The organism is Burkholderia sp. Ac-20384 (assembly GCF_017104605.1).
GTDB lineage: Bacteria > Pseudomonadota > Gammaproteobacteria > Burkholderiales > Burkholderiaceae > Burkholderia > Burkholderia lata.
The window spans coordinates 1-46577 of the sequence record NZ_JAAGPE010000053.1; the positions used below are offsets into that span (position 1 = coordinate 1).

General features: G+C 66.2%; 39 protein-coding genes. 18 read left to right on the forward strand and 21 right to left on the reverse strand.

What is annotated here, in order from left to right; all coding sequences use genetic code 11:
• Positions 1 to 2188, forward strand: a 2188-nt coding sequence (locus G3O00_RS12855) for a YadA-like family protein (RefSeq protein ID WP_206143160.1), incomplete at its 5' end; no start/stop codon positions are given.
• A 124-nt stretch (positions 2189 to 2312) separates the two neighbouring features.
• On the opposite strand, the gene G3O00_RS12860 is transcribed toward G3O00_RS12855, so the two are convergent.
• Positions 2313 to 3344, reverse strand: a complete 1032-nt coding sequence (locus G3O00_RS12860) for an AraC family transcriptional regulator (RefSeq protein ID WP_206143161.1) — start codon at positions 3342 to 3344, stop codon at positions 2313 to 2315.
• A 246-nt stretch (positions 3345 to 3590) separates the two neighbouring features.
• On the opposite strand from G3O00_RS12860, the gene G3O00_RS12865 reads away from it, so the two are divergent.
• Positions 3591 to 4541 carry an alpha/beta fold hydrolase gene (locus tag G3O00_RS12865; protein WP_241025108.1) on the forward strand — a complete coding sequence of 317 codons (951 nt, stop codon included), beginning with the start codon at positions 3591 to 3593 and terminating at the stop codon, positions 4539 to 4541.
• A 36-nt stretch (positions 4542 to 4577) separates the two neighbouring features.
• Here G3O00_RS12865 and G3O00_RS12870 read toward each other — a convergent pair whose 3' ends face one another.
• From G3O00_RS12870 to G3O00_RS12885, 4 genes are all read right to left on the reverse strand, one after another.
• A complete protein-coding gene (locus G3O00_RS12870) occupies positions 4578 to 5642 on the reverse strand; it encodes a porin (RefSeq protein WP_241025110.1) in 1065 nt (354 codons plus the stop codon).
• Between the two features lie 238 nt (positions 5643 to 5880).
• On the reverse strand, positions 5881 to 7332 hold the full coding sequence (locus G3O00_RS12875) for an aldehyde dehydrogenase family protein (protein WP_206143162.1): 1452 nt from the start codon (positions 7330 to 7332) through the stop codon (positions 5881 to 5883).
• A gap of 29 nt (positions 7333 to 7361) precedes the next feature.
• The gene (locus tag G3O00_RS12880; protein ID WP_174934960.1) at positions 7362 to 8147 is read right to left on the reverse strand and encodes a class II aldolase/adducin family protein; all 786 of its coding nucleotides are present in this window, start codon (positions 8145 to 8147) and stop codon (positions 7362 to 7364) included.
• Between the two features lie 141 nt (positions 8148 to 8288).
• The gene (locus G3O00_RS12885) at positions 8289 to 9245 is read right to left on the reverse strand and encodes a LysR family transcriptional regulator (protein WP_241025109.1); all 957 of its coding nucleotides are present in this window, start codon (positions 9243 to 9245) and stop codon (positions 8289 to 8291) included.
• 211 nt (positions 9246 to 9456) lie between these two features.
• Between G3O00_RS12885 and G3O00_RS12890 the strand changes: the two genes are divergently transcribed.
• Together G3O00_RS12890 and G3O00_RS12895 are read left to right on the forward strand one after the other, a co-directional pair.
• Positions 9457 to 11127, forward strand: coding sequence for a GMC family oxidoreductase N-terminal domain-containing protein (locus G3O00_RS12890; RefSeq protein ID WP_206143164.1), 1671 nt, complete (start codon positions 9457 to 9459; stop codon positions 11125 to 11127).
• Between the two features lie 67 nt (positions 11128 to 11194).
• Positions 11195 to 12142, forward strand: coding sequence for an MBL fold metallo-hydrolase (locus G3O00_RS12895; RefSeq protein ID WP_174934946.1), 948 nt, complete (start codon positions 11195 to 11197; stop codon positions 12140 to 12142).
• Between the two features lie 46 nt (positions 12143 to 12188).
• On the opposite strand, the gene G3O00_RS12900 is transcribed toward G3O00_RS12895, so the two are convergent.
• From G3O00_RS12900 to G3O00_RS12935, 8 genes are all read right to left on the reverse strand, one after another.
• Positions 12189 to 12752, reverse strand: coding sequence for a DUF924 family protein (locus G3O00_RS12900; RefSeq protein WP_174934945.1), 564 nt, complete (start codon positions 12750 to 12752; stop codon positions 12189 to 12191).
• An 82-nt stretch (positions 12753 to 12834) separates the two neighbouring features.
• Positions 12835 to 13104: a hypothetical protein gene (locus G3O00_RS12905; RefSeq protein WP_174934944.1), complete on the reverse strand. Its 270-nt coding sequence runs from the start codon at positions 13102 to 13104 to the stop codon at positions 12835 to 12837.
• Positions 13105 to 13115: 11 nt separating this feature from the next.
• Positions 13116 to 14492 (reverse strand): aldehyde dehydrogenase family protein, encoded by a 1377-nt coding sequence (locus tag G3O00_RS12910; RefSeq protein WP_174934942.1) that lies wholly within the window; start codon positions 14490 to 14492, stop codon positions 13116 to 13118.
• A gap of 60 nt (positions 14493 to 14552) precedes the next feature.
• Positions 14553 to 14870 carry a nuclear transport factor 2 family protein gene (locus tag G3O00_RS12915; RefSeq protein WP_206143165.1) on the reverse strand — a complete coding sequence of 106 codons (318 nt, stop codon included), beginning with the start codon at positions 14868 to 14870 and terminating at the stop codon, positions 14553 to 14555.
• 99 nt (positions 14871 to 14969) lie between these two features.
• Positions 14970 to 15743, reverse strand: a complete 774-nt coding sequence (locus tag G3O00_RS12920) for an SDR family oxidoreductase (RefSeq protein ID WP_206143166.1) — start codon at positions 15741 to 15743, stop codon at positions 14970 to 14972.
• A gap of 90 nt (positions 15744 to 15833) precedes the next feature.
• Complete coding sequence (locus G3O00_RS12925) at positions 15834 to 16733, reverse strand: SDR family oxidoreductase (RefSeq protein WP_206143167.1); 900 nt, start codon at positions 16731 to 16733, stop codon at positions 15834 to 15836.
• Between the two features lie 52 nt (positions 16734 to 16785).
• Entirely contained in the window at positions 16786 to 17523 is a 738-nt protein-coding gene (locus tag G3O00_RS12930; protein WP_206143168.1) for an SDR family oxidoreductase, read from the reverse strand.
• A gap of 157 nt (positions 17524 to 17680) precedes the next feature.
• Positions 17681 to 18532: an oxidoreductase gene (locus G3O00_RS12935; protein ID WP_174934932.1), complete on the reverse strand. Its 852-nt coding sequence runs from the start codon at positions 18530 to 18532 to the stop codon at positions 17681 to 17683.
• Between the two features lie 388 nt (positions 18533 to 18920).
• Between G3O00_RS12935 and G3O00_RS12940 the strand changes: the two genes are divergently transcribed.
• A complete protein-coding gene (locus G3O00_RS12940) occupies positions 18921 to 20282 on the forward strand; it encodes a helix-turn-helix domain-containing protein (protein WP_206143169.1) in 1362 nt (453 codons plus the stop codon).
• 131 nt (positions 20283 to 20413) lie between these two features.
• Here G3O00_RS12940 and lpdA read toward each other — a convergent pair whose 3' ends face one another.
• The 5 genes from lpdA to G3O00_RS12965 all read right to left on the reverse strand — a co-directional run bounded on the left by lpdA (position 20414) and on the right by G3O00_RS12965 (position 26960).
• Complete coding sequence (gene lpdA, locus G3O00_RS12945) at positions 20414 to 21805, reverse strand: dihydrolipoyl dehydrogenase (protein WP_174934928.1); 1392 nt, start codon at positions 21803 to 21805, stop codon at positions 20414 to 20416.
• A gap of 7 nt (positions 21806 to 21812) precedes the next feature.
• Entirely contained in the window at positions 21813 to 23156 is a 1344-nt protein-coding gene (locus G3O00_RS12950) for a dihydrolipoamide acetyltransferase family protein (protein WP_174934926.1), read from the reverse strand.
• A 1-nt stretch (position 23157) separates the two neighbouring features.
• Positions 23158 to 24198 (reverse strand): alpha-ketoacid dehydrogenase subunit beta, encoded by a 1041-nt coding sequence (locus G3O00_RS12955; protein ID WP_043182180.1) that lies wholly within the window; start codon positions 24196 to 24198, stop codon positions 23158 to 23160.
• A 2-nt stretch (positions 24199 to 24200) separates the two neighbouring features.
• The gene (locus G3O00_RS12960) at positions 24201 to 25433 is read right to left on the reverse strand and encodes a 3-methyl-2-oxobutanoate dehydrogenase (2-methylpropanoyl-transferring) subunit alpha (RefSeq protein ID WP_174934924.1); all 1233 of its coding nucleotides are present in this window, start codon (positions 25431 to 25433) and stop codon (positions 24201 to 24203) included.
• A 495-nt stretch (positions 25434 to 25928) separates the two neighbouring features.
• Positions 25929 to 26960, reverse strand: coding sequence for an alcohol dehydrogenase catalytic domain-containing protein (locus G3O00_RS12965; RefSeq protein ID WP_206143170.1), 1032 nt, complete (start codon positions 26958 to 26960; stop codon positions 25929 to 25931).
• Positions 26961 to 27044: 84 nt separating this feature from the next.
• Between G3O00_RS12965 and G3O00_RS12970 the strand changes: the two genes are divergently transcribed.
• Positions 27045 to 28019 (forward strand): LysR family transcriptional regulator, encoded by a 975-nt coding sequence (locus G3O00_RS12970; protein ID WP_206143171.1) that lies wholly within the window; start codon positions 27045 to 27047, stop codon positions 28017 to 28019.
• A gap of 89 nt (positions 28020 to 28108) precedes the next feature.
• Here the strand turns inward: G3O00_RS12970 and G3O00_RS12975 are convergent, their stop codons facing one another.
• Complete coding sequence (locus G3O00_RS12975) at positions 28109 to 28951, reverse strand: response regulator transcription factor (protein ID WP_346778969.1); 843 nt, start codon at positions 28949 to 28951, stop codon at positions 28109 to 28111.
• 242 nt (positions 28952 to 29193) lie between these two features.
• Here G3O00_RS12975 and G3O00_RS12980 point away from each other — a divergent pair, with 242 nt between their 5' ends.
• The 7 genes from G3O00_RS12980 to G3O00_RS13010 are packed head-to-tail and all read left to right on the forward strand — an operon-like array spanning position 29194 to position 35668.
• Positions 29194 to 29832 (forward strand): energy transducer TonB, encoded by a 639-nt coding sequence (locus tag G3O00_RS12980; RefSeq protein WP_206143172.1) that lies wholly within the window; start codon positions 29194 to 29196, stop codon positions 29830 to 29832.
• 56 nt (positions 29833 to 29888) lie between these two features.
• Positions 29889 to 30677, forward strand: a complete 789-nt coding sequence (locus G3O00_RS12985) for a MotA/TolQ/ExbB proton channel family protein (RefSeq protein WP_174934918.1) — start codon at positions 29889 to 29891, stop codon at positions 30675 to 30677.
• A gap of 3 nt (positions 30678 to 30680) precedes the next feature.
• Positions 30681 to 31112 (forward strand): biopolymer transporter ExbD, encoded by a 432-nt coding sequence (locus G3O00_RS12990; protein ID WP_206143173.1) that lies wholly within the window; start codon positions 30681 to 30683, stop codon positions 31110 to 31112.
• 28 nt (positions 31113 to 31140) lie between these two features.
• Positions 31141 to 31569 (forward strand): biopolymer transporter ExbD, encoded by a 429-nt coding sequence (locus G3O00_RS12995; RefSeq protein WP_011351519.1) that lies wholly within the window; start codon positions 31141 to 31143, stop codon positions 31567 to 31569.
• Between the two features lie 24 nt (positions 31570 to 31593).
• On the forward strand, positions 31594 to 32955 hold the full coding sequence (locus G3O00_RS13000) for an MFS transporter (protein ID WP_174934912.1): 1362 nt from the start codon (positions 31594 to 31596) through the stop codon (positions 32953 to 32955).
• Complete coding sequence (locus tag G3O00_RS13005) at positions 32948 to 33997, forward strand: dipeptide epimerase (RefSeq protein WP_206143174.1); 1050 nt, start codon at positions 32948 to 32950, stop codon at positions 33995 to 33997. The genes G3O00_RS13000 and G3O00_RS13005 overlap by 8 nt, the downstream gene beginning before the upstream one ends.
• Before the next feature lie 9 nt (positions 33998 to 34006).
• Complete coding sequence (locus G3O00_RS13010) at positions 34007 to 35668, forward strand: serine hydrolase domain-containing protein (RefSeq protein WP_206143175.1); 1662 nt, start codon at positions 34007 to 34009, stop codon at positions 35666 to 35668.
• Between the two features lie 33 nt (positions 35669 to 35701).
• On the opposite strand, the gene G3O00_RS13015 is transcribed toward G3O00_RS13010, so the two are convergent.
• Positions 35702 to 37168, reverse strand: a complete 1467-nt coding sequence (locus G3O00_RS13015; protein WP_206143176.1) for a M81 family metallopeptidase — start codon at positions 37166 to 37168, stop codon at positions 35702 to 35704.
• 126 nt (positions 37169 to 37294) lie between these two features.
• Positions 37295 to 38287, reverse strand: coding sequence for an ATP-binding protein (locus tag G3O00_RS13020; RefSeq protein ID WP_206143177.1), 993 nt, complete (start codon positions 38285 to 38287; stop codon positions 37295 to 37297).
• Positions 38288 to 38699: 412 nt separating this feature from the next.
• Between G3O00_RS13020 and G3O00_RS13025 the strand changes: the two genes are divergently transcribed.
• The 5 genes from G3O00_RS13025 (at position 38700) to G3O00_RS13045 (ending at position 46485) form a co-directional block, all read left to right on the forward strand.
• A complete protein-coding gene (locus G3O00_RS13025; RefSeq protein ID WP_346778970.1) occupies positions 38700 to 40937 on the forward strand; it encodes a TonB-dependent receptor in 2238 nt (745 codons plus the stop codon).
• A 19-nt stretch (positions 40938 to 40956) separates the two neighbouring features.
• A complete protein-coding gene (locus tag G3O00_RS13030; protein ID WP_206143179.1) occupies positions 40957 to 42600 on the forward strand; it encodes a serine hydrolase domain-containing protein in 1644 nt (547 codons plus the stop codon).
• A 908-nt stretch (positions 42601 to 43508) separates the two neighbouring features.
• Positions 43509 to 44534 (forward strand): substrate-binding domain-containing protein, encoded by a 1026-nt coding sequence (locus G3O00_RS13035; RefSeq protein ID WP_011351510.1) that lies wholly within the window; start codon positions 43509 to 43511, stop codon positions 44532 to 44534.
• Between the two features lie 80 nt (positions 44535 to 44614).
• Positions 44615 to 45643: an ABC transporter substrate-binding protein gene (locus tag G3O00_RS13040; RefSeq protein WP_206143180.1), complete on the forward strand. Its 1029-nt coding sequence runs from the start codon at positions 44615 to 44617 to the stop codon at positions 45641 to 45643.
• A gap of 17 nt (positions 45644 to 45660) precedes the next feature.
• Positions 45661 to 46485 carry an ABC transporter permease gene (locus G3O00_RS13045; protein ID WP_011351508.1) on the forward strand — a complete coding sequence of 275 codons (825 nt, stop codon included), beginning with the start codon at positions 45661 to 45663 and terminating at the stop codon, positions 46483 to 46485.
• The last annotated feature ends 92 nt before the right edge of the window (positions 46486 to 46577 follow it).

Below are 46577 nucleotides of genomic sequence, written 5' to 3' on the forward strand. Positions count from 1 at the left end.
ATCGGGCGCCGGCGCGGTCGCGCTCGGTTCGAGCGCAACGGCCGCCCACGCGGGTTCGGTCGCGCTGGGCTCCGGCGCCGTGACCGACGCGGCCGCCAGCACGAGCGGTGCGACGATCAACGGCACCGCCTACGACTTCGCCGGCATTGTGCCCGCCTCGACCGTCAGCGTCGGCGCGGCAGGTCGTGAACGCACGATCACCAACGTCGCCGCCGGCCGGCTTGCGGAGAAGAGCACCGATGCCGTCAACGGCTCCCAGTTGAACGCAACCAACCAGGCAGTCGCGGCGGTCGGCTCCAGCGTCACGAGCCTGTCGACGTCGACATCGACGGGCCTCTCCACCACGAACGACGCGCTTGTGTCGTTGTCGACGTCGACCGCGGACAGCCTGCGCGTCGTTGACAGCAACATGGCATCGCTATCGACCGGCCTGAGCACGACCGACAACACCGTCGCGTCGCTGTCGACCGCGACGTCGGCGGGCCTGTCGACGACCCATCAGGCGCTGGTGTCGCTGTCCACGTCCGCATCGACCGGCATCGACACGCTCGGCCAGAACCTGACGTCGCTGTCGACCGCAACCTCGACCACCGCCGGATCCTTGTCCACCACGATCAGTACAACGAATGACAATCTCGTCTCGCTGTCGACCTCCACGTCGACCGGATTCGTGTCGCTGTCGACCGGCCTGAGCACGACCAACGACACCGTCACGTCGTTGTCGACCTCCACGTCGACGGGGCTGTCGACGACGAACAGCACGCTCGCGTCGTTGTCGACGTCCGCATCGACGGGCATCAACTCGCTGTCGACCAGCCTCAGCGCGACGGACAGCGCGATGACGTCGCTGTCCACGTCGACGTCGTCGGGCCTCGGCTCGCTGTCGACCAGCATCAGCTCGGTCACCGTCAACACGACGAACCTCGGCACCAGCACCGCCGATGCGCTCGGCGGCGGCGCGACGTACGATCCGGCGACCGGCAAGATCACCGCGCCGTCGTACGTGACGTACAACAACGACGGCACGACGACGACCAACGGCAACGTGGGCGAGGCCATCGACAACCTCAACGCGAAGGGCGCGAAGTACTTCCACGCGAACTCGACCGAAGCCGACAGCCAGGCCACCGGCGCGAACAGCGTCGCAATCGGCCCGAACGCGATCGCCAATATCGACAACTCGGTGGCGATCGGCCATCGCTCGGTCACCGGTGCCGCCGTCGGCGTATCGTCGTCGACCATCGGCGACCTGCATTTCGGCGGTTATGCGGGCGCCAACCCGTTCGGCGTGCTCAGCGTCGGCGCACCCGGCCAGGAACGCCAGATCCAGAACGTCGCGGCCGGCCGCGTGAGCGCCGACAGCACCGACGCGATCAACGGCAGCCAGCTGCACGCGACCAACCTGAACGTCGCATCGCTGTCGACCGGGCTCAGCTCGACGAACAGCAACCTCGCATCGCTGTCCACGTCGACGTCGACGAGCATCGGCTCGCTGTCGACCGGCCTGTCGTCGACCAACGAAGCGCTGGGCTCGTTGTCCACGTCCACGTCGACGAGCGTGACGTCGCTGTCCACCGGCCTGTCGACGACAAACGACCGCGTGTCGTCGCTGTCGACCAGCGTGACCAACATCAACACGCAGATCAACAACCTGTCGACGTCGGCATCGCGCAACACCGGCATCACCGCGGACATGAACGGCTCGGGCACCGATGCGCCGACCGTCACGGCCGGCTCCAACTCGGTCGCGATCGGCGCGAAATCGGACGACGGTGGCCGCTCGAACGTGGTGTCGGTCGGCAGTGCGGAACAGCAGCGTCAGATCGTCAACGTCGCGCCGGGTACGCAGGGCACCGACGCGGTCAACGTGAACCAGCTCACGATGGCGACCGAATCCGCGAACCGCTATACCGACCAGCGGGTCGGCGCGATTCAGCAAGGCGTGAACGACCTCGCGCGCAATGCATATTCGGGCATCGCGATCGCCGGCGCACTCGCGGGCATGCCGCAGGTCGATCCGGGCAAGGTGATCTCGGTCGGCGCCGGGTTCGGCAACTACGGCGGCTACACGGCGATCGCAGTCGGCGGCAGCGCGCGGATCGCGCAGAACACCGTGATCAAGCTGGGGGTCGGCACGGTGAACGGCTCGCGCATGATGGTCAACGGCGGCATCGGCCATTCGTGGTGATGCGATGCGGGCCGGCGCTGTACGCGGTGCCGGCATGCCTTGCCGCAACAACGAAAAAGCCCGTGAGCATCAGGTTGCTCACGGGCTTTTCTGTATCTGCGATGCCGGGCCGCCGGAACGCGCGCTACGAACCGGCCGTCTCCTGTCGCGATACGCTCGGCGCGACACCCGTCCAGCGCTTGTACGCCTGCGAGAACGACGACATGTCGCTGAATCCCAGTTCCTGCGCGATTTCCTTGATCGACAGCCGCCCTTCGGCGATCAGCGCCTGCGCGCGCGTCTTGCGCACCGCGCTCGAAATGTCCCGAAAGCACGCGCCCTCTTCCTGCAGCCGGCGCTTCAACGTGCGCTCGCTGGTGTTGAGCAGCGTCGCGATGTCCTTCAGCTGCGGCGGCCGGTCGAACGGGCGCGTGGCCAGGTATTCGTTCAGGAACGATACGAGATCGACGCGCGTCCGCCTGCGCGTGATCAGCTCGGCACACATGCGCTCGCACATCGCCGCGGTCGCGGCATTCGCCTGCGGCAACGGCCGCTCGAGATGCGCATGCTCGAACGTGAGCGTGCTGGCCGACTGCCCGTGCCGGATCTTCGCGCCGAGCACCGGCTGCTTCGCGTCAGCGTCAGCGCCGGGGCCGGGGCCAAACGCGAGATCGAACGTCGCGAGTTCGAATGCACTGCCGATCACGTCGCGCAGCACACGGCACGTCGCGCCCATCGCGCGTTCGACGAAGAAGCGCTGCACGTTCGCGGCAAGCTCCGGCGACGCGTCGAACTGAATCACGTCGTGCTGCCCGGCGCGGCGGAACGTCATCCCGACGAACGTATAGGTCAGCGCCAGGTAGCGGCCCGCGAGCGCGACCGCGTCCATGCCGGTCGCGCTGCTCAGCAGCCCGTACCCGAGCAGCCCGTAAGCCGACAGCTGGTACGACAGCCCAACCTTGAGGCCGACGCCGGCCTCGCCGGCGGTCAGGTCGAGCAGGTTCGACGCCACCGCCAGCTCCTGCGCGGCCAGCACCGTGAAATCCGGGTCGGCGAGCTGCTTCAGCGTGAGCTGCGACCCCTTGAGCAACGCCGGCGGCGCGATCTTGCGGTCGCGACCGAAGTCGATCATCAACAGGACGGAAGCCGGGCTGCGGGCAAAGTTCCAGACATTCATCAGACGCCTCGCGACGTGGGTTGGCCTAGATTCTAAAGCGGTTGGCCTGCCCCAGCATGGATCGCGCGAGCCTGCGCGCCGATGATGGATGCCATCGCAACCCGCTCGGCGTCGCTCACCATGAGGCTCACCTCGCTCTTTCGTCCGGCCCGCACGCTTCTGCTGGCTGCCGGCCTGTCGAGTGCACCGCTCGTACCGGCACTGGCCGACGATGCCGTTTCGCCCAATCCACCGGAGTCCGCCACCATGCCCAGGACCTACGCAGACCAGCCCGTCTGGCGCGACATGCAGAAATTCCTTCCGACCGATTTCCAGTGGAAGGACGGCCGGCAACCGACGGAAGAATGGTGGTCCTGGCACGGCCACCGCATGCATCTCGACACGTACCGCAACCCGCAAGCGCGGGTGAAGGTGATCCTGTTCCATGGCGTGGGCACCAACGGCCGGCAGATGTCGATGATCCTCGGCGAGCAGCTCGCGCGCCGCGGCTACGAAACGGTCGCGGTCGACATGCCCGAATACGGGATGACCGAAGTCGCCAGGGGCGCACTGGTCCGCTACGACGACTGGGTGCGCGCCGGCAGCGACCTGATCGACGCGGAACGCGCGAAGGACGACCGGCCGATCGTGCTCTACGGGCTGAGCGCGGGCGGCATGCTCACGTATCACGTTGCCGCGCTGAACGGCAAGGTCAAGGGCATCGTCGGCATGACCTTCCTCGACCAACGCCTCCAGCAGGTGCGCGACGAAACCGCGCGCAGCGTGTTCATGAGCCGCGTCGGCAGCCCGATGATGCATCTCACCGCGATGACCCCGCTGAAATCGATGCGGGTGCCGATGACGCTCGCCAGCAAGATGTCCGCGCTCGTCAACGACCCGGATGCGCTGAAGGTGTGGCTGTCGGATCGCACCTCCGCCGGCAACGCGATGACGATCGCGTTCCTCGATTCCTACATGTCGTACCGGCCGGCAGTCGAGCCGGAGGATTTCGCCGTGTGCCCGATCCTGCTCACGCAACCGGCCGCGGATCGCTGGACGCCGCTGCACCTGAGCGAACCGTTCCTGCGGCGCGTGCGCAAAGTGCCGGTGAAGGTCGTCATGCTGGACAACGCGGGGCACTATCCGCTCGAACAGCCGGGGCTGTCGCAGATGGTCGATGCAATCGATGCGTTCTATCGCGAGGTGACGGCGAAATGAATGCCGTCCACCCGCGTGGTGCCGCGCGCGGATCGCCTAGAACACCGTTCGAACGCCGACCCGCAACACGCCCTGCCGCGCGCCCGACGACGCGGTGAACGTGCCGCACACCGACGCGATCACGTCCTCCCCGCCGCTCGCCTGCTGATACACGGCGCTCATGTAGACATCGGTTTTCTTCGACAGCAGGTAGTCGAGCGTGATACCGGCCTGGTTCGAATGATTGCCGGTCAGTTGCCGGTTGCCCTGCGCGTAAAGATAGTTTGCATACGCGAAGAAATCCGGCGCGAACCGGTACAGCCCGCCGATTTCGTAGGTGTCGACGTGTGCGCCCGTCAGCGTGTTGCGCGTATTCACGTACAGCGCGTCGAGCGCGAAGTCACCGAATGTATAGCGTCCGCCCGCGCCGGCATTGCGGATGCCGAGGTGCCCGTTGTCGATTCCTTCCTCCTTCGAATACGTGTACGCCGCATCCAGCCGCAACGGCCCGTTGTCGTAAGAAACCCCGAAGCTCGACAGGTTGCTGCTGCCGGTCTGCCCGGCGATATTGCTGAAGCCGAACATCGCGCCGAACCGGAAGCCGCCGTAATACGCGGACGTGAACTTGACCGCGTTCGGCGTCGCACCTCCGCCTGCGATGCGCGTGTAGTCGAAGGTGCCGAGCGCCGCGCCCAGTTTCGAGAACGGGCCGCCCGGCAGCTGGTACAGGCTGACGTAGGAAATCTCGTGCCCCCAGCGATGCAGCGACAGGTTGTCGAACATGTAGTCGAACTGCCTGCCGAGCGTCACGGTGCCGTAGGGCGTGACGATGCCGACGTAGGATTCGCGCCCGGACAGCGCGCCGCCGCGCACCGTGCCGCTGTTGATGTCGGGCTGCGACGCCATGAACACGAGCGCCTGGAACCCGCCGCCGAGATCCTCGACCGTGCGGATCCCGATCAGGTTGGGCGCCTGGATGCCGGACATCGCCTGAACAAGCGCCTTGCCGCCCGAATTGCTCACGTACGAAATGCCGTTGTCGACCAGACCGAACAGCGTGACCGAACTCTGCGCGTGCACGTGGCACGACACCGTCGCCAGCGCGACGGCCATTGCCTTCATTCTCACGGATGCTGTCTCCAAACCGTCAGTGTCCGACGCACCGTTCGCACACGAGCGAACCGCACGCCGGCCTGTCATTTTTATTAGTAAAACTATCTAATTAACGCGTGCGGGATATGTGTTCCCCGCTCGATGCGCCGCCGCGGGCCGTGTTAACCGGCGTCGAATGATGGATCGCTCGCGCCGTCGCCGGCCGAACCCGTCGATGACGGGAACGACCGGCGGCGAGTCGCGCCTGCTACAGCATCACGTTGATGACCTTCTTCTCGACGTAGCTGTACATCTCCTCGATCCCCTCTTCCCTGTCGACGCCGCTGTTCTTGAAGCCGCCCCATGGCACGCCGAGGAAGTGCGTGTTACTGCCGTTGACGAACACGCTGCCCGCACGGATACGACGCGCGGTGTTGAGCGCCTGCCGGATGTCGTTGGTCCAGATCGCGGCCGAGAGCCCATATTCCGTGTCGTTGGCCATCGCGACCACTTCATCGACATCGCGCCATCTCGCGACCGACAGAATCGGACCGAAGACTTCCTCGCGCCACAGCCGCATCGCCGGCGTGACATCGGCATAGACGGTCGGCTCGACCCAGAAGCCTTTTTCGAACGCGTGCCCGGGCGGGCGGCGGCCCCCCGTCATCAGCCGCGCACCGTGCGTCTGCGCCGGATCGAGAAAGCTCATCACGTGGTCGTAGCTCTTGCGCGAATTGATCGGGCCCATGCCCGTATCGGGCGACATCGGATCGCCGACGCGGATCGCGGCCACGCGCTCGACGACACGCGCGAGCACGTCGTCATAAATGTCGTCGTGCACCAGCAGCCGCGAATTGGATCCGCACGACTGGCCCTGCCACGAGAAATTCATCCCGCGCACCGCACTTTCGGCCGCCGCATCCGGATCCGCGTCCGGAAACACGATCATCGGATTCTTGCCGCCGAGCTCGAGCGTCACGTGCTTCACGCCCACTTCCGCCGCGCTGCGCTGGATCGCCTGCCCGGTCGGCACGGACCCGATCAGCGCGAGACGCTTCACGTCCGGATGGCGCACCAGTGCATCACCGACTTCCGCACCCGTGCCGTTGACGATGTTGAACACACCGGCCGGCAACGTGTCGCGCGCGACCTCGCCGAGCACGAGCACGGACAGCGGCGACGTTTCCGGCGGCTTCACCACCACCGTGTTGCCGGTCACGAGCGCGGATGCGGTACGCGCCGCGGAGAACATCGCCGGATGATTGAACGCGGCGATCCGGCCGACGACGCCATACGGCTCGTACACGGTCATGTGCAGGTTCCGGCCGGTGGCCGGGATCGTCTCGCCGTGCAGCCCGTGCACGAGCCCCGCGTAGTAGCGCAGGCTGCGCACCGTCTCGTGCATGCTCGCGAGCGTCGGCACGTAGGTGTTGCCCGAATCGAGCACCTCGATGCGCGACAGTTCCTCCGCGCGTTCGAGCAAGCGCTCGCCAAACCCGCGCAGCAGCTCGCCGCGCTCCTCGCCGGTGCGCTCGGCCCACGCCGGCCACGCGCGCTGCGCCGCATCCACGGCTCGCGCGACGTCCCGGCGCGAACCGGCCGGCGCGCGGCCGATCACTGCCTCGGTGGCCGGGTTGATCGACGCCGCCCACTCGCCGGTCTCGCTGTCGACCAGTTCGCCGTCGATCAGCAAACGGCCGGTTATCAACTGCTCGTCCATACTCGTCTCCTCGATGATTCGATCGCCGGTCAGCGCATGTCGCCGCGCTGCACGCGCTGCTTCCACAGCGCCCACGGGCGCTCGACCTGCGTTTCGATGTTTGCGCACGCGGTCGCGGCTTCCTGCTCGCTGAGATAGACCACGTCGCCCAGTTGCAGCGCCTCGATCTGCATGCGCGCATTGACTTCCGCATAGACCGCGCGATACACGGCCTGCTTGAGCGTCGGCGCCACCACGGTCGAGCCGTGGCCGCGCATCAGCACGAACGCCGCACTGCCGAGCCGCTGCGCCAGCGCCGCGCCGAGCGCGTTGTCGCGCACCAGCAGGTCGGTCGCATCGCCGGCGGTATCGCGAATCTCGAACACGGGCGTACCCGCGCCGAGAAATCCGCTCATGTGGCACACCGGCCGCAGCGGCGTGCGTTTCGTCACGCTGAACGGCAGCACGGTCGGCGAATGGCTGTGCACGATCGCCTGCACGTCCGGACGCGCCTTGTAGATCTCGCCGTGAATGAAGCGCTCCAGATAGACGGCGCGCCCGCCGGCATTGACCGGCACGCCGTCCAGCGTGAATTCGACAATGTCGTCGATGCCGACGGTACCCGGCGCCATGTTGCGCGCCAGCAGGAAGCGTTGCGGATCCTTGTCGTGACGGACGCTGGCATGGCCGAAGGCATCGACGATGCCCTGGTCGAACAGGATGCGGTTCGCGCAGACGAGATCCTCGACGAGCGCGGGGTCCGGCGCATCGGCGGGACGCCCGGCATCGTCCGCATACGCGGCGGCGCCGCCGGACTGAAGATGAAGAGTACACATGGGTCGGCCTGTTTTCGGGTTGACTGGCAGTGCGCACGCCCGCATCGCGACTCGATGCGGACCGTCAAGCACCCGGCCAGCTTAGAACCGGGCCGACCATAGGTCTATTAGCTATTGATCGCCAAACAGATAGCCTATTGACTATGAATTCGGGATGCCCGCTGCCGCGCCGGGCGACGCGGAGTCGACGATGAATTGCACGAGCTCGGCCTGGAACGCCGAGAAGCGCTTGTCGTCGCGATGCACGAGATAGATCGGCACCTTCATCGACAGATTGGGGCGATCGAGCACGACCAGCTCGCGCCGCTCGACCTCCGCGCGCACCGCCGACGCGAACATGAAGCTCACGCCGAGGTTCTCGCGCACCACGTGTTTCATCGCTTCCGGATGCCCGAGCTCCATCACGACCTTGCGCTGCTCGAGGCCGCGCTCGCGCAGCAGCGCCTCTTCGAGCTCGCGGCGCGGCTGGTGGCGCGGCGTGCTGACGAACGGCACGCCGCGCAGGTCGAGCTCGCGGGCCGGCTGTGCGGCCCACGGGCTCGATGCGCCGCACACGAGCAGCAGTTCGTCCTCCCACACGGGAATGGTCGTCAGGCCGTCGAGATCCTGATTGGCCGCGATCAGGATGACCGCGAAGTCGCAGCCGCCGACGCGGGTCGCATCGACGGCCGCCTGCGGCGTCAGGATCTGCACGGTCACGAGCCCGTCGGGCTGCCGCCGGTGGAACTCGGCGAACAGCGGCGGCAACGCGTACGAGCCGATCGACATCGACGTCGCGACCGCCGCGTTGCCCATTTCACCCTGCTCGAGACCGGCGAGTTCGCGCTCGACCTCGCGCGTGCGCGTGATGACCTCGGTCGCCCATCGATAGATGCGCTCGCCGGCTTCCGTGAGCGCGATGTTGCGGCCGGCGCGCTTCACGAGCGCATAGCCGAGCCGCTTCTCCATGCTGCGCACATGCGCGGTCACGACCGGCTGCGCGATACACAGCCGGTCGGCCGCGCGCGTGACGCTGCCGAGCTCGACCACCGTGCAGAACACCTCGAGCTTCTGAAAAGTGAGATACGAATCGAATCCGCGCACAGTCCCCTCGCCCATAGCCATCCGGGTATCGGATGGCACCGCAATACGTATTGGAAGATATGTTTCAGGTTACGCACAATCGAATGAACCCACAACCGAGAGGCCTGCGTTCAGGCCCACCTGGAGACATCATGGTTCGTTCGACGCCTGTTCCGGCCGGTCGCCGCGCCCCGCGTTCGCGGGTTGCACCGGCCTGCCCTGCTGCCCGGCACCGCGAGGTGCGGCAATGAAAACCGATTCGTACGACTACGTGATCGTCGGCGCCGGCTCGGCCGGTTGCGCACTCGCCTACCGGCTCGGCGAGGACCCGAACGTCCGCATCCTCGTGATCGAGGCCGGCGAGCAGGATCGCTCGCCGTACATCAAGGTGCCGCTGACGTGGGGCCAGATCCTGAAGAACCGGCTGTTCGACTGGGGCTATTTCACCGAGCCGGAAGCCGGCATGGACGGCCGCCGGATCGAATGCGCGCGCGGCAAGGTAGTGGGCGGCTCGTCGTCGATCAACGGCATGGCCTACGCACGCGGCGCGCGGGAAGACTACGAAGGCTGGGCCGACGAGTTCGGCCTGACTGACTGGTCCTACGACGCGGTGCTGCCGTACTTCAAGCGCTCCGAATCGTGGGAGCGCGGCGAATCGGCGCTGCGCGGCGGTCGCGGCCCGCTGACCGTGATCAAGCTCGACTATCGCGACCCGCTGGTCGGCGGCTTTCTCGACGCGACGCGTGCGTGCGGCTATCCGGAAAACGACGACTACAACGGCGCATCCGTCGAAGGCTTCGGGCCGATGCAGGCCACCATCCGCAACGGCCTGCGCTGCAGCGCCGCGGTCGCCTATCTGCGCCCGGCGCTCGCGCGCGGCAACGTCACGCTCGTGACCGGGGCCCTCGCGAAACGGATCGTGCTCGATACCGACCGGGGCGCGCCCCGCGCCACCGCGATCGAGTATCGCCGCGGCGAATCCGACTACCGTGCCGATGCGCGCCGCGAAGTCATCCTCTGCGGCGGCGTGATCAATTCGCCGCAACTGCTGATGCTCTCCGGCATCGGCGCGGCCGACAGCCTGCGCACGCACGGCATTGCATCGAAAGTCGAATTGCCCGGCGTGGGCGCCAACCTGCATGACCACATCGTGTTCGACCTGCGCTGGAGCCGCAAGGAACCCGGCCCGCTGCACCGGATGATGCGTGCCGACCGCATCGCGTTCGACGTCGTGCGCACGTTTGCCGGCGGCAACGGCTTCTCGAGCACGATCCCCGCCGCCGCGCTCGGACTCGTCCGCAGCCAGCCTCACCTGCCGCTGCCGGACGTTCAGCTGATCCTCGCGGCCGGCGCGATGAACGCCGCGCCGTACTTCGAGCCGTTCAAGCGCGCGTATGCCGATTCGTTCGCGATCAAGGGCATTTTCCTCACGCCCGAAAGCCGCGGCCGCGTGTCGCTGAAGTCGGCCGACCCGGCCGAGCATGCGCGGATCGAACAAAACTTCCTCGCCACCGAGAACGATCGCATCGCTGCGCGGGAGATGTTCCGGCGCATGCGGGAAATCGGCGCGCAGGCCGGACTGCGCCCGTTCATCGACGCAGAGATCGCGCCGGGCCCGCAAGTCCAGAGCGACGCGGACGTCGACGCGTTCATTCGCCGCATCGCGATCACCCTTCATCACCCGGTCGGCACGTGCCGCATGGGCCGCGACGACGATCCGGCGGCCGTGGTCGATACGCAGATGCGCGTGCGCGGCGTGGCCGGATTGCGGGTGGTCGACGGCTCCGCGATCCCGCGCATCATCCGCGGGCCCACCAATGCGCTGATCATGACGATGGCCGAACGCGCGGCGGATTTCATGACCGGGAAAGCCGTACCCGTGCCGCAGGCGCAGGTTCGCGCCACGGCGCCGATGTAGACAGTCGTGTGCGGGGCGGCGCACCACGCCCCGCCTCGATTCATTCCAATTCATTCAGGAGACACCGATGACCCATTCCTGCGGGCATGCGCATTGCCATGCGCACATCACGAATGCCGAGCCGCATGCCTTCTCGCTCGCGCTCGGCAACGTCGAGATCATCCGGCTGTACGACACGACGCTGCTCGGCGAAACCGCGCAAAGCTGGCTGCCCGATTTCGACCGAGCGCGCGTGGCCGAGCACGAGCACTGGCTCGCGCCGACGCACTACGATCCCGAAAGCGGCCGCATCCCGATGCCCGTGCACAGCTGGATCGTGCGGACCGGCCGGCATACGGTGCTGATCGACAGTTGTATCGGCAACCACAAGGAGCGGCCGGGGCTGCCGGAAATGCACCGGCTGTCGACGCGCTATCTCGACCGGATGCGCGCACTCGGCATCCAGCCCGAGGAAATCGACTACGTGATGTGCAGCCACCTTCACGCCGATCACGTCGGCTGGAACACGCAGCTCGTCAATGGCGTGTGGGTGCCGACTTTTCCGAACGCGCGCTACGTGATCTCGCAGGTCGAGCACGATCACCTGGTCCGCGCGATCCGGGGCGAAGGCCCCGCCGGCCCCGCGTGGTTCAGCCCGATGTACAACGACAGCGTGCTGCCGGTGATCGAGGCCGGCCAGGCCACGATGTTCGACGATACCTACGAGCTCGACGACACGTTCCTGATCCGCCACGCACCGGGCCATTCTCCGGGACACGTGCGCATCGAACTGACGTCGCAGGGCTCGCGCGGCGTGTTCAGCGGCGACATGCTGCACTCGCCGATCCAGATCCCGTTCTGGCAATGGAGCAGCAAGGTCTGCGACGACCGCAAGCTCGCCGCGAAGAGCCGCTTCGAATTGCTCGCGCATTGCGTCGAGCACGGCGCCCTGCTGCTGCCCGGTCATTTCGAGGCGCCGCATGCGGGGCATATCGTCGATAAGGCCGGCACGTTCGGCGTCGAGTTCCTGCGTTGACGCACGCATGGCCGCCGCGGCGGCCATGCGGCGCGAACATGGGTGCTCATCCGGCAAATCCGCCTTCCGCGAGAAAGCGCGCCTCGTCGCGCGTCGTCTCGCGGCCGAGCAGCGGGTTGCGATGCGGAAAGCGCCCGAAGCGCGCGACGATATCCCGGTGCCCGATCGCATGCGACAGCCACGGCTGGCCGAGCCTGCCGTTCAGTTCGACGGAAATCCGCTGGTCGTCGAGGTCTTCGGAATGGGCGAACGGCAAACAGAAAAACAGGCGCAGGGGCCGTTCGACATGGGCCATCTGATCGTGCTCGTACGCGTGCGTCGCAAACTGCCGCGCCAGCGCATCGGTCGCATACATGCGCGCGGTGCCGCGAAACGCATTGCGCGGAAACTGGTCGGTGAGCAACAGCAGCGCGAGCGTCCCGTATGGCGTCGACAACCAGCCGTCCAGCTCGCGCCTTGCGGCGGCCAGATGCGCATCGAGAAAACGCTCGCGAAAGCGGCGATCGAAATCGGGATGCTTCGCGAACCATTGCGCGGGCCCCGCGTCGATCCAGAAACGGATGACGGCCTGCGCCGGCGGCGGGGCAGGCAAAGGCGTATCGATCTTCATGGCGAAGAGATGAGCGACGGGTGAATGGAAGCGGCACGTCGACGACGGCCGTGCCGCACACGGCCAGTCGTCGTCCTGCGGTTCAGGTGCGCTGGAACAGCAGCGCAGCGGCCACCGCAACCGCGGCCGGCACGCCGAATACGATCGCGAGGATCGGCAGCTCCTCGCGTACGCCGTAGCCGGCCCGATGCACGCCAACCCACAGGTTGGCCAGCGAGACAGCGAACCAGACCGGCACGAACGCTTGGGCGGCAAACGCCAGCGATGCCGCGTGCGTCCCCCACAATTGCCCGAACAACAGGAACACGGCCAGCAACAGCACGCCGGCGACGATCGTCCAAAATGTATGCATCGTGCCCCCGGTTATGCGAAGACGCCGAGCATCTTGCCGATGTCCTTTCCCGCATAAGGCGGGAACACGTCGAGCACCGCGTCGGGATTGCCGATCAGCATCGCTTTGGTATTGCTCAACGCGTCGAAGCCGGCCTTGCCGTAGTACTTCCCCATCCCGCTGTTGCCGACGCCGCCGAACGGCAAACTGTCGATCCAGCAATGCAGGTTGGTCTGGTTCACGCACCCGCCGCCGAACGACAGGCTGTTGAGCACGCAGTCGATGCTCGCCTGCCGCTTGCTGAACACGTAGCACGCGAGCGGCTTCGGCTTGCGCTTCATGATGCCGACGATCTCGCGCAGGTCGCGGTACGGCAGCACGGGCAGCACCGGGCCGAACACTTCCTGTTGCATCGCCGGATCGTCCCAGGTCGACGGGTACAGCACGGTCGGCTCGACATAGCGTGCCGCGATATCGTGGCGGCCGCCGTGCACGACCTTGTCGGCGACGATGTAGGACGCGACGCGTTCGGCATCGTGTTCGCTGATCATTCGCGCGAAATCGGGGCTTTGCTGCGGATCTTCGCCGTACATCGCCGTGATCGACGCCTTGAGTTTCGCGATGAAAGCGTCCGCCACCGATTCATGCACGTACACATAGCCGGGCGCGATGCACCATTGTCCCGAGATCGCGTTGTGCCCCCACGCGACACGATCGGCCGCGATGTCGAGATTCGCGGTTTCGTCGACGATGCACGGGTTCTGCCCGCCGAGTTCCAGCAAGACCGGTGTCAAATGCTCTGCGGCGGCGCGCATCACGACCTTGCCGACCGCCGAACTGCCGGTGAAGAAGATGAAATCGAACGGCAACTCGAGCAATGCACCGATTTCCTGGCGCCCCCCCGTGACGACGGCGACGTCCTCCGGTGAGAAATACTGCGGCACGAGCCGGCTCAGCAGTGCGGCCGTCGCGGGCGTGGTGTTCGCCGGCTTCAGCACCACCGTATTGCCGGCGGCCAATGCCGCGATCGCCGGATCCAGCAGCAACAGAATCGGCGCGTTGAACGGGCCGATCACGAGTGTCACGCCGTAAGGCTCCTTGTAGATCATGCCGGCGTTGCCGGCCGCCTCGAGCGCAGACGGAATCGCCACTGTCTGCGGCGCCATCAGTTCGTGCAGATGCTCGCGGTAGTAGCGGATGACACCGGTCGGCACGGAGATTTCGAACAGTTGCTCGAACGGAGGCTTGCCGAAATCCTCGTACAGCGCCGCGCACAGCGCGTCCTGGTGCTCGAGCAGCATCCGCTCCATCCGGTCCAGCTGCGCGATGCGCCATTCAAGGGTTTTCGTGATGTCCGAGTCGAAGCGCGCACGTTGCGCGTCGAGCACTGACTGGTAAGGGTTCGACATGGTCGCGTTCTCCTTGGGGAAGCCGCCTGCCGAAGCGGCGACGGGCGGCATGCGGACGGCTCAGGCCTGCCCGATGTCGAGCCGGGTAATCCGGCCATCGGCGTCGATCCGGGACTTGAAGTACGTACGGAACGTGCCCCAGCGATCCGAATGAAACCGGCCTTGGATGTCGAGCCCGTCGTTGTCGACGCGATCGATCGTCGTGAAACGTTCGGTCCCGATCGCGTCCCGGTTGAATGCGTGCAGGTCTCGTGGCCGGCCGTCGTCGTACAGCGTCGCATCGGGCGCGAACAGCGCGGCCCACGCCGCGCGATCGCCTTGCTGGAGCGCGTCGATCGCGCGCCGCACGACCGGATGGTGGAGTATGTCGGTGTTCACGATGCCGATCCTCGATGAAAGGAGGCCGCCCGTCATCCTGCCCGGCCCCGTGTCGGGAAGGCAACGCATGCCGGACGAAATGCGGGCAGCCGAGGGGTATTACTTGGTCGTATATCCGCCGTTGATCAGGATCGTCTGACCGGTGATCCACCAGCCGTCGCTGACCAGGTGGCGAATGAACGGCACCACGTCCTCGATGTCGGTCAGCCCCGTCTTCGAATACTTCGACAGCGCGGCGGCCGTCTTGTGATACGCGACCGCGTCCGCCCCCTCTTCCGGATAGAAGAACGGCGTGTCCATCGGGCCGGGCCCCACTGCCGTCACCGAAATGCCGCGCTCGCCGAACTCCTTCGCCGCCGCGCGCGTATAGTGCTCGACGGGCGCCTTCGTCCCCGCATACGCGGCGTAGTAAGGCGTGAATGCGCCGAGCAGCGCCGTCACCAGCGAGACGATCTTGCCGTTGTCGTTCACGTGCCGCCCCGCTTCGCGCAGGAAAAAGAACGCCGACTTCGCGTTCACCGCGCTCATCTGGTCGTATTCCGCTTCGCTGATTTCGGTGAACGGCTTTTTCAGCACCTTGCCGACCGTGTTGATTGCGATGTCCGGGCGGCCGACCGCCGCAACCGCATCGGCGAACAGCTTCTCGACGGCCGCCGCGCTCGTCAGGTCCGCCTGGAATGCGACTGCCTCGGCACCGGCCGCCTTGATGGCCGCGACCGTCGCCTCCGCGTCCGCCTTCGAGCTTGCGCTGTTGTAGTGAATCGCGACGGCCTTCGCGCCGTACGCGGCCAGATCGCGTGCGATCAGGCCACCCAGGTTCTTCGCGCCGCCGGCGATCAGTACGGTCTTGCCCTTGATTTCATGATTTGCCATTTCGCTCTCCTGATTCATTCCCTGTTCAATCCACGTCCGTGACGACTTTCCGGATCAGTGGCCCCGCGCCGGCTGCGGCCGCCCGGCGCGTTACGCATTCGCTTTCGGCTGCAGCAGGTCGGACAGGCCGACGCGATGCAGCATCTCCGCACGCACGCGGTCGAGCACCGCGAAGCCGACGGCCGCGCCGTCCTGCGTCGGATCGATGTGCACACGGAACGGACGCTTGCCGAACGGCATGCCCACGATGTCGACGATCGCACGCGCCACCTCGCTTGCATCGGCGTCGGCCGGCACGATGTCAGCAAACGCCTTCAGCACCTGCTCGCCGAAACCCGCATACGGCCCCGCATCGTATTCGGCCGTACGCGACTCGTCGGCCGGCGCGCCCGCATGCGCGAAATGGTTGGTGCCGCCGGTGAACGCGCCCGGCACGACGATCGACGTCTCGATGCCCCAGCGCGACAGCTCGCGCGCATACTGCACCGCGATCGCATCCATCGCGGCCTTCGCCGCGAAATACGGCGCCAGGTACGGCGGCGTGCCGCCCGCCGAGCTGCTGCTGGATACCCAGAGCAGCAGGCCTCGACCGCTTTTCCGCATATGCGGCAACACCGCACGGTTCACGCGCTGCGTGCTCAGCACGTTCACGTCGTACAGGTGCGCATACTGCTCCGGCGTAAACGCTTCGGCGGGACCGAACACCATGTGCCCCGCGTTGTGCACCAGCACGTCGATGCGGCCGACTTCGGCGATCACGCTGGCGACGCCGGCGTCGACGGAATCCTGCGACTGCACGTCGATCTCGACGGTGCGCAGATCGATGCCCTGCGCTTTCGACTGCGCGGCCATCTGCGCGACGACCGGCGCATTGCGTCCGGCCGTATCGCGCATCGACGCGAACACGGTATGGCCGGCCGCCGCCAGCGCCTCGGCCGTCAGGCGGCCGAAGCCGCTCGACGCACCGGTAATGAGAATGGTCTTGCCCATGACGATGCTCCTTGATTGACGACTGCGTTCCTTCGATACGAACCGTGCGGACTCAAACCATCCCGCCGTTGCTGCGCAACACCTGCCCGTTGATCCAGCCGCCGTCCGGACCGGCGAGGAAGGCGACCGCGTTCGCGATATCGGCCGGTGTGCCGAGACGCTCCAGCGGATTCATCTTCGACAGGCGCTCGATCAGCTCCGCCGATTTGCCGTTCAGGAACAGGTCGGTCGCGGTCGGCCCCGGCGCGACGGCGTTGACGGTGATCGAGCGGCCGCGCAGTTCCTTGGACAGGATGCCCGTCATCGCTTCGACCGCCGCCTTGGTGGCCGTATAGACGCCGTACGTCTCGGGCCTCAGTCCGACCACGCTGCTCGACAGGTTGACGATGCGCCCGCCGTTGCGCAGCCGGCGCGCCGCCGCGCGCAGCGTGTTGAACGTCCCCTTCAGGTTGATGGCGATCTGCGTGTCGAACAGCGCGTCGTCGCTATCGGCCAGTGGCGCCAGCTTCATGATCCCGGCGTTGTTCACCAGTACGTCGACGCCGCCGAACGTCGCTTCGGCCACATCGAACAGCCGCGCCACGGCAGCCGGATCGCTGACGTCCGCCTGGACTGCGACCGCCAGCCCGCCCTCGCCCGCAAGATCGCGCGCCAGCTCCTCGGCCTCGCTCGCCTTGCCTGCGTAATTGATGACGACGGCCAGCCCGTCGTCCACCAGGCGCCGCGCGATTGCCGCACCGATACCTCGCGATGCGCCGGTCACGATCGCCACGCTTGTTCGATTGTTCATGTCTGCTTCTCCACGGGTTCGCGCCCGATGCATCCGGACGCATGCCCGGCCCGCGCGATACCGATCGCGACGGGGGGGGCGATTCACGACGACTTCCTGTTACTTAGTACACCGATACGATAAACCAGGACCGGATCGGAACGAACCGGATACCCGCTCAGTCGCGCTGAGTCGATCGCGACACGGTTTCCCACGCCCGGATATCACGCTCGATCGATTCGGCACGGCCGAGCATCGTTCCCACCGCATCGGCACCGAGCGCGAGATGGACCGGCGGCTTCTCCGCCTTGAGGATATCGACGATCGCCTGTGCGCCCTTCTCCGGCACATTGGGCTGCTTGCCTTGCAGTTGACCGATGAAACCGCGGAACTGGCCGGCCGGCGTGTCCGCGTAGTCGTCGATCCGGTTCGACGTATACGCCAGCGAACGGCCGGCGAACTGGGTTTCGAAAATGCCGATCGTCAGCACCGTCACATGAATGCCGAGCGGTGCGAGCTCGCCGGCCAATGCCTCGCCGAGCACGCCGGTCGCGGCCTTGGCCGCGGCGTACACGCCCAGCCCCGGGTAGCCCGCGAACCCGGCGATCGACGAGAACTGCACGATGTGCCCCGAGCGCTGGCGGCGCATGGTGGGCAAGACCGCGTGGATCAGGCGCAACCCGCCGAAAAAATTCACGTCGAAGATCTGCTGCGCATCGGCTTCGGTCGTCTCCTCAACCGCGCCGACCGTGCCGACGCCTGCATTGTTGGCGAGCACGTCGATCCGGCCGAACTGCTCGATCACACGCTGCACGCCCGCCGCTACCGTGTCGGGCTGAGTAATGTCCATCAGGACACCGAGCGCACGACCGGGCGCAAGCCGTTCGAATTCGGCGACCTGGTCCGCGCCGCGTACGGTGCCCGCTACCCGTGCGCCTTCTGCGAGCAGCCGTTGCGCCAGTTCGCGACCGAGACCGGACGAGACGCCCGTGATCAATACAACTTTGTCTGCCATCGATGCTGTGTTCATTCGAAAACTCCTGATCACTGAAAGTATTGGGATGGATCGAGTGTAGTCGAGCCGATGGCGCGAATGAACGGGGCGCGTCGAGATGAACTATCCACGATTGACTAACAATCGGTTCATCCATATTAGCGTTCCGACCGTGCCGGTTCTTTCAAGAATGCATACCGGAAAAATGAAAATCCGGAAGCCGACCGAGCGGACACATCGACATCGTCGCCCGGTGTTTCATCAGACAACACGGGCCTTCCGCGTGCAGCCGCCCGTTTGACAATTCTTGAAGCACGGTGCGCCGGCAAGGTGCAATAGTGGGCACGCACGCCGGTTGCGTGCGTCCCGTCACGCCGCCGACGGCATCGAGTCGCGCCGGCATCCGTTCGGAGTGGAAACCAGCATGAGCGACCCGCTTCACAGGACGCACCGGTTTCACAGCGAGGACCCCGACGAAGTATCCGATTTCATCGGCACGATCTATGCCGACAACCAGTTCACGGCGCAACACGCGGTTCGTCGGAATGTCAGCATGACGGGACATGAATGGAACGGCATCGGCGTCTACGACGTCGACTACCTGATGCCCTTTTACTTCCGCTCGAACGATGCGCGTCCGAACTACCTGTTCCTGTCCTGCCGTCGCGGCCAGGCTCGTTACGAAAGCAACGGTGACGATGCAGCCTGCACGACGGGTGACGTCATGCCGATTTCGTCGACTGGCCACTCGTTCTGCACGACGGGTGGCGAAGGATTCGGCCATCTGTCGGTCATCATCGATGCGGACCGGGTCAACCGCTTTCTCGCACAATGGATTGGCCGGCCAGGGCTCGAGCCGGTCGAGTTCGTGCTGACACCGGTCTCGCCCGAGCTGCGGATGCAATGGAATGCCGCGGCCGGCTGCCTGCGCCGGTTGATCAGGATGTCGCCCATTCCCGGCGTCGCCGCCGACGCGTTGCTCGAACACATGCTGAAGATCATGGTAGCCGGCCACGCGAACAACCACGGCGCGCTGTTCGACCGCGACCATTGCACGCCCGAACACCAGACGCGCATGGCAATCCACATGCTCGAGGACGCGCCGCTGCGGTGGAAAACGCTCGGCGCGATCGCGCACGTGCTCGGTTGCGCGACCGAGGCGCTGGAGCACGGCATCCGCCGCCTGACAGGCCGGTCATCGACCGAGCTGCGCAACGAAGCGCGCTTTCGCCACGTGAACCGCGCGCTCGCGCGAGGCGACGGGCCGGATTTCGATGCGACATTGCATGCGCATGGATTCTCGATCACGGCGCGCTTCATTCGCGAGTACTACCGTCGCTTCGGCGAACCGCCCGGCGCCACCTACCGGAGAAACCCGCACGCCGCCGATCAACCGTCGACAGCCGACGCCGCCAGCGCGCCGCTGTGCGCACAGACGATCAACCGGTTCATCGATGCGTCGCTGGAAAGCCGGATCGACACGGCCGACCTCTGCCGACTGGTTGGCATGAGCGAGCGTGCAACCATCGACGCATTCAGGATGCAGTTTTCCCGTACGCCGGCGCAATACGTCATCGAGCGGCGGCTGGAACGCGCGCGCCATCTGCTCGAACATACGTCGGACAGCATCCTGTCGATCGCGCTGGACTGCGGATTCGGCACGCAAAGCTACCTGTCGACCGCGATCCGGCGGCACTTCGGCGTCACGCCGCGGGAATTGAGGATGCGGGCGGCGTCCGCCGGCCGCAGCAGGACGGACGACGCTCAACTCGATATGGAGGAATAGGCGAAACCCCGGAGCGCCGGCATTGCATCGTGCCGGATATCGAATGAACGTGTCTGCCGTCTACCTGGCGTAAAAATCGCCGCGGACACGCACGTTGCGAATCCGCGGCTCTTTTTCAGGGGGCTCGCCCGTCACACGTGCAACGCATGCCCGAGCGCGCGCAGCGCGGCTTCCTGCAGCGCCTCGCCGAGCGTCGGGTGCGCATGGATCGTGCCGCCGATGTCCTCCAGCCGCGCGCCCATCTCCAGCGACTGCGAGAACGCCGCGGCCAGCTCCGACACGCCGCGCCCGACCGCCTGCCAGCCGACGATCAGATGGTTGTCGCGCCGCGCAACCACACGCACGAAGCCGTCGGTCGCCTGCAGCGTCATCGCGCGCCCGTTCGCCGCGAACGGGAACGACGCGCTCACGCAGTCGACCTCGGCCGCACGCGCGTCGTCGGGCGACCAGCCGGCCGTGACGATTTCCGGATCGGTGAAGCACACGGCCGGGATCGACGCGGGCATGAACTTGCGGCGCTTGCCGGCGATCAGCTCGGCCACCATTTCGCCCTGCGCCATCGCACGATGCGCGAGCATCGGCTCGCCGGCAACGTCGCCGATCGCCCAGACGTTGCGCATCGAGGTCCGGCATTCGTCGTCGATCCACAGCGCGCGACCGTTGCGATCGAGCGGCAGCGACTCGAGCCCGAAGCCGTCGACCCGCGGCCGGCGCCCCACCGCGACCAGCACGCGATCGGCCTGCAGCGTCTGCTCCGCGCCGTCGGCAGCCTGCACGCGCACCGCGCCGTGTTCCCCGAGCCCGAGCACCTTGTGGCCGAGCAACAGCCGCACGCCCAGCCGCGCGAGCGAATCGGCGACCGGCCGCGCGAGTTCGGCATCGTACGCGGGCAACACGCGCTCCGCCGCTTCGACGACGCTCACGTCGACGCCGAGCTTGCGATAGACGATCCCGAGTTCGAGCCCGATATACCCGGCCCCGACGACGACCAGCCGCTTCGGCAACGTCGCGGGCGACAGCGCCTCGGTGGACGACACGACATGCCCGCCGAACGGCATCGACGGCAGCGCGACCGGCTCGGAACCCGTCGCGAGCAACAGGTGCTCGCAGCTGATGCGCGTCGTGTGGCCGCCGGCGACGACGTCGACGGTCTTGCCGTCGACCACCTGCGCATCGCCGTGCAGCACGCGCACGCCGTTCTTCTTGAGCAGTGCGCCGACACCGCGCGTCAGCCGGTCGACGATGCCGTCCTTCCAGGCAACGCTCTTCGCGACGTCGATCTCCGGCGTGCGCACGCGGATCCCGAGCACGCCCTCGCCCGCGTGGCCGCGGGCCTGTTCGAATGCGTCGGCCACGTGAATCAGCGCCTTCGACGGAATGCAGCCGATGTTCAGGCACGTGCCGCCGAGCCGGTCGCGCTCGACGAGCACGGTCGGAATGCCGAGCTGGCCGGCGCGAATCGCGGCGACGTAGCCGCCCGGGCCGCCGCCGATCACGAGCAGCGTGGTGTGTTCGTTCTTCATTGCGTTGTCACTCCACGAACAGCAGTGCCGGGCGCTCGAGCACCGCGCGCACGGCCTGGATGAATTCGGCCGCGTCCGCACCGTCGACGACGCGATGGTCGAACGACGACGACAGGTTCATCATCTTGCGCGCGACGACCGCACCGTCGCGGATCATCGGCCGCTCGACGATCCGGTTCACGCCGACGATGCCGACTTCCGGATGATTGATGACCGGCGTCGACACGATGCCGCCGAGCGCACCGAGGCTCGAGATCGTGATCGTCGAGCCGCTCAGCTCGTCGCGCTGCGCGCGGTTCGTACGCACCGCATCGGCAAGCCGCGCGATCTCGGCGGAGATCGACCACACGTCGCGCGCTTCGGCGTGACGCAGCACGGGCACCGTGAGGCCGCCGTCCGTCTGCGTCGCGACGCCCATGTGCACCGCGCCGTAGCGCGTGACGACACCCGCTTCGTCGTCGAAACGCGCGTTGATCTGCGGGAAGTCGCGCAACGCGATCACCATCGCGCGGATCAGCAGCGGCAGCGGCGTGAGCTTGCCGCGCGTGTCGCCGTAGCGGCGGTTCAGATCCGTACGCAGCGATTCGAGCTCGGTGACGTCGATCTCCTCGACGTAGCTGAAGTGCGGAATGCGGCGCTTCGCTTCCTGCATCTTGCGCGCGATCGCTCGCCGCAAGCCGATCACCGGCACTTCGGTTTCATCGTTGCGTTCGGCGTAGCCGTGCGCATGCGCGCCACGCGATCCGCGCGCCGCCCCGCTGCCGGATCCTGCATACGCATCGAGATCCGCGTGCAGGATCCGCCCGGCCTCACCGGTGCCGCGCACGTAGCGCAGCTCGACGCCCATGTCCCACGCGCGCTGGCGCACGGCCGGCGACGCGAGCGGCCGTTCACCCGGCGCGAGCGCCGCGCGCGGCGACTCGACGCGCTCAGCATGCTCGGCATGCTTCGCGCGACGCGGCTCCGCCGGTGCGTGCTTCGTCGCCGGCTTGGCGGACGATTCCGCCGGCGCGTCGGCCACCGCCTTCGACGCCGCTGCCGCTGCCGCGACCGGTGCGGTTTCTACCTTTGATTCTCGCACCGGTGCGCCGGCCTTCAAGTTGCCGTCGCCTTCGACCTCGAGGCGGATCAGCTCGCTGCCGACCGCCATCATCTCGCCGATCCGGCCGCCGAGCTCGATCACCTTGCCCGTCACGGGCGACGGAATCTCGACCGCCGCCTTGTCGGTCATCACATCGGCGAGCGGCTGGTCTTCCTTGATCGTCTGCCCGACTTCCACGTGCCAGGCCACCAGCTCGACCTCGGCAATCCCTTCGCCGATATCCGGCATCTTGATGACATGAATCCCCATCTCACGCCTCCATCACGCGTCGCAACGCTTCACCGACCCGGGCCGGGCCCGGAAAGTACGCCCACTCCTGCGCATGCGGGTACGGCGTATCCCAGCCCGTCGTGCGCTCGACCGGCGCCTCGAGGTGGTAGAAGCAATGTTCCTGGACCAGCGACACCAGTTCCGCACCGTAGCCGCAGGTGCGCGTCGCCTCGTGCACCACGACGCAGCGGCCGGTCTTGCGCACCGACGCGACGATCGTGTCGAGGTCGAGCGGCCACAGCGTGCGCAGGTCGATCACCTCCGCATCGATGCCCGTCTCCTCGGCCGCGGCGAGCGACACGTGTACCGTCGTGCCGTAGGTCAGCACCGTCACGTCGTTGCCGGGCCGCACCACGGCGGCCGTATCGAGCGGCACCGTGTAGTAGCCCTCGGGCACCGCGCTGGCCGGATGCTTGAGCCACGACGTGACCGGCCGGTCGTGATGGCCGTCGAATGGCCCGTTGTACAGCCGTTTCGGTTCGAGGAAGATCACCGGATCGTCGTTCTCGATCGATGCGATCAGCAACCCCTTCGCGTCGTACGGATTCGACGGCATCACCGTGCGCAGCCCGCACACCTGCGTGAACATCGCCTCCGGGCTCTGGCTGTGCGTCTGGCCGCCGTAGATGCCGCCGCCGCAGGGCATGCGGATCGTCATCGGCGCGATGAACTGGCCGGCCGAGCGATAGCGCAGCCGCGCGCCTTCCGACACGATCTGGTCGGATGCCGGATAGAAATAGTCGGCGAACTGGATCTCGCACACCGGGCGCAGCCCGTATGCGCCCATCCCCACCGCCGCGCCGACGATCCCGCTTTCCGAGATCGGCGCATCGAACACGCGCGACTTGCCGTATTTGTTCTGCAGTCCTTCGGTACAGCGGAACACGCCGCCGAAATAGCCGACGTCCTGCCCGAACACGACCACGTCGCTGTCGCGCCCGAGCATCACGTCCATCGCCGAGCGCAGCGCCTGGATCATCGTCATCGGCTGCGTTGCCGTGCCTGTCTCTTGTTGCGCCATGATCACGCTCCCAGTTCCTGGCGCTGACGGCGCAGGTGCGCGGGCAGCTCCTTGTACACGTCGTCGAACATCGACGCCGGCGACGGAATCCGGTCGTCGGCCAGCGTGCCGTATTTCTCCGCTTCCTTCTGCGCGGCGATCACCTCGGCCTCGAGCTCGGCCGTCAGCGCTTCATGCGCGCTGTCCGACCAGATGCCCTTGACGATCAGGTGGCGCTTGAAGCGCTCGATCGGATCGCCGAGCGGGAAATGGGACCAGTCGTCGCTCGGCCGGTACTTGGTCGGATCGTCCGACGTCGAGTGCGCGCCCGCCCGGTAGGTCACCCATTCGATCAGCGTCGGGCCAAGGTTGCGGCGCGCGCGTTCGGCCGCCCAGCTCGACGCCGCGTAGATCGCGAGGAAGTCGTTGCCGTCGACGCGCAGCGACGCGATCCCGCAGCCGACGCCGCGACCGGCGAAGGTCGTGCCTTCGCCGCCCGCGATCGCCTGGAACGTCGAGATCGCCCACTGGTTGTTGACGACGTTCAGCACGACCGGCGCGCGGTACACGTGCGCGAACGTGAGCGCGGTGTGGAAGTCGGATTCGGCCGTCGCGCCGTCGCCGATCCACGCGGACGCGATCTTCGTGTCGCCCTTGATCGCCGACGCCATCGCCCAGCCGACCGCCTGGATGAACTGCGTCGCGAGGTTGCCGGAGATGGAGAAGAAGCCCGCTTCGCGGTCCGAATACATCACGGGGAGCTGGCGGCCTTTCAGCGGGTCGCCTTCGTTCGACATCAGCTGGCAGATCATCCGTTCGAGCGGCACGTCGCGCGCGATCAGGATGCTCTGCTGGCGGTAGGTCGGGAAGCACATGTCGCCGTCGCGCAGCGCCATCGCGTGCGCGGTGCCGATCGCCTCTTCGCCGAGGCTCAACATGTAGAAGGAGATTTTCTTCTGACGCTGCGCGATCATCATGCGCGCGTCGAAAATGCGGGTCTTGAGCATCGCGCGCAGGCCGGCGATCAGCCGCGCATCGTCGAGATCCGGTGCCCACGGGCCGACGGCCTTGCCGCTGTCGTCGAGCACGCGCACGAGGCTGCGGGCGAGATCGGCGGTGTCCGCCGCGGCTACGTCGATCGGCGGGCGGCGAACGGCACCGGCCGGCGATAGATGCAGATAGGAAAAGTCCGTCTTGCAGCCCGGGCGCCCGGTGGGCTCCGGCACATGCAGACGCAATGGCTCTGACAGGCTCATCGTGTCGTCTCCACGCTCGATTGTGTCTCACGCTGATTAGGAACGCGCGACCGGTTGCCGGCCTGCGCGCTGACTGGCGTGCGGATAGGCACGTCAATCTTTTAAATTTAGGCAATATGGGGCCAGCCGTCGATGACCAACCCGCTCGACCGCGGTGAGCAGATTTGCCATGTCGGGGGCCGAAGCCCGCCGCGCGGGCGCCAGCCGGTGGCCCGGTGTGGCCGTGCCAGGGGCGAACCGGGGCCTGACGGGAATTCGCGGGGCCCGTCGCGGCCGCGCTCTGGCGAAGACCGGCAGCGCCGGACGACGCCGGCGTGCCGCGCCCGATCGGGCGGCAGTCGATATCAGGGGGATGTCGATCGTGAGCGAGCCTGGCCGATCGATGTGGCCAATCCGATCACCGTGCGGAGGCGGAGGCAGAGGCGGCGCGCGGCGAGTCGGCCACGCGCGCTTGCCGGGAGAGGCGTCCCCGCCTCCCCCGGGCGCCTTTGAGCGTCAGTAGCCTTGCGCGGGCGTGAATACGCCGCGAAAGCGCATCTTCCCGGACGCGAGGCGGTCATAGGCTTCAGTCGCCTGGTCCAGCGAGAACGTCTCGACGATCGGTTTGACCTTGCCTTTGGCGGCGAGGTCCAGCACTTCGCTCAGGTAGCGCAAGCCGCCATGCGTGGAGCCGATGACCTGCTGGCGCATCATGTGGAACGGCTTGCGCTGCGACGCGATCGAGAACGGTTTGCTGAAGTCGAGCCCGCAGAGGATCACCCGGCCGTCGACCCGCACACCCGTCATGGCCTCCTCTGCAGTACTGAACTCGTTGGTCGTGACCAGCAGGACATCCGCGCCGCCCAGGTCGCGAAGCGCCGCGCCGTTTGCGACGACCCGGTCCGCGCCCAGCCCGATGGCGAGGTCGCGCTTGTCGGCCGAATGCGTGATCGCGATGGTCTCGAAGCCGCACGCACGGGACAGTTGCAGCGCCACGTGCCCCAGTCCGCCGATGCCGAGCACGGCCACCTTCTCGTGCGGTTGCGGCGCCGCGTCGCGCAAGCCGCTCCACGTCGTGTAGCCCGCGCACATCATCGGCGCGGCATCGACATAGGCCAGCGCATCGGGCAGCAGCACCGTGCCCTCGGCCGCGACGGCGATGTACTCCGCGTGCCCGCCCTGCGACGCGAACCCGGTGGTCCGCGGCGCATCGCAGTTCACGGCCGTCTGGCCGGAAAGCGGGCGATGCTCGCGGCAGTACGGGCAGCGCCCGCACGCGGACTGCACCCACGTCGTGCCGATCCGGTCGCCCACCCGGCGCGCATGCACGCCCGCGCCCACGTCGACGATTTCGCCGACCACCTCGTGGCCGGGTGTCTGCGGGTAAATGTCGCCACCGAAGCCCTGCGTGGCCCAGACGTCCGTGTAGCACATCCCGGACGCGTGCACCTTCACGAGCACCTGCCCCGGCCCGGCTACCGGTACCGGCACTTCCTGCACTTCCCAGGGCCGATTGGCCCCGGTCATCACGATCGCCTTCATCTTCATCGCCTGCTCCTTGTTCAACCGTACGCAGGGCCTAGTCTAGAAAAGGCGCATTATCATGACAATCTCGCCAATCTTTACGTGAAGATGAACTCTGCTCATCAATTGAAAACCGGCGATCTCTTCTCGCTCAACGTGTTTCTTGCCGCGGCCACGCACCTCAGCTTTCGCGCGGCATCGATCGAGCTCGACGTCACGCCGTCGGCAATCAGTCACTCGATCAAGGGCCTCGAGCAGCGCCTGGGCGTTCGCCTGTTCAATCGCACGACACGCAGCGTGTCGTTGACGGACGCCGGCGAGCGGCTCGTCGACAAGCTCCGCCCGGCGATCTCGTCGGTTGCGGAGGCGATGCTCGCGGTCGACGGGATGCGCGACACGCCCAGCGGCACCGTGCGCATCAACGCGAGCGAAGGGGCGATCCGCCTCGTGCTGAAGCCGGTGCTCGCGCGCTTCCTGCGCGACTACCCGCAGGTCCACCTCGACATCGTGACCGACGGCAGGCTCGGCGACATCGTCGCCGGTGGATTCGACGCGGGGATCCGGCTGGCCGAAGCCGTGCCGCAGGACATGATCGCGGTGCGCGTGTCCGATCCGGTGCGGTTCGCCGCCGTCGCGTCGCCCGCCTATTTCGCTGCGCGTGGCCGCCCCGGCGTGCCGCAGGATCTGGATCGGCACGACTGCATCCGCTTTCGCTTCGATAGCGGTGCGATCTACCGCTGGGAGTTCGAGCGCCGCGGTGTCGTCGAAACGGTGAACGTCAGCGGCCCGCTCACGCTGACCGACCAGCCGTTGATGGTCGATGCCGCGATCGACGGCATCGGGATCGCATTCGTGCCCGATCATCTCGTTCACGATGCGCTGGCCGATGGGCGTCTCGAACGCGTGCTGGCCGACTGGTGCCCGGTCATGCCGGGGCTGTGCCTGTATTACCCCGGTCATCGCCATGTTTCAGGCGCGCTGCGGGCGCTGATCGACAGGGTGCGGATTCCGTCGCCCGACGCCAATCGAGCGCCGTCGCAACCGGCACGACGCCGCAAAGGCAGGAAACCCGCGAGCGATTGATCGAGTCGATGAGGACGGTGCCGGCACACAGCCCGCCGCGCTGCTTGCATCGCATGCTGGCGAATGGCTGCAATTATCAGCACGCACACCTAACGATGACCGACATCTAGCATGTAGCCTTCCCCGCGAATCGTGCGAATCAGGCGCGGCTCCTTGATGTCCTCGCGCAACTTATGACGCAGGCGTGAGATTTGCACGTCGATGCTGCGGTCGAACGTGTCGATCGACTTGCCGCGCGCGGTATCCATCAGGTATTCGCGGCTGAGTACACGCCCGGGCGCGGCGAGGAATGCATTGAGCAGGCGAAATTCCGCGTTCGACAACGGAATGACCGTGTTGTCCGCCGCAATCAGGTGGCGGCCGATCTGGTGAAGCCGCCATCCTGCGAAGCGGCTTTCCTCCTGCGCTCTCGTCCGGCCTTGCGTTTGCGCGCGCACGCGGCGCAGGATCGTCTGGATGCGCGCGACCAGTTCACGCGGCTCGAACGGCTTGACGATATAGTCGTCGGCGCCGAGTTCCAGTCCGACGATCCGGTCGGTCATCTCGCCGCGCGCGGTCAGGATGATCAACGGAATCTCCGAGGTCGCGCGAATCTCGCGGCAGAGATTGAGGCCGTCGTCGTCCGGCAGCATCAGGTCGAGCACGACGAGATCGAAGCCGCCCTCCCCGAGCGCAAGATGCATTTCCGCGCCGGTGCCGGCTTGCGCGGTCGTCATGCCGAAGTCTGCAAGGCAGTCGCACAACAGGCTGCGAATCTGCGAGTCGTCGTCGACGACGAGAATACGAATCGCTTTGTTCACGGCGTCTTGTCTCCGATGTTGCGGCGGTGAGATGTCCCCCCCACTCATTATTGCCCGCCAATATAAGGGCTTTTTGCACGAATTGTTGCAGCGTTGAAATAATTGCCCGTGCACCTTGCCCCACAAGGTCATCCGGAGAAATCGGGACGCCTGACGAGCATTCGCATCATGGATAACCCGCCCGGTATTTTCCCGAAGAGACACGGCCGAGCATCGTCCGCCTTCGCCGCCCCGTCTCGTTTCGCGCGTCCTGCCGCACCATTGCCCCACCAGAAGGCCTTTGTGTCAGCGCAGATACAAAGCCGATATGAACCAGAAATGCCCGGGTCTTAACGTGGCTCCCAGGTCATATCGAGGCAGGAGACACGCGGGCCATGAACTACGCACAACCCAAGCCACCTGTCCGGCGCATTGGCGGCATCGCCTTCGTGATCGGATTGCATGCGGCGATCGTCTATGCATTGCTTACCGGTCTCGCGACGAAAGTCGTGGACGTGATTCGTCAGCCGATCGAGACGCGCATCATCGAAGAGATCAAGCCGCCGCCCCCACCACCACCGCCGCCGAAGCAGATCGCCCCGCCACCGCCGAAGCACATCGCGCCACCGCCGCCGTTCGTGCCGCCTCCGGAAGTGCGCGTCGCGGCACCTCCGTCTGCGAACGCGATCACCACGCAGTCGACCACGCCCGCGCCGTCGGCACCCGTCGCGCCGCCTGCACCGCCCGCCGCTGCAGCGCCGGTGTCGACGAGCGTCGGCGTGGTGTGTCCCAACTCGACGCAGGTCCGCGCCGCGATTCGCTATCCGCGTGAAGCGCTCAAGGACAACCTGACCGGCGACGTCGTCGTGACCTTCGTGGTCGGCACCGACGGCAACGTCAAGGACCTGAGCGTGACCCAGTCGGCCGCGCCCGTGCTCGACCGGGCCGCGGAAAACGCCGTGCGGCAGTTCCACTGCGTCGCACAGGGCGAGGAAGTCCGCGTGCAGGTGCCCTTCTCTTTCAAGCTCGATTGAGGCTGCGCTCGACAGCCGTTCCTTTTCTACTTGCCAACGCATTTCAGGAGACGTTCATGATCAACCGTACCCGCAAGGCCGCCCTGGTGACGGCACTGTTCCTCGCGGCCAGCGCCGCTCACGCCGCCACCGATACGGTGACGAATCCCTATGGTCTCGACGCGCTCTGGAAAGGCGGGGATTTCATCGCACGAGGCACGCTGCTCATCCTGGTCGTCATGTCGATGGGCAGCTGGTACATCATCGTCGCGAAACTGCTCGAGCAAGCGCGTGTCCTGCGCCGCGCGAAGGCAGCGGAAACGGGTTTCTGGAAAGCGGGCAGTCTCAGCGAAGGCACGAAGAAACTGGACACCGGCAGCCCGTTCCGCTTCATCGCCGAAACAGGTCTCGCGGCATTCGACCATCACGAAGGCGCGCTGGTCGAACAGGTCGACCTCAACCAGTGGGTCGCGGCGGCCATCGAGCGGGCGACCACGTCCGTCTCGAGCCGCCTGCAGGACGGCCTCGCGTTTCTCGGCACCGTCGGCTCGACCGCGCCGTTCATCGGCCTGTTCGGCACGGTGTGGGGCATCTATCACGCGCTGACTGCGATCGGCATCGCGGGCCAGGCCTCCATCGACAAGGTCGCGGGGCCGGTCGGCGAAGCGCTGATCATGACCGCGATCGGCCTGGCTGTCGCGGTGCCCGCCGTGCTCGGCTACAACTGGCTCGTGCGCCGCAACAAGGCGGTGATGGAGCGCGTGCGCGGGTTTTCGACGGAATTGCACATCGTCCTCCTGACCGGCACGACCACGGCCGGCGCCGCCGCCGCGACCAAGGCCGCCGCCCTCACCCGCGTGGGGTAAGCCATGGCCATGACCGTAGGCCCGCGCGAGGGCGCCGAGCACGACGAGACCATGTCGTCCATCAACACGACGCCACTGGTCGACGTGATGCTGGTGCTGCTGATCATCTTCCTCATCACGATTCCAGTGGTCTCGCACACCGTGCCGGTCACGCTGCCCAAGGAGGCCGTGCAGCCGCTGCAAACGACCCCGCAGAACGTGATTCTCGCCGTGACGAAAGAAGGCGACGTGTTCTGGGACGAACGGCGCGTACCGGACGCGGCAACGCTCGTCGAGAAACTCAAGGCGGTTGCCATGCAATCGCCGCAACCCGAAGTCCATATCCGCGGCGATCTCGACGCGCGCTACGCCGCCATCGGCCGGGTCGTGTTTGCCTGCCAGCGGGCGGGCATCGTCAAGGTCGACTTCATCACCGAACCGCCGCCGCGCCAATGATTCGTCCACACCGACAAGGAGACCCGAGATGGCCATGACGATGCCCACCGGCAACGCCGACGAACCCGACGTGATGATCGAGATCAATACCACACCGCTCATCGACGTGATGCTGGTCCTGCTCATCATGCTGATCCTCACCATTCCCATCCAGACGAACGCGGTGAAGCTGGACATGCCGACCGGCGCGCCGCCGTCGCAACCGCAGGCGCCGCCGGTGGTGCAGATCGATATCGCGGCCGACGGCACCATCGCATGGAATGGCGAGACGCTGGGTTCGCGCGAGCAACTGGAGACGCGCTTGCACGACGTCGCCGTCAACCCCGCGCCGACGGAACTGCACTTGCGGCCCGACAAGGCGGCGCCTTACCGCGCGGTCGCCATGGTCATGGCGTCCGCGCAGCGGCTCGGCGCGAACCGCATCGGGCTCGTGGGCAACGAGCAGTTCATGCAGTAACCGCCTTCTCATCACGGAGCCCTCATGTTCGACTCCAACCCCGACGTGCTCGCCCCCGTGGCGGCACAAAACCCGCCATCGGAATCCCCCGCCGGACCACTCGCGTGGTTCGGCCTGGCGATTCTCGTGATCGTGGCGTTCTTCGCCTTCGTCGATCGTCAGATGCTGATCCTGCTGACGGAGCCCATCCGCCACGATTTCGGGCTGACCGACACGCAGATCGGCCTGATGCAAGGCGCAGGCATCGCGCTATTCGCGGGCGTGGCCTCGTTGCCGATCGGCTGGGTCGCCGATCGCGTGGATCGCCGTGTGGTGCTGGTCGCGTGTGTCCTCGTGTGGAGCGCTGCCACCGCGATCTGCGGCGTGACCACCCACTTCTGGCAGTTGTTCATCGCCACCGTCGGGCTGGGGATCGGCGAAGCCGGACTCGTGCCGGTGATCTACGGCCTGATTCCCGATCTCTTCCCTGCGCGCCAGCGTGTGCTCGCCAATGCGATCTTCGCGCTCGCCAACCTGTTGGGCTCCGGTGCGGGGATGGCGCTCGGCGGCGCACTGATGCAGGGCATTGCGGCGGTGCACGGTGCGTTGCCCGCCGGACTCGCCGATCTCGCACCGTGGCGGCTCGCGTTTTTTGCCGTTGCCCTGCCGGCCCCCGTGCTGGCCGTGCTGGTTCTACTCATTCGACCCGGCAAGCACCGCGACACGAACGCATCCGCCGCGCGTCACCGGACTGCCGCGCCGCTGCCGTCCGCACCGGTCTACTTCCGGCGCGAAGCCATCATGATGCTCAAGTTCTTCGGTGCCATCGGACTGGTCAATCTGTCGTTCGGCGGTGTCGCGACATGGATGCCGGTCGTGGCGGTGCGAACCTTCGGCGCCACGCCGGCCGAAGCCGGCGGCGGCATGGGCGTGGCGGCGATGGCCGGCGGTATCGCGGGTTGCGTGCTCAGCGGACTCGTCGCCGGCCGCATGCGAGCGCGCTTCGGCGTGCTTGCGCCGCTGCGCGTCTGTGAATGCGGCGCGCTGGTCGCCGGAGGGCTGTCGTTCCTCTATCTGGCAGTGGGCTCGCTGACGCCGGTCTACGCGCTCTTCGGCGCACAGCTCGCCTGCATGGTCGCAGGCATGGTGCTGTTTCCGACCATCATGCAGAACATCTGCCCTGCCCACCTGCGCTCGCGCGTGGCGGCGATCGGCGCGCTGACGTCGATCGTCGTGCAGTCCGGCAGCCCCGTGTTCATCGGCTTCATGTCGGATCGCCTGCACGCGTTCAGCCAGGGCTTGCTGTGGTCGATCGTCTGCGTGGCGGCGTTCGGCTTCTTTGCTGCCTGCCTGTTGATGCGCGCGGCGGGCCGTGGCGTCCGCGAGGCAATCGAACGCTATGCGTAATTCCCTTCTTCCTCCCTGTTCCATGTCACCTCGCCCACTCTCACTCTCGCTGCGTATCGAACGCTGGCCGTTGGCCGCTCCGTTCCATATCACCGGCCACGTCATCGACGCCGCTCGCCTCGTGAGCGCGACCGTCGACGACGGGCACCACGCCGGCACCGGCGAAGCATCCGGGGTCTTTTACCTGGGTGAAACACCTGAATCCATCGTCACGCAAATCGAGCGCGTCCGACCATCGATAGAAGCAGGGGTCACGCGCGCGCAGTTGCTCGACGTATTGCCACCCGGCGGCGCGCGCAATGCGGTCGATGCGGCGTTGTGGGCGCTCGAATCACGACAGCAGGCCACGCCCGTCTGGCACATCGCGGGCCTCTCCGAGCCGCGCCCGTTGCGGACCACGATGACGATCGGCGTGGGTACGCCGAACGCAATGGCCGGGGCCGCACGAAGACTGCCCCACGCCAGGGCGCTGAAGGTCAAGCTCGACGGCAGCGCCGCCGACGCCGCACGCCTCTTCGAAATCCGCGAGGTATGCCCGGAAATACCACTCTCTGTCGACGCGAATCAGGGCTGGTCGCGCACGCACTTCGACGCGATGCTCCCCGTGCTGCAACAGCTCGATGTGTGCATGCTCGAACAGCCGTTTGCGATCGGTGCGGACGGCTGTCTCGAACATATCGATTGTCCGGTCCCGCTCGCGGCCGACGAATCGTTTCAGGATCTCGGCGATCTGCCCGCCGTCACGCGCCGCTACGACATCGTCAATCTCAAGCTCGACAAATGCGGTGGCCTGACGCGCGCGTTCGATCTTGCCACCCGTGTACGCGAAGCCGGCTTGTCCGTGATGGTCGGTTGCATGGCAGGCACCTCGCTGGCGATCGCCCCCGCGTTTCTGCTCGGGCAACAGTGCGATCACGTCGATCTCGACGGACCGATCTTCCTCGCGCGCGATCGCGAGCCGGGCGTCACCTACATCGACGGCCTGCTGCACTGCCCGCCCGAAGTCTGGGACCACGCGGGCTTCCCTGCCTCCTCTCGCTGAGTTATCGACATGACATTCGACTCATCCGCCACGACGACGCAGCTCGACGCGCTGTTCGCGCGTTATCACCACGCCGATGCACCCGGATTGATCGCCGGCATCGTCCATCACGGCCAACTGCTGTATCGGCGCGGTTTCGGCATGGCCAGCCTCGAACACGGCATCGCCAACACGCCGGCCACACGCATGCGCATCGGCTCGGTCAGCAAGCATGTCACTTGCCTCGCCGTGCTGCTCCTGTGTGAGCAAGGCGCGCTCGACGCCGACGCCCCCATCGGCACTTATCTGCCGGAGCTACCGCCGGCCGCGGGCCGGCCGACGCTGCGGCAACTGATGTCGCATCGCGGCGGGCAGCGATGCGCGCTGGACCTTGCGCTACTGACGCAGGGGCTCGCGATGTCGCCGCCTGGCGCGTTCCTGGCCGCGCAGCAACGTCAACGCGACGAAAATTTTCCGCCGGGCGAACGCATGATGTATTCGAACGGCGGCTATCACCTGCTTTCGCTCGCCGTCGAACGTGCGAGCGGGATGCCGTTCGACGCATTGCTCGCAACCCGTATCTTCGCTCCCCTGCGCATGCACGACACCGCGTGCGTACGCAACGACATGACGATCGAGCGCGGCATCGCGACGATGCATATTCCTGACTCCACGGGCGAATACCGGCGCGGGATCTTTCCGACGTGGGAACTGCTGGGCGAAGGCTCGATCGTCTCGACCGTCGACGACATGCTGCGATGGACCGCGCACCTGCGATGCAGCAACAAGATCGTCGGCAACGCCGACACCTGGCGCCAGATGCTGGCGTTGCCCGTATTCTCCAGCGGTCTGCGCAGCCAGTACTCGCTCGGTCTCACGCAGGGCAGCTATCGCGGTGTCGAACTGATCCAGCATTCCGGTGGCGTCGTCGGCGGGACTTGCCAGATGCTGGTGTCGATTCCGCACGGGCTTGACATCGTATTGCTCAGCAACGGCGCGCTCGACGCACCGCTCGAACTGTCGAGGCGTGTCGTCGACATCGTGCTGGCGGGCGAGCTTCGTGGCGATGGCCCGCCTGCCGCAGCGCGCGCCGCCGATCATGCGGCGCGCCTCGGCAGGTACCGGTCGCCCGGCACTGGCGCCGTGTATGCACTGGAAGATCACGACGGCGCGCTGGTGTTGGCGGGCCCCCTTTGCCCCAGACGCTCGATGACGTTCTACGACAGCGCCGATGAACTGAACGACGTCGAGCTCGAAGCGAGCGGCGACGGCTTGTTGGCGCTGCGGTGGGGATCGTCTTGCACACCGGACGATCTCTCCAGCCTGCGCATCGTGCATTGCGGCCATGTCGACACGTTCGAACGCCTCGGTGAAGCGCCCGCGATGACGCCGCATCTCGCCGCCTCAATGTCCGGCACATTCTCAAGCCACGACGCCGATGCCCACGCGACCATTCGGCTCGACGACGAAGCGCTCGTGCTTCGCCTGCACGGTGCGGTGGGCCATTGCGACTACCGCCTCACGCCGCTGGCCCACGATGCTTTCGAACTGGTGCCGATCGATCCAGTGAACATCACGACCGGGATCCTTGCGTTGACGCGCGACGCAACGCGCAACGACATCACCGGCTTTCGCGTCGATACCGCGCGTACCCGGCATCTGGCCTTCACACGGGTGCATGCCAACGCCTGATGCTGGCCGGCGTCGGATGACGCCGGCACGTATTCACCTCGAAGACGCAAACGGATTCGACACGCGCGGCCAGTAGTCGAGGTCACGATGACGATAATCCAGTTCGGCAAAGTTCATCGTGAGCGCACCAGGCGCGGCGACATGAAAGACGGCCTTCGAACGCGGTGTGAATTCGGTCTGAAAATGCTGCGTCGATTTCACGACCACCAGCTTCTTGCCGGTGAAGTCGATGCCAAGCCCGGTAAACACGTCCACGCCGAGCACCTGGGTGCGAACCGATATCAGCGCGATGTCGAGCCCGTTGTCCGCTTCCACCCACACGGCCCGGCCAAGCGGTTGCTCGAGCCCCATGATGCTTTGCGTATGCCGCTCGACCACGTTGCGCACGGTCACGCGCAGGTCCACCGGTTCTCCGGAGTACACACTGCACTTGCCGCCGATGCGCAGATCCAGCGTGGCCTCGACACCTGCATCCTTGCAGATCTGGATCGCACCGAGATCCCAGAAGCACCCGATCGCCACATTGGCGATCCGTCGCTCGACCACGCGACGCAAAATGAACGTGCTGTCGCACGGCGCGCCGCCGCCAGGATTGTCCGCGACATCCGCCAGGACGACCGGGCCACCGTCGACCGCCAGCGCACGATCCAGACCCGCATCGATATCGAGCCATGCAGGGCGTGTCGCGTCGCGCAGTTCCCAGAACTCGCGTGCCAGTTGCGCCGCCAGCGCCTCGGCCTTGGCGGGATCGCTGTCCGTCACCACCCAGAGTTTCGCGCCGGCTTCCGGCACGTCGCCCCACGGGAACCCGTGGCCGAGCGACACCGACAGCACGCCGTCGCGCCCCTCGAACGACTGCATGCGCCGGACGAACCCCGCCATCGGCTCGCTGGTGGTGTGCCACGCACCGACCATCCGGCAGTCGAACACGCCGGTCGTCGGGCGGATGCGTCCGGCAGCCATATCGAGCGTCAGCCGATAGGCATCGCGCGCCCGATCGACGGCGTCGACATGCGGATACTCCTTGTAAGCGATCAGGACATCGGCCGACGCTTTCATCAATTGCGTGAAATGGCAGTGCGGGTCGAGCGTGACCGAGATCGGAACGTCGGGGCCGACAATGGCACGAACGCCGGCGAGCAGATCGCCTTCGCAATCGTCGTAGCCCTCGGCCACCATCGCGCCGTGCAGCAGCAGAATCACGGCGTCCAGCGGCAATGCGGCCTTGACGCCATCGAGGATCTCGTCCCTCAGGGACTCGTAGACCGCACGAATCGTGCGGCCGGACGGCTGGGCTTCGGCACACAGGCCTTCGACGATCTCGTGACCGTCACCCTCCGCGAGGCGCCGCACTTCCGCGAGCACGTGCCCCACGCCGTCGGGCTCGCGCACACTCGCGTCGCCATGAAAAATCGTGAACTCTTCGAAGCCGCCCCATCCGGTCGGGCACGGGGCAAAGGTATTGGTTTCCGTCGAAAGCTGAGCCGTGAATATTTTCATGACGAGGTCTGCCGAATAGGGTTGAGGGGTGTGAAACGACTATAAGCACGCGCTATTTCCGCTTTGTGAGCAATCTGTATCAAGCGTGAAACAGAGCAGCGCCAACGGTCGATTCGACCTCCCACCCTATCGACGCGGTAACGTGACCTGCGCCACCAGCCCGCCTTCCGGACCGTTGCGCAACACCAGCTCCCCACCGTGACGCTTCACGACGTCGTTCGCGATCGCAAGGCCAAGGCCCGTCCCGCCCGTGTTCCTGTTGCGAGAACTTTCCACCCGGTAGAACGGCTCCAGCGCACGCTCCAGTTGCGCCTCCGGGATGCCCGGGCCGTGATCGGCAATCTGGATCCGCACACTCGACGGCGCATCGATCAGGCGGATGTGTGCGTCTTCACCGTATCGAATCGCGTTGGCAACCAGGTTCGTCAGGCAGCGCTTGAGGCCGAGAGGTTGCGCCGAGATCGGCGGCACCTCGCCGCTGATCGTCACCTTCTGACCGTGTTCGGCCGCGTCTTCCGCGATGGCATCCACCAGCGCATTGATATCGACCGGACTGAATTCCTCGACCACCTCTTCATTGCGCAGGAACGACAGGGTGGCCTCCAGAAGCTGCGTCATCTCGTCGATATCGTCTCTGAGCCGCTCACTCAATTCGACATCCTGAGCAGATCGAAGGCGCAGCTTCATGCGCGTCAGCGGCGTGCGCAGATCGTGCGATACGGCAGCGAGAAAACGGTTGCGCTCGCTCATTTGCCGCCGCAGCGACGCCTGCATCGTGTTGAACACGCTGGCGGCCTGACGCGCCTCGACAGGGCCGATTTCCTTGATGGGCGGCGCATCGATATTCCTCGACAGTTCAGCGGCCCCGACGGCCAGCGTGCGGAACGGGGCGGCCAGCATGCGCGCGCCGATCCAGGACGAGATCAGTGCCGGCATCACCTGGATCATCACAGCGGCGGCCCACTGCAACGCTGCGCTCATCCCGGGCGGCGGTTTGAAAGGCTCGGAACTGTAGAGCTTGTAGAGCAGCAGGCCGGCACTGATCTGCATCACGAGGATGATCGAGATCATCACGAAGAACAGGCGGTAGAAAGCCGAATCGAAGCGGGGTTTGTGCATGGTCCTGGCCGACAGCGAACAATGGCTGCGATTATCGCCCGTGAATGTAGGGGCTATGTGAGCCGTTTATTGCAAACCCGAAACATGTCTGCGGCCCGCGTCCATCTCGTCTGCCCGCGTGGCCGCCCTTCACCCTCACCGATCGTTTGTATCACCGACGATACAAACGCCACATGAACCAGAAATAACCGGCACTTACCGTTCCCCCTGAGTTGCGCTACACGGCATCGCGTTCAGTCGATCGCACAATCAGGAGGAGACAATGATGAAGGTGAAGAACCGGACGAAGCACCCGGCGGTTTCGGCAACACTACCGCTGCGACACGGCGGACGTTACGCCCCGCTCTTCGTTGGACCGGTATTCGGGTTGGCATCGTTGGGCGTGCACGCGCAGGAACAGGCGCAAACACCCGTGCAGACTCAGCAGGTCGCCGCGCCTGATGCGGCCTCGGCGGCGTCCGCTGCGACGCCTGCCGTCGCATCCGGCACCGCGGTGCCGAATGCCCCTCCGGCGGAGACGTCGAAAGCGCAAGGCAAGGGGGGCGCGACGCTCAATACCGTCGTGGTGACCGCGACGCGCCGACGTGAACCGGCTCGCGAAGTGCCGATGCAGGTCAACGTACTGTCCGCCGACGAACTGCAGAAGAGCGGCGCGAAAACGATGTCCGACTTCCTGTCGTCGGAGCCGGGTGTCGACTTGAACGCCAGCGGCGGCAGCGGGGCCGGTCAGGTCAGTATCCGCGGCGTGACGACGGGTGTTCAGACGGGGCCGACGGTCGGCATGTATGTCGACGACGTCGCGTTCGGCGGCAGCACCGTGTTCTCCCAAAGCGCGACGTTCTCGCTCGACATGAGCCTGCTCGACCTCAATCACGTCGAAATCCTGCGAGGTCCGCAGGGCACGTTGTATGGCGCGGGTGCGATGGGCGGCTTGCTGAAAAACGTGACCAACGAACCGGACCCGAGTCAGTTTTCCGGGCAAGTCGGCACCGGCGTGTCGGGAACGGCGCATGGCGGCGTGAGCGGAACGGCCAACGCAACGTTGAACATCCCGCTGAAGACCGACGTTGCCGCGCTGCGCGTCTCCGTGTTCGGCCAGCACGATGGCGGGTATGTCGACGCCGTGGGCCCCAAGGCGGACTCCCACATCGATCGCGGCGACACCTACGGTGCCCGCGCGTCGTTGCTGCTGACGCCGACCCGGGATTTGACGGTCCGGCTGACCGCGCTCTCGCAAAACATCAATCGCAACGATCCGAACTACGTTGAATACGGTGCCGACGGCAAGCCGGTCTGGGGTGACCTGACCACGCGACAGTTTGCCCAGCAGCCCTTTCATCAAAACATCCAGCTTTATTCGGCCGGGATTGAATACGAACTCGGCTGGGCACGCCTGAACTCGATCACGTCGTATCAACGAATCAACACGAGCGCGCCGCAGGACCTGACCGGCGTCTATGGGCCGCTATTTGCCGCCCAGGGGCTGAACCTGGGCTCGGTGGTCGCCAAGGATGTGGCCACGACGAACAAGGTGACCCAGGAGTTTCGCCTGACTTCGCCGGGCAACCAGCGACTCGAGTGGCTGGCCGGCCTCTTCTATACGCACGAGCGCAGCAATTCGAGCGAAGGCTTTCTGACGACGTTGCCCGATGGCACGCCCGGCCCGGACCTGTCGGAGCTCCAGGCGCCCAGCACGTACAACGAGTACGCGGCCTACGGCGACCTGACGTATCACCTCACGCCGCGCCTTTCGCTGACCGGCGGCGTGCGGATCGCCCACAACAGCCAGACCTACGAACAGACGACCTACGGCACGCTCGCCGGCCCGACCCAGACCATCACGGCGCCGTCGTCGGACACCAGCAAGACCTACATGTTCACCGCGCGCTATGCGCTGACCTCCAACAGCAATGCGTATGTCCGCATCGCCAGCGGATACCGGCCCGGCGGCCCGAATGCGCTGCTGATCGATCCGCTCACAGGCATGCGCGCGGCGGGTAGCCCGACCTTCGCGCCCGACACGCTGTGGAGCTATGAGGCCGGCTACAAGGCCGACCTGCTCGACAAGCGGCTATCGCTGGAAACGTCGGTCTACGACATCGAGTGGAAGAACATCCAGCAGCTCGGCACGGTCGATGGCGTCAACCAGGTCATCAACGCCGGCAACGCGCGAATCAAGGGCCTGGAGTTCTCCGGCACGTTCCGCCCCACCCCGCACTGGAACTTCAGTGCGAACCTGTCGCTGATCGACGCCAGCCTGACGTCCGGCAACGCGAGCGCGGGTACGACAGCGGGCCAGCCATTGCCGAACTCGGCCAAGTTCGCCGCGACGCTCTCGGGCACCTATCTGTTCACCGCGCAAGGGTATCCGTCGTATGCGGGTGTGACCCAGCGATTTGTCGGCCGACGTCATAGCGGGTTCGACGCCAGCTCGGGCCGGCCGGATTACCCGTTGCCGGGCTACGCGATCACGGATCTGCAAGCGGGCGTGGATTTCAAGAAGTTCAGCCTGGCGTTCTATGTTCGCAACCTGTTCGACCGTCGCGCGTTGATCGCGGCCGGCACTTCGCTGATACCGCTGGGCGGCCCGGCACTCGTCAGCGTGATTCAGCCGCGCACGATCGGTGCGGCGCTTACCGTTCCGTTCTAAATCATATGGATAACTTACGATGAAACAAGAATCGCACGATATCGTCACGCAACTCGACGCCCTGTTCGCACGTTTCAACAAGTGCGATGAACCCGGCCTTGTCGTGGCCGTGGCACATCAAGGCGAAGTCCTCTACCGGCGAGGCTTCGGCATGGCAAGCCTGGAACACGGCGTAGCCAACACGCCGGCCACCCGCTTGCGCATCGGCTCGACGAGCAAACACTTCACCTGCCTCGCCGCGCTCCTGCTCGCCGAAGACGGCAAGCTCGACATCGACGCCGGGATTCGCACGTACCTGCCCGAGCTGCCGCTGCTGGCAGGCGACCCCAGCTTGCGCCAGCTGATGACGCACACGAGCGGCTACCGCTGCTATCTCGATGTCACGCTGCTCGCGCAAGGCGTCGCGACGCTGCCGCGCGGCGGCGTGCTGGCGGCCGAAGTCCGGCAACGCGACGTCAACTTCCCTCCGGGCGAGCGGATGATCTACTGCAACGGCGGATATAACCTGCTGTCGCTCGCGATCGAGCGGGTCAGCGGCATCCCCTTCGAGACCTTCCTGAAGGAACGCATCTTCGACGTGATGGGCATGGTCGACACGGAGTCGGTCGCCGACGACATGCGCATCCGCCCGCGCATGGCGACCCAGCATGTGCCGGATGGAAAAGGCGGATTCATGCGCGGCCTCTTCCCGTCGTGGGAAGTGCTCGGCGAAGGCGGGATCGTGTCGACGGTCGACGACATGCTGCACTGGCTCGCGCATCTGCGCGGCCCCAAGCGGGTTGGCAGCGAAGCAAGCTGGCGCCAGATGCTGACCAAACCACACTATTCGAGCGGCGCGGAAGGCGTCTACGCCCTCGGGCTGATGCTCACCCCCCATCGCGACGTGGAGACGCTGCATCATGCCGGCGGTGTGTTCGGCGGCTCATGTCAGATGTTGACCGTGGCCAGGCACGCACTGGACGTCATCATTCTCACCAACGGCGCCGCGGCCAATCCGATTGAACTGGCTACGCAGATCGTCGATATCGTTCTGGGCGATGCCATCCTTGGCGCGAAGCCTGCCGCGCCGCTACAAACCGCCGGGCACGAAACCTTGCTCGGCAAGTACCACTCGCGTGCGTCCGGGACGTATTGCGTGATCGACGATCATGCCGGGCAAGTCAACGTGAGCTTGCACAACGCGAGACAGATGCCTCAGGCGCTCATCGAGACGGAAGCCGGATTGCGGGTCGACGAAGGGGCAGGCGGAACGCTGCTGATCAAACCTCGCGCGTCGACGGCAGCGGCACCTGTGACGGCGATCGAGCTGGTGGACTGCGGTCACGCGGAGACGCTCGAGCGCTTGCCCGATCACGCCCCATCGCTCTCCGATGCGTCGGCCGGTCTGACAGGCACGTATCACGGTCACGATGCCGCGGCACGTGCGACGATCGCCGTGACGAACGGTGAACTCACGCTGACCATGCACGGCGTCGCGGGCAGTGTCGGCTACCGGCTGGAACCCGTAGCCGACGACATTTTCACGTTCGACCCTGTCGGTCAGATGGCCGTCATGCGTGGCGTCCTGACGGTGGAACGCTCGGGTAACGAGGTGACGCGCTTTCGCATCGACACGTCGCGCACGCGCAACCTGACCTTCGTGCGCGAGCGGTGTGATTCGTAGGCATCGCGTCACTTCATGGTGTGACGTTTGCGTGGTGGAGCTTGCGGCTTCGTCAAGAGACGCGAGTTCCACCATGCGCCTGTGATGACTCGCCGTGACGCCGCCGGAGATCGCCCTGCCGGTCCATTCGATGATCCGCCGATGACGGCGGCTTCGTCGTTCGGTCATCGGCAATCACACCCGATGCCACGCCGCACAAACAAAAAACCCGCGAGCGCTGGGCTTCTCGCGGGCTTTCGTGCCTTCATCGAATCGCGCTGAAAGCGATCGTGGTGCCGGGGACCGGACTTGAACCGGCAAGCCAATTAAGGCGGCGGATTTTCGTCACACTGCTTCTTTCAAAGCCGGCGTCGCGTGCGCGCTGCCGTTCGTGCGCTGGACTATGCCTTCACCGTCGCGCGCGGGCGTGCCTGCTGCCCGTGCGCCTTAGGCGCCCCCCGTCTAGTCTCTACACCTTCCTCGCGGATGCCGCGAGGCTTGGCTCGGCGTTGCCTCGATGCGCGCATCAGGGGTTTCACCGAATTTGAAGGGTTCTGCACCGACCGTTTCCGACCGGGCACTCAATCGTTTAAGTCCGCTATGTTTACCAATTTCATCACCCCGGCAAGAGGGCGGACGCGATTCTACCATTGCTTGCCCATGCGTTCCCTTATTCTGCGGCGCTGCATCACGACACGCGTTACCGTCATACGAATTCATCCTTTGTAATCGACGCCGCCACACCGCCGCCAACGATTTCCTCCCGCGTCGCAACATCCCCGATACAATCGAGTCCGCGTCGTCCGACGGCCCTATCCGTCAGACGTTTGTGTCGTGCTTTTTGCGAAACAAGCGTCGCTTGCGTCATCGCGAAGTCACAAACGTTTTCGATAATTTTCTGGCCGAAAACGTTTACATCGCAAGATTTCATGACCTCGACCATCAAGGACGTCGCTGCCCTCGCGGGCTTCTCGATCGCCACCGTCTCGCGTGCGATCAATGCCCCGCATACCGTCAGCCCTGCCACGCTACAAACGATCCGCACCGCGATCGACACGCTGCAATTTCGCCCGAGCCCGCTCGGCCGGCAATTGCGCGGCGAGCGCACGCGCCTCGTCGGCGTCGTCGTGCCGACGTTGTCGAACCCCGTGTTCGCCGACTGCCTGCAAGGCATCGACGAGCTCGCGACCGCGGCCGGCTTCAAGCTGATCCTGATGACGACCGAGTACGACGCGGCGCGCGAGCGTCACGCGATCGAGACGCTGCGCGAGCAGCGCGTCGAAGGGCTGATCCTCACCGTCGCCGATGCAGACACGCACCCGCTGCTCGACATGCTCGACCACGACGGCCCGCACTACGTGCTGATGCACAACGACACGCAGCGCCGCCCGTCGGTATCGGTCGACAACCGCAGCGCCGCGTACGACGGCGTGCGCTTGCTGACCGCGCGTGGCCACCGCCGCGTGCTGATGCTGGCCGGCTCGCTCGCCGCGTCGGATCGCGCGCGCCAGCGTCATCTCGGTTATGCGCAGGCCCTCGAGGAAAGCGGCGTCGCCACGCTGCCGCCGGTCGAAGTCGACTTCAACGCGCCCGAGTTGCCCGACGCGGTGCTCGCGCATCTCACCGCGCACGCGACACGCCCGACCGCCCTCTTCTGCAGCAACGACCTGCTCGCGATGGTCGTGATGCGCGGCCTGCGCCGCGCGGGTTTCTCGATCCCGGACGACCTGTCGGTGCTCGGCTTCGACGGGATCGCGATCGGCGAACTGCTCGCGCCGCCGCTCGCGAGCGTCGCGACGCCGAACCGCGACATCGGCCGCCACGCATGGCAGCGTCTCGTCGAATGCATCGGCGGCGCAGCGATCGAACGCACGTCGCTGATCCTGCCGCACGTGGTGCGCGACGGCGCGACGGTCGCCCCGCCGGCCACCGACCTGCAGTTGCGCAAGGCTTGAACGCGCGCCGCGCCGCCACACACGTACACAAGCACACAACCACACCACCCCAGCGCCTCACACTCGCCCGGAGACCCACCGTGTCCTTTCGCCTGACCTCGCTGCTGCGCGCGCTTGCAGCTCCCGTAGCCTGCGCCGCGCTCATCGCCGGCGCGCCCGCCGCCCACGCCGACGAAACGGCGATCTGCTACAACTGCCCGCCCGAATGGGCCGACTGGGCCGCGCAGATTGCGGCGATCAAGCAAAAGACCGGCATCCGCGTGCCGTTCGACAACAAGAACTCGGGCCAGTCGATCGCGCAGCTGATCGCCGAACAGAAGAGCCCGGTCGCCGACGTCGTCTACCTCGGCGTGTCGTCGGCATTCCAGGCGAAGGACAAGGGCGTGATCGCGCCGTACAAGCCCGCGCACTGGAACGACATCCCCGCGAACCTGAAGGACCCGCAGGGCTACTGGTTCGCGATCCACTCGGGCACGCTCGGCTTCTTCGTGAACAAGGACGCGCTCGACGGCAAGCCGGTGCCGCGCTCGTGGGCCGATCTGCTGAAGCCGGAATACAAGGGCATGGTCGGCTATCTCGATCCGTCGAGTGCGTTCGTCGGCTATGCGGGCGCGGTCGCCGTCAACCAGGCGCTCGGCGGCAGCCTCGACAACTTCAAGCCGGCGCTCGACTGGTTCAGGAAGCTGAAGGCAAACGCGCCGATCGTGCCGAAGCAGACCGCGTATGCGCGCGTGCTGTCGGGCGAGATTCCGATCCTGCTCGACTACGACTTCGACGCGTATCGCGCGAAGTACAAGGACAGCGCGAACGTCGAGTTCGTGATTCCGAAGGAAGGCACGATCGCGGTGCCGTACGTGATGAGTCTCGTGAAGGGCGCCCCGCACGACGCGAACGGCAAGAAGGTGCTCGACTTCGTGCTGTCGGACGAAGGCCAGAAGCTGTGGGCCAATGCGTACCTGCGACCGGTGCGCGCGCAGACGCTCAGCGCCGACATCGCATCGAAGTTCCTGCCGGCGAGCGAGTACGCCCGCGCGAAGTCGGTCGACTTCGGCAAGATGGCGGCCGGCCAGCAGGCATTCGGCCAACAATACCTGCAGGTGATGCAGTAAGCAGCCGGACGCCATCGATGCTCGACCTGACTTTCCCGCTGCGCTGGCGCGTCGCGCTCGTCGCGCCGGCGCTCGCGGTGTTCGCCGCGTTCTGGCTGCTGCCGATGGCGGCACTCGTGCAGGTGTCCGCCGACGGCGCGTTCTTCTCGCACTACGCGGCGCTGCTCGGCAATGCGCGCTACATGAGGAGCCTTGGCGAGACCGTCGCGCTGTCTGCGGGCGTCACGCTCGCGACGCTCGTGCTGTCGACGATCTCGGGCCTCCTGCTCGCACGCCGCGAATTCGCGGGCAAGCGCGTGCTGCTCGCGCTGCTCACGTTCCCGCTCGCGTTCCCGGGCGTCGTCGTCGGCTTCATGGTGATCATGCTTGCCGGCCGGCAGGGGCTGATCGGCATGCTGTCCGCGAAGCTCACCGGCGACAAGTGGGTATTCGCGTACTCGGTCGCGGGCCTGTTCATCGGTTACCTGTACTTCTCGATTCCGCGCGTGATCGTCACCGTGATCGCGGCGGCGTCGAAGCTCGACGCGTCGCTCGAGGAAGCCGCGCGTTCGCTCGGCGCATCGCCGTGGCGCATCTTCGTCGACATCGTGCTGCCCGCGCTCGCGCCGGGCCTGATCGCGGCCGGCGCGATCTGCTTCGCGACCGCGATGGGCGCGTTCGGCACCGCGTTCACGCTCGCCACCGACCTGAACGTGCTGCCGATGACGATCTATACCGAGTTCACGCTGAACGCGAACATCGCGACGGCGGCCGGCCTGTCGATCGTGCTCGGCATCGTCACCTGGGCCGTGCTCGCGCTCGCGCGCCGCTTCACCGGCCACACCGCCGCCGCCGCGGCCTGAGGATTCCTGCATGCAATCGCTTTCCGGCTCTTCCGCGCCGTCGCCGGCCCCCGCTCCCGCGCAGGCGAACGGCGTCGCCCGCCGCGCGCCGC

What these genes read in the sequence shown, in the direction of transcription:
- G3O00_RS12860 (WP_206143161.1), bottom strand. Translation starts at nt 3,344, where the DNA reads ATGAATGTCTGGAACTTTGCCCGCAGCCCGGCTTCCGTCCTGTTGATG.
- G3O00_RS12865 (WP_241025108.1), top strand. Translation starts at nt 3,591, where the DNA reads ATGCCCAGGACCTACGCAGACCAGCCCGTCTGGCGCGACATGCAGAAA.
- G3O00_RS12870 (WP_241025110.1), bottom strand. Translation starts at nt 5,642, where the DNA reads ATGAAGGCAATGGCCGTCGCGCTGGCGACGGTGTCGTGCCACGTGCAC.
- G3O00_RS12875 (WP_206143162.1), bottom strand. Translation starts at nt 7,332, where the DNA reads ATGGACGAGCAGTTGATAACCGGCCGTTTGCTGATCGACGGCGAACTG.
- G3O00_RS12880 (WP_174934960.1), bottom strand. Translation starts at nt 8,147, where the DNA reads ATGTGTACTCTTCATCTTCAGTCCGGCGGCGCCGCCGCGTATGCGGAC.
- G3O00_RS12885 (WP_241025109.1), bottom strand. Translation starts at nt 9,245, where the DNA reads ATGGGCGAGGGGACTGTGCGCGGATTCGATTCGTATCTCACTTTTCAG.
- G3O00_RS12890 (WP_206143164.1), top strand. Translation starts at nt 9,457, where the DNA reads ATGAAAACCGATTCGTACGACTACGTGATCGTCGGCGCCGGCTCGGCC.
- G3O00_RS12895 (WP_174934946.1), top strand. Translation starts at nt 11,195, where the DNA reads ATGACCCATTCCTGCGGGCATGCGCATTGCCATGCGCACATCACGAAT.
- G3O00_RS12900 (WP_174934945.1), bottom strand. Translation starts at nt 12,752, where the DNA reads ATGAAGATCGATACGCCTTTGCCTGCCCCGCCGCCGGCGCAGGCCGTC.
- G3O00_RS12905 (WP_174934944.1), bottom strand. Translation starts at nt 13,104, where the DNA reads ATGCATACATTTTGGACGATCGTCGCCGGCGTGCTGTTGCTGGCCGTG.
- G3O00_RS12910 (WP_174934942.1), bottom strand. Translation starts at nt 14,492, where the DNA reads ATGTCGAACCCTTACCAGTCAGTGCTCGACGCGCAACGTGCGCGCTTC.
- G3O00_RS12920 (WP_206143166.1), bottom strand. Translation starts at nt 15,743, where the DNA reads ATGGCAAATCATGAAATCAAGGGCAAGACCGTACTGATCGCCGGCGGC.
- G3O00_RS12925 (WP_206143167.1), bottom strand. Translation starts at nt 16,733, where the DNA reads ATGGGCAAGACCATTCTCATTACCGGTGCGTCGAGCGGCTTCGGCCGC.
- G3O00_RS12930 (WP_206143168.1), bottom strand. Translation starts at nt 17,523, where the DNA reads ATGAACAATCGAACAAGCGTGGCGATCGTGACCGGCGCATCGCGAGGT.
- G3O00_RS12935 (WP_174934932.1), bottom strand. Translation starts at nt 18,532, where the DNA reads ATGAACACAGCATCGATGGCAGACAAAGTTGTATTGATCACGGGCGTC.
- G3O00_RS12940 (WP_206143169.1), top strand. Translation starts at nt 18,921, where the DNA reads ATGAGCGACCCGCTTCACAGGACGCACCGGTTTCACAGCGAGGACCCC.
- lpdA (WP_174934928.1), bottom strand. Translation starts at nt 21,805, where the DNA reads ATGAAGAACGAACACACCACGCTGCTCGTGATCGGCGGCGGCCCGGGC.
- G3O00_RS12950 (WP_174934926.1), bottom strand. Translation starts at nt 23,156, where the DNA reads ATGGGGATTCATGTCATCAAGATGCCGGATATCGGCGAAGGGATTGCC.
- G3O00_RS12955 (WP_043182180.1), bottom strand. Translation starts at nt 24,198, where the DNA reads ATGGCGCAACAAGAGACAGGCACGGCAACGCAGCCGATGACGATGATC.
- G3O00_RS12960 (WP_174934924.1), bottom strand. Translation starts at nt 25,433, where the DNA reads ATGAGCCTGTCAGAGCCATTGCGTCTGCATGTGCCGGAGCCCACCGGG.
- G3O00_RS12965 (WP_206143170.1), bottom strand. Translation starts at nt 26,960, where the DNA reads ATGAAGATGAAGGCGATCGTGATGACCGGGGCCAATCGGCCCTGGGAA.
- G3O00_RS12970 (WP_206143171.1), top strand. Translation starts at nt 27,045, where the DNA reads ATGAACTCTGCTCATCAATTGAAAACCGGCGATCTCTTCTCGCTCAAC.
- G3O00_RS12975 (WP_346778969.1), bottom strand. Translation starts at nt 28,951, where the DNA reads ATGACCTTGTGGGGCAAGGTGCACGGGCAATTATTTCAACGCTGCAAC.
- G3O00_RS12980 (WP_206143172.1), top strand. Translation starts at nt 29,194, where the DNA reads ATGAACTACGCACAACCCAAGCCACCTGTCCGGCGCATTGGCGGCATC.
- G3O00_RS12985 (WP_174934918.1), top strand. Translation starts at nt 29,889, where the DNA reads ATGATCAACCGTACCCGCAAGGCCGCCCTGGTGACGGCACTGTTCCTC.
- G3O00_RS12990 (WP_206143173.1), top strand. Translation starts at nt 30,681, where the DNA reads ATGGCCATGACCGTAGGCCCGCGCGAGGGCGCCGAGCACGACGAGACC.
- G3O00_RS12995 (WP_011351519.1), top strand. Translation starts at nt 31,141, where the DNA reads ATGGCCATGACGATGCCCACCGGCAACGCCGACGAACCCGACGTGATG.
- G3O00_RS13000 (WP_174934912.1), top strand. Translation starts at nt 31,594, where the DNA reads ATGTTCGACTCCAACCCCGACGTGCTCGCCCCCGTGGCGGCACAAAAC.
- G3O00_RS13005 (WP_206143174.1), top strand. Translation starts at nt 32,948, where the DNA reads ATGCGTAATTCCCTTCTTCCTCCCTGTTCCATGTCACCTCGCCCACTC.
- G3O00_RS13010 (WP_206143175.1), top strand. Translation starts at nt 34,007, where the DNA reads ATGACATTCGACTCATCCGCCACGACGACGCAGCTCGACGCGCTGTTC.
- G3O00_RS13015 (WP_206143176.1), bottom strand. Translation starts at nt 37,168, where the DNA reads ATGAAAATATTCACGGCTCAGCTTTCGACGGAAACCAATACCTTTGCC.
- G3O00_RS13020 (WP_206143177.1), bottom strand. Translation starts at nt 38,287, where the DNA reads ATGCACAAACCCCGCTTCGATTCGGCTTTCTACCGCCTGTTCTTCGTG.
- G3O00_RS13030 (WP_206143179.1), top strand. Translation starts at nt 40,957, where the DNA reads ATGAAACAAGAATCGCACGATATCGTCACGCAACTCGACGCCCTGTTC.
- G3O00_RS13035 (WP_011351510.1), top strand. Translation starts at nt 43,509, where the DNA reads ATGACCTCGACCATCAAGGACGTCGCTGCCCTCGCGGGCTTCTCGATC.
- G3O00_RS13045 (WP_011351508.1), top strand. Translation starts at nt 45,661, where the DNA reads ATGCTCGACCTGACTTTCCCGCTGCGCTGGCGCGTCGCGCTCGTCGCG.